39 protein-coding genes and 3 tRNA genes are annotated in these 41,929 nt (G+C 70.0%); 10 read left to right on the forward strand and 32 right to left on the reverse strand.

Annotated features, from left to right (window positions below):
* The 16 genes from LOY02_RS03890 to LOY02_RS03965 all read right to left on the reverse strand — a co-directional run.
* Positions 1 to 3,017 (reverse strand): DNA-directed RNA polymerase subunit beta' (locus tag LOY02_RS03890; protein ID WP_317181019.1); only part of this gene is annotated, 3,017 nt, incomplete at its 3' end.
* A 162-nt stretch (positions 3,018 to 3,179) separates the two neighbouring features.
* Entirely contained in the window at positions 3,180 to 6,662 is a 3,483-nt protein-coding gene (gene rpoB, locus LOY02_RS03895; RefSeq protein ID WP_410505912.1) for a DNA-directed RNA polymerase subunit beta, read from the reverse strand.
* A gap of 394 nt (positions 6,663 to 7,056) precedes the next feature.
* Entirely contained in the window at positions 7,057 to 8,079 is a 1,023-nt protein-coding gene (locus LOY02_RS03900; RefSeq protein WP_317181021.1) for an agmatine deiminase family protein, read from the reverse strand.
* Between the two features lie 9 nt (positions 8,080 to 8,088).
* Entirely contained in the window at positions 8,089 to 9,048 is a 960-nt protein-coding gene (locus LOY02_RS03905; protein ID WP_317181022.1) for a nitrilase-related carbon-nitrogen hydrolase, read from the reverse strand.
* Positions 9,049 to 9,188: 140 nt separating this feature from the next.
* Positions 9,189 to 9,881, reverse strand: a complete 693-nt coding sequence (locus LOY02_RS03910) for a hypothetical protein (protein ID WP_317181023.1) — start codon at positions 9,879 to 9,881, stop codon at positions 9,189 to 9,191.
* Positions 9,865 to 10,494, reverse strand: a complete 630-nt coding sequence (locus tag LOY02_RS03915) for a hypothetical protein (RefSeq protein ID WP_317181024.1) — start codon at positions 10,492 to 10,494, stop codon at positions 9,865 to 9,867. Before LOY02_RS03915 ends, LOY02_RS03910 begins: the two co-directional genes overlap by 17 nt.
* 25 nt (positions 10,495 to 10,519) lie before the next feature.
* Positions 10,520 to 11,800 carry an MCE family protein gene (locus LOY02_RS03920; RefSeq protein WP_317181025.1) on the reverse strand — a complete coding sequence of 427 codons (1,281 nt, stop codon included), beginning with the start codon at positions 11,798 to 11,800 and terminating at the stop codon, positions 10,520 to 10,522.
* Positions 11,797 to 12,927, reverse strand: coding sequence for an MCE family protein (locus LOY02_RS03925; RefSeq protein ID WP_317181026.1), 1,131 nt, complete (start codon positions 12,925 to 12,927; stop codon positions 11,797 to 11,799). Before LOY02_RS03925 ends, LOY02_RS03920 begins: the two co-directional genes overlap by 4 nt.
* Entirely contained in the window at positions 12,927 to 14,111 is a 1,185-nt protein-coding gene (locus LOY02_RS03930) for an MCE family protein (protein WP_317181027.1), read from the reverse strand. The genes LOY02_RS03925 and LOY02_RS03930 overlap by 1 nt, the downstream gene beginning before the upstream one ends.
* Positions 14,111 to 15,199, reverse strand: a complete 1,089-nt coding sequence (locus tag LOY02_RS03935; RefSeq protein WP_317181028.1) for an MCE family protein — start codon at positions 15,197 to 15,199, stop codon at positions 14,111 to 14,113. The genes LOY02_RS03930 and LOY02_RS03935 overlap by 1 nt, the downstream gene beginning before the upstream one ends.
* On the reverse strand, positions 15,196 to 16,212 hold the full coding sequence (locus LOY02_RS03940) for an MCE family protein (RefSeq protein ID WP_317181029.1): 1,017 nt from the start codon (positions 16,210 to 16,212) through the stop codon (positions 15,196 to 15,198). The genes LOY02_RS03935 and LOY02_RS03940 overlap by 4 nt, the downstream gene beginning before the upstream one ends.
* On the reverse strand, positions 16,209 to 17,606 hold the full coding sequence (locus LOY02_RS03945) for an MCE family protein (RefSeq protein ID WP_317181030.1): 1,398 nt from the start codon (positions 17,604 to 17,606) through the stop codon (positions 16,209 to 16,211). The genes LOY02_RS03940 and LOY02_RS03945 overlap by 4 nt, the downstream gene beginning before the upstream one ends.
* Entirely contained in the window at positions 17,603 to 18,436 is an 834-nt protein-coding gene (locus LOY02_RS03950) for an ABC transporter permease (protein ID WP_317181031.1), read from the reverse strand. Before LOY02_RS03950 ends, LOY02_RS03945 begins: the two co-directional genes overlap by 4 nt.
* A gap of 9 nt (positions 18,437 to 18,445) precedes the next feature.
* Positions 18,446 to 19,216: an MlaE family ABC transporter permease gene (locus LOY02_RS03955; RefSeq protein ID WP_317181032.1), complete on the reverse strand. Its 771-nt coding sequence runs from the start codon at positions 19,214 to 19,216 to the stop codon at positions 18,446 to 18,448.
* Between the two features lies 1 nt (position 19,217).
* A complete protein-coding gene (locus LOY02_RS03960) occupies positions 19,218 to 20,225 on the reverse strand; it encodes an ABC transporter ATP-binding protein (RefSeq protein WP_317181033.1) in 1,008 nt (335 codons plus the stop codon).
* Positions 20,226 to 20,314: 89 nt separating this feature from the next.
* On the reverse strand, positions 20,315 to 21,193 hold the full coding sequence (locus LOY02_RS03965) for a LysR family transcriptional regulator ArgP (protein WP_317181034.1): 879 nt from the start codon (positions 21,191 to 21,193) through the stop codon (positions 20,315 to 20,317).
* Between the two features lie 69 nt (positions 21,194 to 21,262).
* Between LOY02_RS03965 and LOY02_RS03970 the strand changes: the two genes are divergently transcribed.
* Positions 21,263 to 21,877 carry a LysE/ArgO family amino acid transporter gene (locus tag LOY02_RS03970; protein WP_317181035.1) on the forward strand — a complete coding sequence of 205 codons (615 nt, stop codon included), beginning with the start codon at positions 21,263 to 21,265 and terminating at the stop codon, positions 21,875 to 21,877.
* A 95-nt stretch (positions 21,878 to 21,972) separates the two neighbouring features.
* Here LOY02_RS03970 and LOY02_RS03975 read toward each other — a convergent pair whose 3' ends face one another.
* Together LOY02_RS03975 and LOY02_RS03980 are read right to left on the reverse strand one after the other, a co-directional pair.
* A complete protein-coding gene (locus LOY02_RS03975; protein ID WP_317181036.1) occupies positions 21,973 to 22,884 on the reverse strand; it encodes a hypothetical protein in 912 nt (303 codons plus the stop codon).
* Between the two features lie 88 nt (positions 22,885 to 22,972).
* Positions 22,973 to 24,469 (reverse strand): amidohydrolase family protein, encoded by a 1,497-nt coding sequence (locus LOY02_RS03980; RefSeq protein WP_317181037.1) that lies wholly within the window; start codon positions 24,467 to 24,469, stop codon positions 22,973 to 22,975.
* 52 nt (positions 24,470 to 24,521) lie between these two features.
* Here LOY02_RS03980 and LOY02_RS03985 point away from each other — a divergent pair, with 52 nt between their 5' ends.
* Positions 24,522 to 25,112: a TetR/AcrR family transcriptional regulator gene (locus LOY02_RS03985; RefSeq protein WP_317181038.1), complete on the forward strand. Its 591-nt coding sequence runs from the start codon at positions 24,522 to 24,524 to the stop codon at positions 25,110 to 25,112.
* 42 nt (positions 25,113 to 25,154) lie between these two features.
* Positions 25,155 to 26,543, forward strand: coding sequence for an FAD-binding oxidoreductase (locus tag LOY02_RS03990; RefSeq protein WP_317181039.1), 1,389 nt, complete (start codon positions 25,155 to 25,157; stop codon positions 26,541 to 26,543).
* Positions 26,544 to 26,625: 82 nt separating this feature from the next.
* Here the strand turns inward: LOY02_RS03990 and rplL are convergent, their stop codons facing one another.
* Positions 26,626 to 27,018: a 50S ribosomal protein L7/L12 gene (gene rplL, locus LOY02_RS03995; RefSeq protein ID WP_317181040.1), complete on the reverse strand. Its 393-nt coding sequence runs from the start codon at positions 27,016 to 27,018 to the stop codon at positions 26,626 to 26,628.
* Between the two features lie 69 nt (positions 27,019 to 27,087).
* Entirely contained in the window at positions 27,088 to 27,702 is a 615-nt protein-coding gene (rplJ, locus tag LOY02_RS04000) for a 50S ribosomal protein L10 (RefSeq protein ID WP_317181041.1), read from the reverse strand.
* Between the two features lie 359 nt (positions 27,703 to 28,061).
* On the opposite strand from rplJ, the gene LOY02_RS04005 reads away from it, so the two are divergent.
* Positions 28,062 to 28,832, forward strand: coding sequence for a DUF3152 domain-containing protein (locus tag LOY02_RS04005; protein ID WP_317181042.1), 771 nt, complete (start codon positions 28,062 to 28,064; stop codon positions 28,830 to 28,832).
* Positions 28,833 to 28,898: 66 nt separating this feature from the next.
* Here LOY02_RS04005 and rplA read toward each other — a convergent pair whose 3' ends face one another.
* The 5 genes from rplA to LOY02_RS04030 all read right to left on the reverse strand — a co-directional run bounded on the left by rplA (position 28,899) and on the right by LOY02_RS04030 (position 31,889).
* Positions 28,899 to 29,618, reverse strand: coding sequence for a 50S ribosomal protein L1 (gene rplA, locus LOY02_RS04010; protein ID WP_317181043.1), 720 nt, complete (start codon positions 29,616 to 29,618; stop codon positions 28,899 to 28,901).
* 330 nt (positions 29,619 to 29,948) lie between these two features.
* Complete coding sequence (rplK, locus tag LOY02_RS04015) at positions 29,949 to 30,380, reverse strand: 50S ribosomal protein L11 (protein ID WP_317181044.1); 432 nt, start codon at positions 30,378 to 30,380, stop codon at positions 29,949 to 29,951.
* 211 nt (positions 30,381 to 30,591) lie between these two features.
* On the reverse strand, positions 30,592 to 31,392 hold the full coding sequence (nusG, locus tag LOY02_RS04020) for a transcription termination/antitermination protein NusG (RefSeq protein WP_317181045.1): 801 nt from the start codon (positions 31,390 to 31,392) through the stop codon (positions 30,592 to 30,594).
* A 55-nt stretch (positions 31,393 to 31,447) separates the two neighbouring features.
* Positions 31,448 to 31,711, reverse strand: coding sequence for a preprotein translocase subunit SecE (gene secE / locus LOY02_RS04025; protein ID WP_317181046.1), 264 nt, complete (start codon positions 31,709 to 31,711; stop codon positions 31,448 to 31,450).
* Between the two features lie 105 nt (positions 31,712 to 31,816).
* A tRNA-Trp gene (locus tag LOY02_RS04030) sits at positions 31,817 to 31,889 on the reverse strand.
* 201 nt (positions 31,890 to 32,090) lie between these two features.
* On the opposite strand from LOY02_RS04030, the gene LOY02_RS04035 reads away from it, so the two are divergent.
* From LOY02_RS04035 to LOY02_RS04050, 4 genes are all read left to right on the forward strand, one after another.
* Complete coding sequence (locus LOY02_RS04035) at positions 32,091 to 33,410, forward strand: aminotransferase class I/II-fold pyridoxal phosphate-dependent enzyme (RefSeq protein ID WP_317181047.1); 1,320 nt, start codon at positions 32,091 to 32,093, stop codon at positions 33,408 to 33,410.
* A 28-nt stretch (positions 33,411 to 33,438) separates the two neighbouring features.
* Complete coding sequence (locus LOY02_RS04040; RefSeq protein WP_317181048.1) at positions 33,439 to 33,936, forward strand: DUF5709 domain-containing protein; 498 nt, start codon at positions 33,439 to 33,441, stop codon at positions 33,934 to 33,936.
* Between the two features lie 72 nt (positions 33,937 to 34,008).
* A complete protein-coding gene (locus LOY02_RS04045) occupies positions 34,009 to 35,067 on the forward strand; it encodes an adenosine deaminase (protein WP_317181049.1) in 1,059 nt (352 codons plus the stop codon).
* A 157-nt stretch (positions 35,068 to 35,224) separates the two neighbouring features.
* Positions 35,225 to 35,914 (forward strand): hypothetical protein, encoded by a 690-nt coding sequence (locus tag LOY02_RS04050; protein ID WP_317181050.1) that lies wholly within the window; start codon positions 35,225 to 35,227, stop codon positions 35,912 to 35,914.
* Positions 35,915 to 35,933: 19 nt separating this feature from the next.
* Here the strand turns inward: LOY02_RS04050 and LOY02_RS04055 are convergent, their stop codons facing one another.
* From LOY02_RS04055 to LOY02_RS04080, 6 genes are all read right to left on the reverse strand, one after another.
* Positions 35,934 to 37,007: a UDP-N-acetylmuramate dehydrogenase gene (locus LOY02_RS04055; RefSeq protein ID WP_317181051.1), complete on the reverse strand. Its 1,074-nt coding sequence runs from the start codon at positions 37,005 to 37,007 to the stop codon at positions 35,934 to 35,936.
* An 11-nt stretch (positions 37,008 to 37,018) separates the two neighbouring features.
* Entirely contained in the window at positions 37,019 to 37,465 is a 447-nt protein-coding gene (locus tag LOY02_RS04060; RefSeq protein ID WP_317181052.1) for a MaoC family dehydratase, read from the reverse strand.
* Positions 37,465 to 37,911, reverse strand: coding sequence for a MaoC family dehydratase N-terminal domain-containing protein (locus tag LOY02_RS04065; RefSeq protein ID WP_317181053.1), 447 nt, complete (start codon positions 37,909 to 37,911; stop codon positions 37,465 to 37,467). The genes LOY02_RS04060 and LOY02_RS04065 overlap by 1 nt, the downstream gene beginning before the upstream one ends.
* 126 nt (positions 37,912 to 38,037) lie before the next feature.
* On the reverse strand, positions 38,038 to 38,208 hold the full coding sequence (gene rpmG / locus LOY02_RS04070; protein WP_317181054.1) for a 50S ribosomal protein L33: 171 nt from the start codon (positions 38,206 to 38,208) through the stop codon (positions 38,038 to 38,040).
* A 126-nt stretch (positions 38,209 to 38,334) separates the two neighbouring features.
* Positions 38,335 to 38,411: transfer RNA gene (locus tag LOY02_RS04075), tRNA-Met, on the reverse strand.
* Positions 38,412 to 38,456: 45 nt separating this feature from the next.
* Positions 38,457 to 38,529, reverse strand: a tRNA-Thr gene (locus LOY02_RS04080).
* Positions 38,530 to 38,668: 139 nt separating this feature from the next.
* Between LOY02_RS04080 and LOY02_RS04085 the strand changes: the two genes are divergently transcribed.
* Positions 38,669 to 39,910: an AI-2E family transporter gene (locus LOY02_RS04085; RefSeq protein WP_317181055.1), complete on the forward strand. Its 1,242-nt coding sequence runs from the start codon at positions 38,669 to 38,671 to the stop codon at positions 39,908 to 39,910.
* A gap of 77 nt (positions 39,911 to 39,987) precedes the next feature.
* Here LOY02_RS04085 and LOY02_RS04090 read toward each other — a convergent pair whose 3' ends face one another.
* Positions 39,988 to 40,863, reverse strand: a complete 876-nt coding sequence (locus LOY02_RS04090) for a hypothetical protein (protein WP_317181056.1) — start codon at positions 40,861 to 40,863, stop codon at positions 39,988 to 39,990.
* A 72-nt stretch (positions 40,864 to 40,935) separates the two neighbouring features.
* Between LOY02_RS04090 and LOY02_RS04095 the strand changes: the two genes are divergently transcribed.
* Complete coding sequence (locus LOY02_RS04095; RefSeq protein WP_317181057.1) at positions 40,936 to 41,793, forward strand: hydrolase; 858 nt, start codon at positions 40,936 to 40,938, stop codon at positions 41,791 to 41,793.
* The last annotated feature ends 136 nt before the right edge of the window (positions 41,794 to 41,929 follow it).

Consider the following 41,929-nt stretch of genomic DNA (forward strand, 5'->3'; position numbering starts at 1 on the left):
CGCATCGTCAGCTGCGTGCCCGGCTCACCGATCGACTGGGCGGCGATGATGCCGACCGCCTCGCCGATGTCGACGAGCTTGCCGGTGGCCAGCGACCGGCCGTAGCACTTGGCACACGTGCCGACCTTGCTGTCGCAGGTGAGGACCGAGCGGACCTTGACCTGGTCGATGCCAGCGGCGTAGAGGGCACTGATGACGACGTCCCCGAGGTCGATGCCCGCCTCGGCGAGCACGGTGCCGTCGGCGTCGGTGACGTCCTCGGCGAGCGTGCGGGCGTAGACCGACGCCTCGACGACCTCCGAGAGGCTGCGCGTGCCCGTGGTCTCGTTGACCTGGGCGATCGGCAGGGTCAGGCCGCGGTCGGTGCCGCAGTCGTCCTCGCGGATGATGACGTCCTGCGACACGTCGACGAGACGACGCGTGAGGTAGCCGGAGTCGGCCGTCCGCAGAGCGGTGTCGGCCAGACCCTTGCGGGCACCGTGGGTCGAGATGAAGAACTCGAGCACAGTGAGGCCCTCACGGAAGTTCGCCTTGATCGGCCGCGGGATGATCTCACCCTTCGGGTTGGCCATGAGGCCGCGCATGCCCGCGATCTGGCGGATCTGGAACCAGTTACCACCCGCACCCGAGGACACCATCCGGTAGATCGGGTTGGTGCGCGGGAAGTTGGTCTCCATCTCCTTGGCGACCTGGTTCGAGGCCTGCGTCCAGATCTCGACGAGCTCCTGGCGGCGCTCGTCGTCGGTGATCAGACCGCGCTCGTACTGCGTCTGCACCTTCGCGGCCTTGGCCTCGTAGCCCTCGAGGATCTCCGTCTTGTTGCCAGGCGTCGTGACGTCGGCGATCGCGACGGTGCTGCCCGAGCGGGTGGCCCAGTAGAAGCCGGCCTCCTTGAGGGCATCGAGGGACGCGGCGACCTGGACCTTCGAGTAGCGCTCCGCGAGGTCGTTGACGATGGCCGACAGCGCCTTGCGGTCGATCGGCTTGTTGATGAACGGGTAGTCCACCGGCAGCGCGTCGTTGAAGAGCGCCCGGCCGAGGCTGGTCTCGACGATGATCGACGGGACCAGGCCGTCCCCCCCGGGCTCGACACCCTCCGGCAGCTCGAAGCCGGCGGGAGGCACGACGTCCGTCAAGCGGATCTTGATCGACGAACCGAGCTCGATCTCGCCACGGTCGAAGGCCATGCGCGCCTCCGACGGGGACGAGAACGCGCGCCCGGCACCCAGCCCGCCACCCTCGACGAGCTCGGTGAGGTGGAAGATGCCGGTGATCATGTCCTGCGTCGGCATCGTCACGGGACGGCCGTCGGCCGGCTTGAGGATGTTGTTGCTCGACAGCATGAGGATGCGGGCCTCGGCCTGCGCCTCTGCCGACAACGGCACGTGCACGGCCATCTGGTCACCGTCGAAGTCGGCGTTGAAGGCCGAGCAGACGAGCGGGTGGATCTGGATGGCCTTGCCCTCGACGAGCTGCGGCTCGAAGGCCTGGATGCCGAGGCGGTGCAGCGTCGGCGCCCGGTTGAGCAGCACGGGGTGCTCGGTGATGACCTCTTCGAGGACGTCCCACACGACCGGGCGGGCCCGCTCGACCATGCGCTTGGCCGACTTGATGTTCTGCGCGTGGTCGAGGTCGACGAGGCGCTTCATCACGAACGGCTTGAACAGCTCGAGGGCCATCTGCTTGGGCAGACCGCACTGGTGCAGCTTCAGCTGCGGGCCGACGACGATGACCGAACGGCCCGAGTAGTCGACGCGCTTGCCGAGCAGGTTCTGGCGGAAGCGGCCCTGCTTGCCCTTGAGCATGTCGGACAGCGACTTCAGCGGGCGGTTGCCCGGGCCGGTGACCGGCCGGCCGCGGCGGCCGTTGTCGAACAGCGCGTCGACGGCCTCCTGCAGCATCCGCTTCTCGTTGTTGACGATGATCTCGGGCGCGCCGAGGTCGAGCAGTCGCTTCAGGCGGTTGTTGCGGTTGATGACGCGACGGTAGAGGTCGTTGAGGTCCGACGTCGCGAACCGGCCACCGTCGAGCTGGACCATCGGACGCAGGTCCGGCGGGATGACCGGGATCGCGTCGAGGACCATGCCCGTCGGGTGGTTCGTCGTCATCTGGAACGCATTGACGACCTTGAGTCGCTTGATGGCGCGGGTCTTCTTCTGGCCCTTGCCGGTCGCGATGATCTCCTGCAGGGACGCAGCCTCGGCGTCGAGGTCAAACGACTCGAGGCGCTTCTGGATCGCCGCGGCGCCCATGCCGCCCTCGAAGTAGAGGCCGAAGCGGTCGCGCATCTCGCGGTAGAGGATCTCGTCACCCTCGAGGTCCTGGACCTTGAGGTTCTTGAACCGGTCCCAGACCTGCTCGAGGCGCTCGACCTGCTGGTCGGCCCGGCGCCGGATCGCGTTCATCTCGCGCTCGGCGGAGTCGCGGATCTTGCGCTTGGCGTCGGCCTTGGCGCCCTCGGCCTCGAGCGCGGCGATGTCCTGCTCGAGCTTCTGCGCCCGGGCCTCGACGTCGGCGTCGCGACGGTTCTCGATCTCCTTCTTCTCGACCTGGATCTGCGCCTCGAGCGAGGGCAGGTCCTGGTGGCGCTGCTCCTCGTCGACGTGCGTGATCATGTAGGCCGCGAAGTAGATGACCTTCTCGAGGTCCTTCGGGGCGAGGTCGAGGAGGTACCCGAGGCGTGACGGGACGCCCTTGAAGTACCAGATGTGCGTGACGGGGGCGGCGAGCTCGATGTGGCCCATCCGCTCGCGACGCACCTTGGCGCGGGTGACCTCGACGCCACAGCGCTCACAGATGATGCCCTTGAAGCGGACGCGCTTGTACTTGCCGCAGTTGCACTCCCAGTCCCGGGTGGGGCCGAAGATGCGCTCGCAGAACAGGCCCTCCTTCTCCGGCTTGAGGGTGCGGTAGTTGATGGTCTCCGGCTTCTTGACCTCGCCGTGGCTCCACTGGCGGATGGAGTCTGCAGTGGCGAGGCCGATGCGCAGCTCGTCGAAGAAGTTGACGTCCAGCACTGCGTGCTTCCTAACTGTCGTATGCCGTGAAAGGTTGTGTCTGTTGGTGGCTGACGTTCAGGCCGGGACGGGCTCCGCCCGGCGCGTCGTTCGTTCCGGCAGACCAAGCTCGCTTCGCTCGCGGTCTCCCGGCGCGCTTCGCGCGGGCCCGTCCCAGATCGTTTACACCTCTTCGACGCTGGACGGCTCGCGCCGGCTCAGGTCGATGCCGAGCTCCTCCGCCGCGCGGAAGACCTCCTCGTCGGACTCCTTCATCTCGATCGTGGTGCCCTCGGAGTTGAGGACCTCGACGTTGAGACACAGGGACTGCATCTCCTTGAGGAGGACCTTGAACGACTCCGGGATGCCCGAGTCGGGGATGTTCTCGCCCTTGACGATCGCCTCGTAGACCTTGACTCGGCCGGGGACGTCGTCGGACTTGATCGTGAGCAGCTCCTGCAGCGTGTAGGCCGCGCCGTACGCCTCGAGCGCCCAGACCTCCATCTCACCGAAGCGCTGGCCACCGAACTGGGCCTTACCGCCGAGCGGCTGCTGGGTGATCATCGAGTAGGGACCCGTCGAGCGCGCGTGGATCTTGTCGTCGACGAGGTGGTGCAGCTTGAGGATGTACATGTAGCCCACCGCGACCGGCTCGGGGAACGGCTCGCCAGAGCGGCCGTCGAAGAGCCGAGCCTTGCCCGTGCCGTCGACGAGGCGCACCCCGTCGCGCGTCGGCGTCGTCGAGTCGAGCAGGCCGGTGACGACCTGCTCCGACGCGCCGTCGAAGACCGGCGTCGCCACCCGGGAGCCGGCCGGCGCGTCGTATGCGTCTGCCGGGATCTCCTTCGCCCAGGCCGGCTTGCCCTCGACCTTCCAGCCGCGGTTCGCGGCCCAGCCGAGGTGCAGCTCGAGGATCTGGCCGAGGTTCATCCGTCGCGGCACCCCGTGCGGGTTGAGGATGACGTCGACCGGCGTGCCGTCCTCGAGGAACGGCATGTCCTCGACGGGCAGGATCTTGCTGATGACGCCCTTGTTGCCGTGCCGGCCGGCGAGCTTGTCACCGTCGGTGATCTTGCGCTTGTTGGCGACGTAGACGCGGACGAGCTGGTTGACACCCGGCGGCAGGTCGTCACCCATGTCGGCGCGGAACTCCTTGACGCCGATGACGGTGCCGGTCTCGCCGTGGGGGACCTTGAGGGACGTGTCCCGGACCTCGCGCGCCTTCTCGCCAAAGATCGCCCGAAGCAGGCGCTCCTCCGGGGTCAGCTCCGTCTCACCCTTGGGCGTGACCTTGCCGACGAGCAGGTCGCCGTCACGGACCTCGGCGCCGACGCGGATGATGCCGCGCTCGTCGAGGTCGGCGAGGACGTCCTCGGAGACGTTCGGGATGTCCCGGGTGATCTCCTCCGGGCCGAGCTTCGTGTCGCGGGCGTCGACCTCGTGCTCCTCGATGTGGATCGAGGAGAGGACGTCGTCCTGGACGAGACGCTGGCTGAGGATGATCGCGTCCTCGTAGTTGTGCCCCTCCCACGACATGAACGCGACGAGCAGGTTGCGCCCGAGCGCCATCTCGCCGCCGTCGGTGGCGGGACCGTCCGCGATGACGTCCCCGGCCTCGAGGCGCTGTCCCTCGTCGACCTGGACGACCTGGTTGTAGCTCGTCCCCTGGTTGGAGCGGGCGAACTTCGCGATGCGGTACGTCTGGTAGGTGCCGTCGTCGTTGGCGACGGTGACGAGGTCGGCGGAGACCTCCTGGACGACGCCGGCCTTGTCGGCGCGGACGACGTCACCCGAGTCGAGCGCGGCGCGGAACTCCATGCCGGTGCCGACGAGCGGGGCCTCGCTCTTGACGAGCGGCACCGCCTGGCGCTGCATGTTGGCACCCATGAGGGCCCGGTTGGCGTCGTCGTGCTCGAGGAACGGGATCATGGCGGTCGCAGCCGACACCATCTGGCGCGGGGAGACGTCCATGTAGTCGACGTCGTCGGCCGGGACGAGCTCGACCTCGCCGCCCTTGGTCCGGACGAGCACCCGCTCCTCGCTGAAGCGGCCCTTGTCGTCGACCGCCGCGTTGGCCTGGGCGACGACGAACTTGTCCTCCTCGTCCGCCGAGAGGTAGTGCACCTCGTCGGTGACGACGCCCTTGGTCACCTTGCGGTAGGGCGTCTCGATGAAGCCGAACGCGTTGATCCGCCCGTAGCTCGCGAGCGACCCGATGAGGCCGATGTTCGGGCCTTCAGGCGTCTCGATCGGGCACATGCGGCCGTAGTGCGAGTGGTGGACGTCGCGAACCTCCATCTGGGCGCGGTCCCGGGAGATACCACCCGGGCCGAGCGCGGACAGGCGACGCTTGTGCGTCAGACCCGCGAGCGGGTTGTTCTGGTCCATGAACTGCGAGAGCTGCGAGGTGCCGAAGAACTCCTTGATCGACGCCACGACGGGGCGGATGTTGATCAGGGTCTGCGGCGTGATCGCCTCGACGTCCTGGGTCGTCATGCGCTCGCGGACGACGCGCTCCATCCGCGACAGGCCGGTGCGGACCTGGTTCTGGATGAGCTCGCCCACGGACCGGAGGCGACGGTTGCCGAAGTGGTCGATGTCGTCGACCTCGACGCGGACGTCGATCTCCTCGCCGCCCTTGACGCCCTTCATCGAGTCCCGGCCGTCGTGGAGGGTCACGAGGAACCGGATCGTCGCGACGATGTCGTCGATCGCGAGGGTCGAGTCGTTGATCGGGCTGTCGAGTCCGAGCTTCTTGTTGATCTTGTAGCGGCCGACCTTGGCGAGGTCGTAGCGCTTCGGGTTGAAGTAGAGGTTGTCGAGGAGGGTCTGGGCGGCCTCCTTCGTCGGCGGCTCACCCGGGCGCAGCTTGCGGTAGATGTCGAGCAGCGCGTCGTCCTGGCCCTGCGTGTGGTCCTTCTCGAGGGTCAGGCGCATCGACTCGAAGTCGCCGAACTCCTCGAGGATCTGGGCCTCGGTCCAGCCGAGGGCCTTGAGCAGGACCGTGACGGACTGCTTGCGCTTGCGGTCGACGCGCACACCGACCATGTCGCGCTTGTCGATCTCGAACTCGAGCCAGGCGCCACGGCTCGGGATGATCTTGGACGTGTAGATGTCCTTGTCGGACGTCTTGTCGGGCGTGCGCTCGAAGTAGACGCCCGGGCTGCGGACGAGCTGCGAGACGACGACGCGCTCGGTGCCGTTGATGATGAACGTGCCGCGCTCGGTCATGAGCGGGAAGTCGCCCATGAAGACCGTCTGGCTCTTGATCTCGCCCGTCTGGGCGTTCATGAACTCGGCGGTCACGAAGAGCGGCGCGTCGTAGGTCTGGTCGCGCTCCTTGCACGCCTCGATCGTCTTGCGCGTCTCCTCGAAGCGGTGGTCGCGGAACGACAGCGACATCGAGCCGCTGAAGTCCTCGATCGGGGAGATCTCCTCGAAGATCTCCTCGAGGCCGGAATTGTCGGGGACGTCGGTGCGACCCTCGGCCTTCGCCGCGGCCACTCGGGCCTGCCAGCGCTCGTTGCCGAGGAGCCAGTCGAAGCTCTCCGTCTGAAGGGCGAGGAGGTCGGGGACCTCGAGGGGTTCGCGAATCTTCGCGAAGGACAGACGCCCGGAGGGAGTCTGTGCGGTGGACATGTTCGTCGCAGTACGCGCGGCAGCCAAGGAGGGTCCTTCCACGGGCCTTATCGTCTTCGTCATCAGCGCAACGCATGGCCCGGCACACGGAACCCGGGGCGTGGTCCGTGCGGGCGGCACGGCGAGGGACGCGACTGGGAGGCGTGTTGCGAGGGCATGGGCAGCGCAAAGGCCTAGCCTACCCACAAAGGGCAGGAGTGTCCAGCCGGGTCAAGAGGCGGAGGTCAGGGACCTCGACGTCTCCCGGACCGGGAGCCCCACGAAGGAACGCGACGAATATGGACCCCTCCCGTCGCCACGTCAAGCCCTTCCCGACTGTGGGCGCGTCGTGGACCGCCCAAACCGGCCCGTATGCCGCTGGGCTCGGTCGGCGGGACCGCACTCCCCCGGCCCTCCCGCCCACGACCGCGTCGAGGCGCGGTCAGACTGCAGGCTGCTGCTGCGTGATGCAGTGGATGCCGCCCCCGCGGTCGAAGAGCGGTCGGGCATCGACCCCGACGACCTCCCGGCCGGGGTAGGCATCGGCGAGGATGCCGAGGGCCCGCCCGTCCTGCGGGTCGTCGTAGGTGCAGGCGATGACGGCGTCGTTGACGACGAGGTGGTTGATGTAGGACCAGTCGACCGGACCCTCGGCGTCCGCGAGCGTCCGAGGAGCGGGCACCCCGACCACCTCGAACCGCTGGCCCCGGGCATCCCGTGCCTCGGACAGCACGTCGCGCAGCTCGCGGGAGACCACGTGGTCCGGGTGTGACGGGTCCTCCTGCTCGTGCAGGAGCACCACTCCCGGCGAGGGGATGGTCGCGACGATGTCGACGTGCCCGCGCGTGCCGAACTCGTCGTAGTCGCGGGTCAGGCCACGTGGCAACCAGATCGCGTGGGTCGCCCCGATCGTCCGGGCGAGCTCGGCCTCGACGTCTGCCCTGGTCAGGGTCGGGTTGCGGCCGGGGTCGAGCTGCACCGTCTCGGTGAGCAGCACGGTGCCGAGGCCGTCGACGTGGATCCCGCCGCCCTCGTTGACGAGGTCCGACGGGATGAGCTCGGCAGGCGTGTGCCCGGCGACGAAACCGCCGATCCGCGCGTCGTGCTCCCACGTCGCCCAGGACTGGGCGCCCCAGCCGTTGAAGACCCAGTCGACGGCTCCCAGGCGCCCGTCGTCACCGATGACGAACGTCGGGCCGATGTCGCGCATCCACGCGTCGTCGAGCGCGGCCGGGACCAGCTCCACGTCCGGGTGCAGGTAGCGCTCTGCGACGGCGACGTCGTCGGGGACCACGACCATCCGCACCGGCTCGAAGTCGATGACGGCGTTGGCCACCGCCGCCCAGGTCCGCCGCGCCTGCTCCACCTCGTCGGGCGTGTCACCGAGCGTGTAGCCCTGGCTCGGCCACGCCATCCACGTGCACTCGTGGCGCGCGGTCTCCGACGGCATCCTCCAGTCGGTCACGTCGCCACCTCAGCCGGCGTCGCGCTGGTGCTCGGCACGGACCGGCTCGACGAGTGCGCCGTAGGAGTCGGGCCGCCGCGTCGCGAGGAAGGGGAAGAGGTCGAGCCAGTCGTCCCGCTGGGCCAGGTCGAGGTCGGCGACGAGGACCGCCGACTCGTCGCGCGGCGCCTGCACGAGGACCCGGCCGTAGGGGTCGGAGATGAACGACGAGCCGTAGAAGGTGATCAGTCCTTCGGTGCCGTAGCGGTTGGGGACGACCATGAAGAGGCCGTTGGCGATGCCGTTGCCGACGATGACCTGCTGCCAGAGCGGCTGGGTGTCGAAGTCGGGGTGGTCGGGCTCCGAGCCGATGGCCGTCGGGTAGCACAGCACCTGTGCGCCGGCGAGCGAGTAGAGGCGGGCCACCTCGGGGAACCACTCGTCCCAGCACGTCGGCAGACCCAGACGGAGGGGCGGGTCCTCGAGCGTGACGACGGGATACGCCTGATCCGCGGGGCCCGGCCGGAAGTACTTGTCCTCGTAGTAGCCGGCGGTCACGGGGATGTGGGTCTTGCGGGTGCGCGCGACGACGTCCCCGGACGGCGCGACCAGCACGGCCGTGTTGAAACCGAGGCCGTCTCCGTGGTCGGCGTGCTCGTAGAGGGACGCGTGCACGTGGACGCCGAAGTCGCGGGCTGCCTCACGGGCGAAGCGCACCGTCGGCCCCGTCTCGAGGTCCTCTGCGCGATCGCTCGGTGTGCCCTCCGGCAGAGTGTCGGCCGGGTAGCGAGACAGCGTCAGCTCGGGGAGGAAGACGACCTTGGCTCCGGCTTCGGCGGCAGTCCGGATCCCGTCGCGGAGCGTCTCCACGAGCGAGGTGGGGTCGTCGACCCACGCGTGCTGGACGAGCCCGACGCGGACGGGCGGGGTCGCCGGCTCGTCAACGCGGGCGAGGGACTCAGGGACGTCGTTGGCCTCGATCAGCTTCACGCCACGCAGTATGACGCACGGGAGCTCACGGGCCTTGGCGGCCCTGCGCCCCCGGGCAACACGCCCGGTGGTTGGCAACTGGCCACTGATATTTCCGTCATGGGTTGTCAGGTGCCGGGCGTGTTGCGGATGCGGTGGGGTCAGTAGGCCTCGAGGCCGCTGAGGAGCCAGCGGTCGCCCACCTTGGTCATCGTGGCGATGACCCGGTTCTGGTCGATGGCCGGAGTCTGCTGCGCCGTCGAGGTCGTCGCCTGGTTGACGAAGGCCATGACGCGCACGACGCTTCCGGCCCCCCCGTCGCCCGTCGCGTCCATCACCCCGGCCTCGTGGACCTTCGCCAGCACGGTGGCGTCGTTCTCGACGGCGAGCGGCCCGATGTCGGTCCGAGCGACCTGCCCGAACTCGTCCTTGAAGGGGTTCGTGAGCAGGGGCAGCACCTCGGCGACGTGCGTGTCGAAATCGGTGCTGGCATAGCTGAGCACCGTCTCCAGGGTCGTCCGGGCCGACCCGACGGCCGCAGTGCGGTCGGCCTCCGTGAGGGCCGACCGGAGGGAGTAGGCGAGGACGGTCGTGAGCAACGCCAGCGCCAGGGTCGCCGTGATGGCTGCCGCCCCGCGGGAGGTGAGGGTATGCCGCTGGGCTCGCTTCCCGGGTCCGCCGGCCCTCGGGTGGTCGGCCGCCTCGGTCGCGGCGGGGTCGCGGACCTCTGGCGCGCTCTCGCCGGCTCGCACCGGTCGCTCGGGCGCTCGCCTCGAGCCCGCGACGCGCCGACGTCGCGGTCTCGCATCCCGGCCGTCGGCCTGGTGTCTGCGCAGGTCAGCCGACGAAGTCAAGGGAGCTCACCTTCCAGGTGTCACCGGTCTTCTCGAGGCCGAGGCGCAGTCGGTACGTCTTCTTCTCCGGCTTGGGCGTGGCGGTGTTGGTGGTCGGGGCGACGATGCCGACGATCACCTGGGCGGAGTCGTCGTCGCCGCTGACGAACGCCGCCTCGGCGCGCTCGACGGTCGACACGCTCCGGTTGGCCTCGACGACCGGTTTGAGCTGGGCGAGCGTGCTCTCGTACTGCTTCTTGAACTCCCCCGTCGCGCCGGCCACGACGCGGGCAGTGTCGACGTCGAAGGTCTTCGCATCGAGGGTCACGAAGTTCACGGCCAGCTGTCGGCCGGCGGCGAGGGCCTCCGCCCGGGTGGCGGCGTCGCGGTGGTCCTCCCACGCGCTTCGACCGAGGGTGGCGGCCACGGCGATCGCCGTGGCAGCCAGGACTGCCGCCAGGAGCCAGAGGGCCCGGGGGCGCCCCGTGCGGGCTCCCCTCAGACCCGCACGGGGCTGCTCGAGGGGCGGGGGCTCGCCCTGAGCGCTCGGGGCGACCTGAGCGACCCGAGCCCCCTGAGCGCTCGGGGTGCTCGGGGTGCTCGGCCGTGCATCCGCCGCAGTGGTGGTCGTCATGAGAGGCTCCCTTCCGTCCCGCGCGTCACCGCACGGCCTCCTGCATCATCCAGAGCCAGCTCCGCGGCCCCGAGACGCCGGCCGGGACGACCGGGGTCTGCACGGACAACGAGGCGCGGTCGGCGAAGGTCACGCCCGACCCCGCCGATGTCACGGGCGTCGACTCCTGGGCCATCGGGTAGCCCTGCCCGCCACCCCTCCGGGGGCGGGGTGCGTTCTGCGCCCCCCGGACGTTGGCGCCGGAGCCCCGTGCGGCGGCGCAGTGGGCCTCGAGGTTGGTGGGGGGCAGCCCGTCGGTCCGGTGAGGCTCGACCTTCTTCGTGCCCTCGTAGCCGACGTCGCAGGCTGGGGGTTCGTCGACGTTGAGGACGAGCCCGAAGTGGGCGGTGCCGTCGCCGGGCACCACGGTGAAGCCCCCCTCCACGACGTAGGGGTAGGTCACGAGGAGCTGCTCGATGCCGTCGAGCCGGGCCGTGGTGACGTTGCCGATGGTGATGAGGTTGGCGATGAGGGCCGCGAGGTCCTGCTTGTTCTCCGTGATGAGGGCGTCGAGCTCACCCACCGCAAGCGCCCCGCGGTCGAGGACGACTCGCAGGTCGGGGTCCGCGAGGCGGAGGGCGTCGGCAACGTCGGCGAGGCCCTGCATGGTCGTGCGGAGGTCGTGCGCGCTCGCGACCTGGGTGCCGAGCGCGATGCGCGCGTCGTCGATCAGTGCGGTCGTCTCCGGCAGGGCCTCGCTGGCCGCCCGGGTGAGGCGGTTGCCCGAGTCGAGAAGCAGCTGGAGATCGCGACCACCATCACGGAAGGCGGCGGCGAGCTCGTCGACGGTCGTGACCAGCTCAGACCTGGGCACGGACGACACCGTCGCGTTGACGTGACTGAGGAGACGGTCGATCCGCAGTGGGGTCGCGGTGTCCCGCCGCGGGATCACGTCACCCGCCCTGAGCGGGGTGCCCCGGTCGGTGCGGGGTTGGAGGTCGAGGTACTGCTCGCCGACGGCCGAGCGGTTCTCGACCACGGCGCGGGTGTCCTTCGGCACCTCGACGCCCCGGTCGAGACGCGCGTCCACGAGAACTCCGTCCTTCGCCAGTCGGATCTGCTCGACGGTTCCGACGGTCACGCCGCGGTACGTCACCTCCGCGCCGACGAAGATCCCACCCGACTCGGCGAGGTCGGCGGAGACGACGTAGCTGCCGCCGAGGAGCCGGTCCGTGAGTCCCACGTAGTCCGCCGAGAGGACGGAGACGAGGCCCAGCGACAGGAGGAGGAAGGCAGCGAGCCTGAGCCGCACGGCACGGGTGATCATCGGAGTCCTCCCAGCTCGAACAGGGACGTCCACGAACCGCCGGATCCGCTCGGCCCCGGCACCGCTGGAGACTCCACCGACTCCGTCCGCGCCGCCGAGTCGGCGGGCGGCGATGCGGAGTGCAGCGAGTCGGGCAGTCGGGCGACGCCCACGGTCTCGGCCAGCGCCTGGAGGTCCGTGTCGAGGGTGATCCACAGGTTGGTGTAGTCGCCCTTGATCGCAGCGGCCGAGGTGCTCGGGAAGGGATAGGTCAGGAGCAGCTGGTAGGACTTGGGCAGGTTGTCTCCGGCCTCGTTGAGGTTGGTGAGGATGGGGGCGAGCGCCCGCAGGTTGGCCTCGAGGTCCGCCCGGGATCCCTCGATGACGCGCGTTCCGACCTCGCCGAGATCGGCGAGCGCGCTGAGCATGGCCGTGAGCTGTTGCCGCTGGTCGGCGAGGATCGCGAGGCCTCGGGGCAGCTCGTCGAGCGCGGCGGCGATGGTGTCCTGGTTCGCCGCCATGGTCGCCGAGAGCCGGTCCAGGCTGTCGATCGCCTGCACGATGTCGCCCTTCTGGTCGTCGAGCCCACCGATGAAGGCCCCGAGGTCGTCGATGAGGTCAGCGACGACGTCGCTGCGGCCCCGCAGAGCGTTGCTGAGCTCGGACTCGATCGTCTTGAGCTGGGCGACGCCACCGCCATTGAGCAGCAAGGACATCGCCCCGAGGACCTCTTCCACCTCAGGGTGGCGGGCGGAGCGGTGGAGGGGGATCCGGTCCCCTTCGCCCAGTCGTCCCCGCGGAGCCTCGGCCGGGGCAGCCAGGGACACGTACTTCTCGCCGAGCAGGGAGGTCTGCCGCAGTTCGGCCACTGCGTTGTCCGGCAGCTCGAGACTGCGTGGCAGGCGCAGCGTGACGACGGCCGTCCACCCGGCGACCTCGATGGCCTCGACCGAGCCCACCGTGACCTGGTTGACCTTGACCGAGGACTGCGGCACGAGGTCGAGCACGTCGGCGAACTCCACGGTCACCGCGAAGGAATCCGGGCCGGCACCGGCTCCCCCCGGCAGGGGCAGGTCGTAGGCGCTGCATCCCGAGAGCATGGTGGCGACGGCGACGGCGATGGCCGCTGCTGGCCGGCCCTGCCGCATCACCGTTCACCTCCGAGCAGTCCGCCGAGGGTCGGGTCGGCGCCGCGCACGTCGACGAGCCCTCCCGGCTGCGGCTCGCCCCGCAGGGTCGTGCCCGACGGCACCGAGGCGAGCTCCGGCAGGCGCGGGACGAGGGCCGCCTCGAGGGCGTCGCAGATGCCGGAGTTCCCGGTGTTCGTCGGTCCGGTGAGGATCGAGCAGACCAGCAGCAGGGGGTCGTCGAGGCCCTTGGTGTTGTTGCGTGTGTCGAGCGTGCCGGTCTCGGGGTGGTAGGCGTTGGAGAGATTGCTCAGCGCGACCGGCGCGTTCTCCAGCGCCTCCGCGAGCGCCTCGCGCTGCGCGACGAGTGACGAGGTCACCGAGACGAGGCCTTCGACGTCAGACTTGACGAGGCTCCGGTTGTCCGTGACGAAGGTGGACACCTCGTCCAAGGCCACGCCGAGATTCTCCAGGGCGCCACGGAGGTTGGCGCGCTCCTCCCGCAGCTGCAGGGAGACCGTGGCCAGGTCCGAGTTGAGCCGGCGGACGGCGGCGTTGTTGTCCGCGAGCATGGTCGTGAACGTCTGCAGGTGACGAACCGTCCCGAAGAGGTCCCCGCGGTGCTCCGACAGGGTCGTGACCGCCCATGACAGGTCCTTGACCGTCTGCCCGAGTCGCGCGCCGTTGCCCTCGAGGTTGGCCGCGGACGTCTCCAGCAGTGCGCTGAGCGCACCGTCCTGGTTGGCCCCGTCTGGACCGAGGGCCACCATGAGGTCGTCGAGACTCTGCGACACGCGATCGAGCTCGACGGGAACCGCCGTCCGTTCCAGTGGGATCCGGCCGCCATCGGCCATGACCGGGCCGCGCGTCCACACGGGCAGCAGCTGGACGTAGCGGTCCGACACGAGTGAAGGGGCGACGATGGCCGCCTGCGCATCCTCTGGCACGCGGTGGCGGTCGTCGACGGAGAAGGTGACGCGCACGTGCCGGCCATGCGGCTCGACGGTGTCGACCTGCCCCACCTTCACCCCGAGGATCCGCACGTCGGACCCGGGATAGAGCCCGACCGCCCGGACGAAGTCCGCGCTGTAGGTGAGCTGTGAGGTCCGCGGCCAGAAGGCGGCCGCTGCGGCGACGAGACCGACGAGGACCAGGCCAGCCAGGATCCGGGCTGCCGCACCGTGCACACGCTGTCGTCCGGCCATCAGCGGCTCCCTCCGCTCGGGTTCGCGCCGCCCGGCGGCGCCTGCTGCTGTTCCGCCAGGTCGGCCAGGTCGGGCAGGTGGAGATCCGGGAGGTCGGTCCCCGGCAGGGCGAGCCCCGGGGCACCCACGGGGACGACGAGGTTCGACACCCACGTGTCGAACCACCGGCCGGTCCCGAGCGTGTTCGCGTAGACCCGGGTGAACGGGGCCATGAGCGCGATGGTCCGCTGGAGAGCGGCGTCATGCTTCTTCAGCAACGCGAGTGTGGCTTCGAGCTCCTTCAGGGCCGGACCGAGCTGCTCACGGTTGTCCCGCACAAGACCGGTGAGCTGCCGTGCCAGGGCGGAGGTGTTCGTGAAGAGGGCCCGGATGTCGTCACGTCGCCTCGCGAGCTCCACCATGAGCAGGTCCGCGTCCTCGATGAGGGTCTCGAGCTGCCCGGTCCGGGTGGCGACGAGGCCGGTCACGCCGTTCGCGCGGGAGAGGAGCTCCCCCAGCTGCTCGTCTCGGCTCGCGATCGTCCGGGACAGCCGGGAGAGGCCGTCCAAGGTCCCCCTGACGTGCTTCGGGCTGTCCTCGAACTCCGTCGCCAGCACCGTCAGGGCCTCGGCAAGCGCATCGGTGTCGACGTGCTCCGTCGTCGTCGTCAGGTCCTGGAAGGCATTGACGATGTCGTAGGAGCTGACCGTCCGGGCCAGCGGGATCTGGGAGCCGGCCGTGAGCTGGCCCTGGCCCCGCGGCTCGAGCGCGACGTACTTCTCGCCGAGGATCGTCTTCATCCGGATCGACGCGCGGGTGGCGGGCCCGAAGCCGGCATCGTCGGTGACGACGAAGTCGACGCGCACGTGGGCGCCTTCGAGGTCGACGCCCGTGACCTCGCCGACCTTCACCCCGGCGATGCGGACGTCGTCATCGGGCTTGATCCCTCCGGCCTCGGTGAAGGCAGCGCTGTAGGAGGTGCCCCCACCGATGAGCGGCAGGCTCGACGCGTTGAAGGAGGCCCAGAGCAGGGCGGCGATGACGGCGAGCCCGACGGCTCCGATCGGCACGGGGTTGCGCTCCCGGAACGGGACGAAGCTGCGGCTCACGAGCACCTCGCTGAGGACACCTGGTAGGTCGGGCTGACGCCCGGCAGGATCGGGTTCGTCATGTCGAACTGGCACAGGTAGAAGTTGAACCAGGAGCCGTAGGTCGCCGTCCGCGTCAACTGCTCGAGCCGCTGCGGGGCGCTCTCGATGAAGGAGGCGAACTCCCGGACGTTCGCAGGTTTGTTGAGCGTCGCGGCGAGGGTGCGCAGCTGACCGACGTCTTCCTTGATGAGCGGGCGCGTCGTCATGAGCAGGTCGGCCGTCTCGGCGGACAACGCGTTGATCCCCGACAGGCTCCGCCCGATCGTCTCGCGGTCCTCGGCGAGCCCGCTCGTGAAGCGCTGGAGCTGGTCGATGAGGGAGAGCAGCTGGTCGTCGTGGTCCTCGACGGTCCCGAGGACGGCGGTCAGGTTGTCGATGGTGCGGCCGATGACGGCGTCGCGATCGGCGATGGCCGTCGTCAACGACGCTGTCCGGGACAGCAGGGCGTTGATGTCGCTGCCTTGTCCCTGCAGAGTCTGGACGATGAGGCCGGACAGCTCGTTGACGTCCTGGGGCGACAGGGCGGCGAAAAGCGGCTTGAAGCCATTGAAGAGCACCGTGAGATCGAGTGCGGGGTGCGTCCTCGAGAGGGGGATCGTCCCGCCGTCCGGGAGCGGCCGCGCGCCGCCCGGGCCCTGGGTCAGCGCGAGATAGCGTTGGCCGACGAGGTTGCGGTACTTCAGCGTCGCCTCCGTCCCCTCGGTGAGCACTGACGTCTTGAGCACCTGGAACTCCACGACCGCGGAGGCGCGGTCCTGGCCCACGCGCACACCAGTGATCTCCCCGACGCGGACCCCGGCGATTCGCACGTCCTGGCCGGGCGCGACTCCGGTCGCATCACTGAAGACCGCCTGGTAGACCGCCTTGGCCCCGACCTGGACGTTGGCGATGGTCAGGGCGAGGATGCTCGTCGCCACGAGGGTGACCACAGCGAACAGGAGGAGCTTGACGAGGCTGCCCGTTGTCCTCATCGGTTGCTCACCACCGTCCCGCGGAGGAGCGGACCGGCGAGCAAGGTCTGGATGCCGCTGGGGCGGCTGTCGCTGTCACGCGCGAGCAGTGCCGCGACCACCTGCTGTTCCTCCGCGGTGCCGGACGCCCCGCTGTCCGTCCGGACGCCGCCCTGGAACCCCGACGGCAGCGCGGACATCACAGACAGCTCAGACGGCTCAGACAGCTCAGACAGCTCGGTGAGCAGTGGTCGCTCCCTGCCCCGTTCGGACCCGTCCCGCGGTGGAGGCGGCTGATACGGGTCAGCCTGTGACCCGTCAGGACTCGGGAGGCCAGCGCAGTTCGGACCCTTCTTGTCGAGCCATTGCGGCTCCTCTCCCACGTGATAGGGGTCGCGAGGGGGCACGGTCTCGAGGGTGATGTGCAGCCGCTCGTTCGCGAAGGCGCCCTCGATGCGTGGGATCCAGTTGACGAGGGCCTCGGTGAAGCACGGGTAGTTCGGGGCGTACCTCGCGAGCAGCTCGCTCGTCGGCCGGGTGACCTGACCGACCTGGATGATCCGCTCCTCGTTGTCCCGAAGGAAGCCCTCCAGGGTGTGGGCCAGACCAGCGGTGCCGACGAAGAACCCGGCAAGCTGCTGGTCCTTCTCGACGATGGTCCGGTTGGTGACGCGGAGCGACTCCGCGAGTCGGAAGAGGTCCGGGCTGAGGTCGTCGTAGAGGTCGAGGGTGTCGGCGAGCAGACCGATGTCCTCCTGGAGAGCCGGCAGCTTCCGGTTGAGGCGTGCGACGTAGTCGTCGAGGATCTCGACGTGCTCGCCGATGGCGTCCCCCCGACCTTCGAGGGTGCTCGACAGGGAGCCGAGCGTCGTCGCCAGCTTGGCCGGCTGCACCGCACGGAGCAGCGGGTCGAGGTTGTCGAGCACGGTCTCGAGCTCGATGGCGACCCGGCTCCGGTCCTGACCGATGACGTCGCCCTCGGCGATGCTCCGGCCAGCCGGGGAACCGGCGTCGGCGGGTCGCCGGGGAAGGACGAGGTCGACGTAGCGCTCACCGAAGAGGGTCTTGGGCAGCAGCCGAGCGCTGACGTCGGCCGGGATCATCGCAACGTGCTCCGGGTGGAGGGCCAACCCCAGTCTGGCGCCGGTCGCGGTGACCTCGATGCTCCGGACCTCGCCGACCACGAGCCCGCGGAGCTTGACGTCTGCGTGCTCCTGGAGCTGGCTGCCGAGGCGGGTGGTCTCGAGGGAGACGAGCACGACCGGGGTGAACCGCTTCTGGTACGCCGCGACGGACAGGCCGAGGAGGATGGTCACGACGACGATGAAGATGACGCCGTAGGCCTTGAGGCCGAGCCGCCAGCGCGTGTGCTGGGTCAGCGGCCCGGCGGCGATGTCCCTGCTCCGGGAACTCATCCGGCGATCCTCACGCTCGTCGTCGCGCCCCAGATGGCGAGCGACAGGAAGAAGTCGACGACGTTGATGGCGACGATCGAGGTGCGCACAGCCGTCCCCACCGCGACCCCGACACCTGCCGGACCGCCCGCAGCGGTGTAGCCGTAGTAGCAGTGGATGAGGATGATGACGACGGCGAAGACGAGGACCTTGACGAAGGACCAGAGGATGTCGCCCGGGGGCAGGAAGAGGTGGAAGTAGTGGTCGTAGGTCCCCTCCGACTGCCCGAAGTAGGACGTCGCGATGAAGCGGGTGGCCGCGTAGGAGCTGAGCAGCCCGATGACATAGAGCGGGACGACAGCGACGAAACCGGCGATCATCCGCGTCGTGACGAGGAAGGGCAGGGACGGCACGCCCATCACCTCGAGCGCGTCGACCTCCTCGGAGATGCGCATCGCCCCGAGCTGAGCAGTGAACCCGCACCCCACGGTCGCCGCGAGCGCCAGCCCGGCGACGAGCGGGGCGATCTCCCGCGTGTTGAAGTACGCCGAGAAGAACCCGGTGAAGGCGCCCGTTCCGAGCTGCTCGAGGGACGAGTAGCCTTGCAGCCCGACCTCGGTGCCGGTGAAGAAGGCCATGAAGGCGATGACGCCGACGGTGCCGCCGATGACGGAGAGGGCACCGGTTCCGAGCGACACCTCCGCGAGCAGTCGCACGACCTCCCTCTTGTAGCGCCGCATCGTCCGGCCGCTCCAGGCGAGCGAGCGCACGTAGAACCGCATCTGCTCGCCGAGGGAGTCGAGGGCGCGGGCCGGACGGGCGACCAGTCGGGTCTGCTGCACGGAACTCATCGCGGCCACCTAGAGCTTCTGCGGGACGACCTGGAAGTACACGGCCGTGATGACGAAGTTGACGACGAACAGGAGCATGAAGGTGATGACGACGCTCTGGTTCACGGCGTCGCCGACTCCCTTCGGGCCACCGCCGGCGCCAAGGCCCTTGTGGGCGGCGACGATGGCGGCGATCGCCCCGAAGACGAGGGCCTTGAACTCCGCGGCCCAGAGGTCGGGCAGCTGGGCGAGCGCGGTGAAGGACGCGATGTAGGCGCCCGGGGTCCCGCCCTGGACGACGACGTTGAAGACGTAACCCCCGACGACACCGACGACGGAGACGAGGCCGTTGAGCAGGACGGCGACGAGCATGGACGCGAGGACACGCGGCACGACGAGCCGCTGGATGGGGCTGATCCCGAGGACCTCCATCGCGTCGATCTCCTCGCGGATCTTGCGCGACCCGAGGTCGGCACAGATGGCGGAGCCACCCGCGCCCGCGATGAGCAGGGCCGTGACGATGGGCGACGCCTCCCGGAGCACCGCGAGCACCGACGCTGCGCCGGTGTAGGACTGGGCGCCGAGCTGGCGGGTCAGCGTGCCGAGCTGGAGCGAGATGACCGCACCGAAGGGGATCGCCACGAGGGCGGTCGGCAGGATCGTGACGCTCGCGATGAACCACGCCTGCTGGATGAACTCCTTGACCTGGAAGGGCCGTCGTGGCAGCGCTCGCAGGACGTCGAGCGCGAGGGCGAAGAGCGAGCCGGACTGTCGCAGGGCGCCCGTGACGACGGTGGCCACGTCAGCCCACCCCACCCGGCTGGGCGGCCACGGCTGTGGCGGGCGCGCGCCCAGCGGCATACGGCCTGGCCTTGGTGTCGTGGAGCGCGCCCACCTGGGACGACTCGAACGACCCGGGCGGCGGTGTCACGCCGTGGGAACGGCACCACTCCCCGGCTGCTCGCGCGGTCCGGCGAACCCTGCCGTCCGAGGGCGGGAGCTGGAGCGGGATCGGAGGAAGCGGAGGCAGCTCCTGTCCCGACTCCGCCGCGAGCTCGTCGGCGTCCTTCTCCTCGGACATCCCGATCGGGCCGACGCGCTGGGCGCCCAGGAACTGCCGCACGACCGGCTCCTCCGAGCTGAGCAGCATCTCCCGCGGCCCGAACATCGCGAGGTGCCGGTGGTAGAGCAGGCCGATGTTGTCCGGAACCGTGCGCGCCGTGTTGATGTCGTGCGTGACGATGAGGAACGTCGCCTCGATCTGCGCGTTGAGGTCGACGATCAGCTGGTTGAGGTAGGCCGTGCGCACCGGGTCCAGGCCCGAGTCCGGCTCGTCGAAGAGGATGATCTCGGGGTCGAGCACGAGGGCCCGCGCCAGACCGGCGCGCTTGCGCATCCCGCCCGAGATCTCCCCCGGCAGCTTGCCCTCCGCCCCCTGCAGGCCGACGAGGTCGATCTTCTCGCCGACGATGCGCCGGATCTCGCTCTCCGACTTCTTCGTGTGCTCCCGCAGGGGGAAGGCGATGTTGTCGTAGAGGCTCATCGAGCCGAAGAGCGCGCCGTCCTGGAAGAGGACCCCGAAGAGCTTGCGCACCTCGTACAGGTCGTGCTCCCGCAGTCGTGTCAGGTCCTGGCCGTTGATGACGATCGAGCCCCGGTCCGGTTTCAGCAGACCGACGAGGGTCTTGAGGAAGACCGACTTGCCCGTGCCCGACGGGCCCAGCATGACCGAGATCTCGCCCGCGGGCAGGGTCAGGGTGACGTCGCTCCAGATCGTCTGCGACCCGTTTTTTAATGATACGGCCACCACCGAGATCTACACGCCCATGTGGCACCTACCGTTCCCAACCGTCTCGACTCGGTACGGGGAGAACGAGGCCGGGGCCGGGAGGTTACGCCTCAGACCTGGTCGAGCTGGGACGTGGCGGCGCCGACGACCGCGGCCGTGACGGCGTCCAGCGCCCGGGAGGCGACCCGCCAGACCTGCCAGTGGAGGGTCACGGGCGTCACCCATCCCGGGTCGAGGGTGACGAGGGTGCCACGTGGGTCCTGCAGGTCCGGGACCATTCCCCAGCCCACGCCCCTGCGCACCGCGCCCACGAACTGCGCGGAATCTGGGACGAACGTCTGGGGCGGCGCCTGCGTGACGCCGAGCCGCTCGAGCAGCCCGCTCTGCATCCGGTCCTTCCGGTCGAACTGCACGATCGGTGCGAGGGCGAGACGGTCCGGGTCTGGTCCGTCCGGGAACCACCGCCGGGAGAACGACCGGGAGGCCTTGGCCCGGTAGGTCAGGGTGCCGAGTCGCCGGACCGCGCAGCCCTGCACCGGGACCGGCTCGGTCGTCACCGCGCCCATGACCTCCCCCGAGCGCAGCAGGTCGGCGCTGACGTGCTCGTCGTCGCGCCGGACCTCGAGCTCGACGTCTCCTGCGGTCGCGACCACGGCCAGCGCGTCGGCGAACCATGTGGCGATCGAATCCGCGTTGACCACGATGGGGATGCGCACGCGGCCGGATGCGAGGGCACCGTCGGCGCGGAGCAGCTGTGCGGTCTCGTCCGCGAGGTGGGCCAGCTGTCGGGCGCTCCGGAGCAGGGCCGTGCCCCGAGCGGTCGGCTGCACCGGTTTCGTCCGCTGCAGCAGGACGGTGCCCGCAGACGTCTCGAGAACCTTGATGCGCTGGCTCACCGCTGACGGGGTGAGGTGCAGGGCACGGGCGGCGGCCTCGAAGGTGCCGTGGTCGACCACGGCGACGAAGGCGCGAAGCTGGTCCAGATCCATGTAGCGATGCTAATCATTCGTCACAAACTTTTGCTGGTCTTCATGGCTGGTCAAGCCTAGGGTCGCGCTGTGGTCCTTCTCTCCCCCGCTCTCGCCGGCTTCGGCACGGGAGCCAGCCTCATCGTGGCCATCGGCGCCCAGAACGCCTTCGTCCTGCGCACCGGCCTCGCGCGACGCTGGGTGCTCCCTGTCGTCCTCGTCTGTCTCGTGTCCGACGTGGCGCTCATCGTGGCCGGTGTGGCCGGGATCGGCTCGATCACCGCTCGAGCGCCGTGGGCCCTCGACGTGGTGCGGTGGCTGGGAGTTGCCTTCCTCGTGGGTTATGCGGTGCTCGCGCTGCATCGAGCGGCCCGACCATCGGCCTTGGTCGCGGAGGGCGCCTCGGAGCGGTCACCGCGCCGGGCCGTTCTCACCGCCATGGGGCTGACGTGGCTCAACCCCCACGTCTACCTCGACACGATGGTGCTCATCGGCTCGCTCGCCGTGGCCCAGGGCGACCCGGGCCGGTGGGCCTTCGGCGCCGGCGCGGTGCTGGCGAGCGCGCTCTGGTTCCCGCTCATCGGCTTCGGAGCCGCGCGGCTGGGACGCTTCCTGACCAAGCCGACGGCCTGGCGCGTCATCGATGCCGTCATCGCGGTGCAGCTGCTCGTCCTGGCCGTCGCCCTGGCCCGGCCCGCAGCCTGACCGCCTGACCGCCTGGCCCTCGCTGATCCGGCGCGCCCCAGCCTGCCTCGCACGGGCTCGGGCCATCCCGGGGTCCCGCCGGTGTCACGGGCGGATCAGCCCCTGGCGAGCTCGACGTCCTCGGTGTCCTGCCCGATCCGGATCCGGACTCCCCGGACGTCCGCCGTCGCCGGATGGTCACCGAACCGCGCGAAGACCTCGTTGAGCCGCGCGAAGGTCTCGACCGTCGGCTCGGGAGGCTCGCCGTCGGCGTTGCCGGTCAGACCGGTGACGCGGTGCCCGTCACCGAGGCTGAACTTCGCCGACAGCCGGCTCACCGGGGAGCCTCGCCGCTCCTCGATACCGCGCCGCAGGATCGTCGCCGCTTCCCGGGCGACGTCGGTTCCTGGGGCCGGGGCAGGCTCATCGGTGGCGGGCTCCGCACCCTGGGGATTCTCGGGAACCGGGGGCGGAGGGGACGCAGGCGGCGCAGGCGGCGCGGAGGCACCTTCCGAAGCAGCGGCCTGGCCCGCCTCGGCCGTTGCTGGCGGGGGCACGGTCGGGGGACGCCGCTCGGCGTGGCCCTCGGAGAGGAACCCGACCCCGGCGTACTCGATCTTGGCGAAGTCGACCCGTTCGTCACGGGCCAGGGAGTTGTCGATGACGAAGGCGACGTTGACCGGCAGGTCCACCATCCGCGAATGCAGCTGCTGTCCCACGAAACGGGCGCAGACGAGGAGGGCATGGACGCGGACCATCGGACGGCCCTTGCGATCGGGCACCTGCTGCTCCGGCTCGACCCTCCCCTGGTCGAACCCCTCCGGCGGATAGAAGTGCAGGGGGCGTCGCAGGACCATGAGCGAGTAGTCCGGGCGGTCCGAGCCCGGCATGAGCCGGTAGAGCTCGCCGTTCACCGGGAGCTGCCACGTGAGTTCCTCGGGAGCCAGGTCGAAACGCGAGAGGTGGACGAGAGGGCCGTACTTGCCGACCGGCGAGGGCGGCGGGGCGGCGACTCCTGGTGAATCCATGAGCTCAACCTACCTGCGGCCGACGCCGTCGTGGCGACTGACGGATGGGGAGCACTCCCCACCGTCAGTCGGTCGGGGCGGAGCCACGTCACCCCGTGGCAGCCGCCGCAGCCACCTGCTCCAGGATCCGGACACGTTCGGCCGAGTCGATGACGCGGCCCCGATGCACCACGGACACGATCCTGGTCGTGTTGGCGATGTCTGCGAGCGGATCGGCGTCGAGGACGACGAGGTCCGCGACCTTGCCGGGCGCCACCGTCCCGATCTCGTGGTCGAGACCCAGCATGCGCGCCGGCGTCGCCGTCGCGGCCTCGATCGCCTGCTGCGGAGTCAGGCCGGCGCGGACCAGCGCGGCGAGCTCGTCATGGAGCCCGAAGCCGGGAACCACGAAGGGGACGTCCCCGCCGTCCGTGCCCGCGATGACGGGGACGCCGGCGCGGGCCAGGGCCTCCACGAACGCCCGTCGCTCCTCGAGCAGCAGGCGTCGCTGGGCGGCCTCCTCCGGCGTGCGGCTGCCGATGAGGAGGTTCTCCAGGCCCCAGCGCCAGCCGTCGGCGAGAGGCTGCGGGACATACCGAAGTCGCGCGTCGACACGGTCCACCTCCTCTGGTCGGTCGAGCACCTCGTAGGTGCCGAGCGTCGGGACGACGTGGACGCCCGTCTCCGCGAGGTCGGCGAGCAGCGCGGCCTCCTTCGCCGGGTCGCGGCTGTCGATCGCTGCCCACTCGAGCCGGTGGATCTCCCGCGCCCACGTCAGGTAGTCCCCGGGGGCGAACGTCAGGTCCGCCAGCTGCTCTCGGAGCTCGGCCTCGCGAGCCGACACGGAGTACCAGGCCGAGTAGAGGTGCTCGATGCTGGACTGCCCGGATCGGGCCGCATCCTCGAACGGCACCTCGTCCGGGCAGTGCCCTGCGAACTCGATCCCGACTCGACGGGCCTCATCGACGATCGCGCGGTAGAGCTCGGGGGACAGCCGGGAGTACACCTTGACGAAGTCCGCGCCGTCGACCTGCGCCTGCCGGACCGCGGCGCGCGCCTGCTCCGCGTCTGCCACGAGGTGGAACGACGGGGGGCTCCCGATGCTCGGCACGCCGTCGACGACGGCGCTGCCCACGACCGAGCGCGGACCGAGGAGATCGCCCCGCTCGATGCGCCCTCGCCAGTCCCGGAGCGTCGGGCTCCCCGACATCTCCCGAACCGTGAGGACGCCGCTCGCCACGTGGAGCAGGGGCGAGATGCGCTCGTCGACGATGCTGTGGACGTGCGCGTCGACGAAACCTGGCAGGAGGAACCTTCCGGCGAGGTCGATGACCTCGGCGTTGGCCGGCACCGGGATCCGCCGGCCCCGGGCGAGGATGCGGTCGCCCCGCACGAGGACGGTCTCGGAGGGGTTCGAGCCTCGCGCGTCGATGACGGTGATCCCTGTCAGGGCGGTCAGGCGCTCGGGATCTGAGGTGGCCCTGGAGGTGCGCGCGGCCGGTGCGGCCGATGCCGGGGACACGGCTGACGCTGCCGCGCCGACGGCCAGCGCCGCCCCGGCTCGGATCACCACTCGGCGACTCGTCTGATTCTTTATCTCTGACATGCTGTCCAAGATAAGCCGTTGACGAGAGAGCCGTCCACTAAGATCTGACAACATGTCAGAGATCCCGCCGCGCCAGCGCCGCCGACGGACCGACGCCACGCGGAGCGAGGCAGCCATCCTCGAGTCCGCCACACGGCTCCTCTCCCGGGAGCCAGGAGCCAACATGGAGCAGATCGCGCACGCGGCTGGGGTGAGTCGCCAGACGGTCTACGCGCACTTCCACACCCGCGACGCGCTGGTCGAGGCCGTCACCGACGCCGTCGCCGGCGAGGTAGCCGCGGAGCTGGACGAGGCGCGTCTCGACGAGGTCCCGGCCACCGACGCGTTGCGCCGCCTGCTCGACGCCAGCTGGGCGGCTCTGCAGCGCTACCCGCATCTCATGACCGCAGCATCCAGACCACGCTCGCGCTCCGGCGACGCGCGCCACGAGGGAGTCTCTCTTCACCTGGCCCGGATCATCGACCGGGGCCAACAGTCCGGTGAGTTCTCGGCGGAGCTGCCCACCGCATGGCTCAGCACGGCCATCATCACGCTCGGCCACGCCGCCGGCGATGCGATCGCCGATGGTCAACTCGCGCCCGACGAGGCGGCGCGGGTCCTGCTCGAGTCCGCGCGGAGGCTCTGTGGCGCCGCCACCTCATGAGCCGGCTCAGCGGCATACGGCTGATGCGGTTACCGTGGCGTCGTGACGAGCACTGACGCTCCCCCGCCGGCTGACCTTCTCGCCGAGCTCCACGCCGCCCTCCCCGAGGGCGTCCTCACGACCGAGCCGGCGACCGTGGAGGCCTACCGGCGCGACTGGACCGAGTCAGACACCGCCGGTATGCCGCTGGGCGTCGTCCGCGCCCACCGCGCGGAGGACGTCGTGGTGACCCTGCGCTGGGCCTCGGCGCACGGCGTGCCGATCGTGCCACGGGGAGCCGGCAGCGGCCTGTCCGGTGGGTCGTGTGCCGTCGACGGCTGCATCGTCCTGTCGCTCGAGCGGATGCGCGCGATCGAGATCGACCCGGCCACGCGGACCGCCATCGTCGAGCCCGGAGCGCTCAACGCGGAGGTCAAGCAGGCCGCCGCCGAGCACGGACTCTGGTACCCGCCCGACCCGTCGTCCTTCGAGATCTGCTCCATCGGTGGGAACATCGCGACCAACGCAGGAGGGCTCTGCTGCGTCAAGTACGGCGTGACGACCGACTACGTGCTCGGACTCGACGTGGTCCTCGCCGACGGCACGCTCGTGCACCTCGGCGGGAAGCGGATCAAGGACGTCGCGGGGCTCTCGCTGCTCAAGCTCTTCGTCGGGAGCGAGGGAACCCTCGGCGTCGTCACCCGCGCGATCCTGCGACTCGTGCCGGCACGACCTCCCGCGGCGACACTCGTCGCCACCTTCCCCACCGTGGCCGCATCGGCCCGCGCCGTCGTCGCCATCGGCCGGCACCTGCGACCCTCGATGCTCGAGCTGATGGACAACGCGTCGATCAACGCCGTGGAGGACTACCAGCAGATGGGGCTGGACCGCACCGCAGGAGCGCTGCTCCTCGCCCAGTCCGACGCGCCGGGAGCCGCACGAACCGAGGAGATCGAGCTCATCCGGGCAGCCTGCGAGACCGAGGGCGCCGTGGAGTGCTTCGTCACCGACGACCCGGACGAGGGCGAGCTCTTCGCGGCCGCCCGGCGGGCGGCGTTCCCTGCCATCGAGAAGCTCGGCTCCCTCATGCTCGAGGACGTCGGCGTGCCCATCCCGCTCCTGCCCGAGCTGCTCGACGGCATCGCGGCGATCGCCGAGGCCCACGAGGTCCAGATCCCCGTCGTCGCCCACGCCGGCGACGGCAACACCCACCCGATCATCGTCTACCCACGCGGCGACGAGGCTGCACGGCAGCGGGCCGCCATCGCCTTCGGCGAGGTGATGCAGCTCGCCATCCGACTGGGCGGCACCATCACCGGCGAGCATGGAGTCGGGCGGCTCAAGCGGGTCGCCCTCGCGGACCAGCTCGGCCCCGACGTCATGGCGCTGACCCAGCGGGTCAAGGCGGCCCTCGACCCGCAGGGCATCCTCAACCCGGGCGCAGCGATCTGAGCGGAAGCAGAAGGCGGGCCCGACCGTGATGGTCGGACCCGCCTTGCAGATGCTGTTGGAGCCCCGGGCTAGCCGGGACGGCTCACTTGAGCTCGACGGTCGCGCCGGCGCCCTCGAGCTGCTCCTTGGCCTTCTCGGCCGCAGCCTTGTCGACCTTCTCGAGGACGGGCTTCGGGGCGCCGTCGACGAGGTCCTTGGCCTCCTTGAGGCCGAGGCTCGTGAGCGCGCGGACCTCCTTGATGACCTGGATCTTCTTGTCACCGGCAGCGGTGAGGATGACGTCGAACTCGTCCTTCTCCTCCTCCGCGGCGCCGGCGTCGCCGCCGCCCGCCGGAGCGCCCGCAGCCGCAACAGCGACCGGAGCGGCAGCGGTGACCTCGAAGGTCTCCTCGAACATCTTCACGAACTCGGAGAGCTCGATGAGGGTCATCTCCTTGAAAGCGTCAAGGAGCTCGTCGGTGCTGAGCTTCGCCATGATGGCTTCCTTCCTTCTTATTGCCGTGAGTGGCGGTTTGATGTGTCGAGCTGGAACCCGCAGGACGGGTCAGCTCTCGTCGCCACCCTCGGCGACGTCGGTGGTTGCCTCGGCGGCCGCAGCCTCCGTGGCGGGAGCCTCGTCGGCGGCAGCCGGCGAAGCAGGACCCTCGGCCTCGACCTTTGCGCGCAGGGCGTCGACCACGCGGGCCGTCTGCGACAGAGGTGCGGCGAAGAGGTAGACGGCCTTGTTGAGCGAGCCCTTCATGGCGCCCGCCAGCTTGGCCAGCAGAACCTCGCGGGACTCGAGGTCCGCAAGCTTCGTGATCTCCTCGGGGGTCAAGGCCTTGCCGTCGAGGACGCCGGCCTTGATCACGAGGAGGGGGTGTGCCTTGGCGAAGTCACGCAGGCCCTTGGCCGCCTCGACCGGGTCACCGGTGACGAAGGCGATGGCTGACGGGCCCTGGAGGTAGCCGTCGAAGGCCGTGATCCCGGCCTCCTTCGCGGCGCGCTCCGTGAGCGTGTTCTTGACCACGGCGTAGGTGGCGTGTCCTCGGATCGAGTTGCGCAGCTCGGACAGCTGCTGCACCGTCAGGCCGCGGTACTCGGTGAGAACGGCCGCGCCGGACTCACGGAACTTGTCCGCGATCTCGGCGATGGCTGCCGACTTCTCGGGGTTTGCCATCGGGGCCTCCCTTCCCATGCGTCGTGCCGCCGGAGCAGGATCGAGGGGCCCACACGACAAGAGCCCCGGCGCAGGCGCACGGGGCTCACAAGGACATACATGGCGTATGCCGCTGGGCTGGTGTCCTGCGCTGGCTGCCCACATCGTGTGGAACCTTCGGGAGGGGCGTGTGCCCACGTCCTCCAACCGGCGGTCATTGGTCGTCGACCAGACTACGGGCTGGTGCGCCGTCGGCCAAATCGCTCGGCTCCCGCCCGGGGTGCTCGTCATCGTGCCCCGCATCACCTAGCGTGTGAACCATGCGCACGGAAGGACCGGCTGGGCCTTCACGCCGTCCAGGCCCTCGAGCCCGTCGGCGGTTGCGCCGCCAGCGGGCACTGGCCGGCGCAGCCGTGGCGGCATGCCTCGTCGCCGACGTGTGGACGGTCGCCCTCGCGGCAAACGACCCGGGTGCGAGCGGTGCCGTCGCCACGCTGACCCGTGTGTCGACCGACGTCGGGCTCCGGACCGCCACCGGCGGCGGAACTCCCGAGGGACAACCCGCGCCCCAGACGCCACGGGTCGTCGACCGTGGTGACGGACACCTCAGGCCCGTGGCCATGCCAGAGGGTGCCCTGCGGACGGCGACGGAGGGACGTCGGGTCCGGGTCGGGATCGAGGTGGAGGGCGGACTGCCCGTCGAGGCCACGGACTTCGCAGCCGCGGTCGCCGCGACCCTCTCCGACGAGCGTGGGTGGCAGGGCCCGGGTGTCAAGGACCGAGTCAGGTTCGTCGAGGTGCCGCCCGCGGACCTCGCCAAGGGGGCCGCGGTGGACGTCCGCATCGCGCTCGCCAGTCCGGAGACGACCGACCGACTGTGCGCGCCGCTGCAGACCCGGGGCCAGGTCAGCTGCCACAACGGGGGCCGGGCCGTCATCAACCTGCGCCGGTGGCAGCTCGGCGCCGAGGCCTACGGCGCCGACCTCGACGGCTACCGCACCTACGTCGTCAACCACGAAGTCGGTCACAGCCTCGGCCACGGCCACGCCTACTGCTCCGGGCCCGGCGAGGTCGCGCCCGTGATGATGCAGCAGACCTACGGCCTCAAGGGGTGCACGGCCTGGCCGTGGCCCTCGGCCACGTCCGGCTGAGCAGGTCTCCAACCGCGCGAGCCCGCCACCCGGAAGGGTGACGGGCTCGCGCCGTGACGGCCGGGCTCAGGCCTGGGTGTCCTCCTCGACGAGGAGGTTGCGCGTCTTGCTGTAGTCGAGCGGGATGCCCGGGCCCATCGTCGTGCTGATCGTGGCCTTCTCGATGTAGCGCCCCTTCGAGCTGGCCGGCTTGAGCCGCAGGATCTCCTCGAGGGCAGCGGCGTAGTTCTCGACGAGCGACTTCTCGTCGAAGGAGGCCTTGCCGATGATGAAGTGGAGGTTCGCGTGCTTGTCGACGCGGAACTCGATCTTGCCGCCCTTGATGTCGGTGACGGCCTTCGCCACGTCCATGGTCACGGTGCCGGTCTTCGGGTTCGGCATCAGGCCACGGGGACCGAGCACCTTGCCGAGACGCCCGACCTTGCCCATCATGTCGGGAGTCGCCACGACCGCATCGAAGTCGAGCCAGCCGCCCTGGACCTTCTCCAGCATGTCGTCCGAGCCGACGTAGTCCGCTCCTGCCGCGCGCGCTGCCTCGGCCTTCTCGGCGTTGGCGAAGACGAGCACGCGGGCGGTCTTGCCCGTGCCGTGCGGCAGGTTGACCGTGCCGCGGACGGCCTGGTCGGCCTTGCGCGGGTCGACGCCGAGCCGCATCGCGACCTCGACCGTCTCGTCGTACTTGGCCTTGGCCGTCTGCTTGGCGACGCGGACGGCCTCGAGGGGCGCGTAGACCTTGCCGGGCGTGATGAGCTCGGCGGCTGCGCGGTAGTTCTTGCTGCGCTTCATGGGTGCTCCTGTGGTGATCGGTGGAGTCGTGGTGCGGGCCAGCGCCGGCCCTCCCACGTGACCCCAGCAGCCGTATGCCGCTGGGCTCGGTTCCCGGGTCCCTCCCGTCACGTGACGGCGGGCACCGGGAGAAGTCAGAGCTCCGTTGTCAGAGCTCCGTGCTCAATTGTCGCTCATCCTCGGTTCCGTTCCGGCCGGGTGCCTCGCAAGCTCGGCCCCCAACCTGCACTGCACCTTCGTCAGAGCTCCGTGCTCAACTGTCGCTCATCCTCGGTTCCGTTCCGGCCGGGTGCCTCGCAAGCTCGGCCCCCAACCTGCACTGCACCTTCGTCAGAGCTCCGTGTCGATGCCCATCGAACGAGCCGTGCCGGCAATGATGCGCGCCGCCATCTCCTCGTCGTTGGCGTTGAGGTCGTCCATCTTCATCCGGGCGATCTCGAGGACCTGGTCCCGGGAGAGCTTGGCGACCTTCGTCTTGTGGGGCTCACCGGAGCCCTTCGGGACACCGGCTGCCTTCTTGATCAGCTCGGCGGCCGGAGGGGTCTTCGTGATGAACGTGAAGGAACGGTCCTCGTAGACCGTGATCTCGACCGGGATGACGTTGCCACGCTGGGACTCCGTCGCAGCGTTGTACGCCTTGACGAACTCCATGATGTTGACACCGTGCTGGCCGAGCGCGGGGCCGACGGGCGGCGCCGGAGTGGCCTGACCGGCCTGGATCTGCAGCTTGATGAAGCCTGAGACCTTCTTCTTGGGGGGCATGGATGCCTACCTTCTTCGTTGTGGGCCGACGCCGTGGGCGATGACCCGGTTGCATGCCTCGGGCGGAAGCCCGAGACGGTTCCTACGGGCGCAAGCCCGCACGTCTGGTGTGTGTCTCCCCGCGAGCGACGCATTCAGACGCAACCACGCGGGTGTTTCCGGGGGAACACGGGGGCGGAGGGCGCCGCCGGGCCCGTGAGCCCCCGTGGGTCTAGATCTTGGCGACCTGTCCGAAGGACAGCTCGACCGGGGTCTCGCGGCCGAAGATCGACACGAGCACCTTGAGCTTCTGGGTGTCGGCGTTGATCTCCGAGATCGTCGCAGGGAGGGTCTCGAAAGGTCCTTCCATGACGGTGACCGACTCGCCGACCTCGAAGTCGACGACGGCGGCCTGCTTCGGGGCTGCCGCCTTGGCTGCGGTGGTGCCTGCGGCCTCTGCGGACACCTCGAGGTTCGGGGCGAGCATCGTGAACACCTCGTCGATCGACAGGGGCACCGGCTGGTGCGCATTGCCGACGAAGCCGGTCACACCAGGCGTGTGCCGGACGGCGCCCCAGCTCTCGTCGGTGAGGTCCATTCGAACGAGGACGTACCCGGGCATCCGCACGCGACGGACGAGCTTCTTCTGGCCGTTCTTGATCTCGGTGACCTCCTCCATGGGGACCTCGATCTCGAAGATGTAGTCCTCCATGTTGAGGGTCTGGATACGCGTCTCCAGGTTGGCCTTGACCCGGTTCTCGTAGCCGGCGTAGGAGTGCACGACAAACCAGTCGCCGACCCGGGAGCGCAGGTCGGTCTTGAAGGCGGCGATCGGGTCTTCCTCCTCGTCCGCCGGCCCCGGCTCCTCAGGGGCCTCGTCGGACGGCGCTGCGGGCTCGGTGCTCTCGACGCTGCCGGTCTCCGCGTCCACGACAGCCTCGAGTCCCGCGTCGACCGCGCCGGCCTCGGTGGCCTGGACATCGCTCTCGGCGTACTCGGTGTCGACGCCCTGCTGGGCGAACTGGTCGGACACGCTGTGACCTACTTCCTTGCTGATGTGTTCTGCGGTGCCGCTGCGGACGACGTGACTAGTTGCCCGACAGGGCCCACGCGGCGAGCTTGCTCCACCCGAGGTCGAGGCCGGACACGATCGCCATCATGACCAGGACGAAGACGACCACGACCGTGGTGTAGCGCACCAGCTCGGGGCCGGTGGGCCGCACGACCTTGCGCAGCTCGTCGAGGATCTGGCGCACGAAGAGGGTGACCGCGCCGAAGAGACGCGAGATCGGGTTGCCGCCCGCCGCCTTGCCGGCCCGGCCGGACCCTCGCTTGGCGCTCGTCTCCGTCACGATTCCTACTTTCTGTCTTGGGATGACGCCCGCGACAGCACCTCGACTCCATCCGACGAGGCGTTGAGCCGCGTGCCGCCACGCACGACGACCACATGTGGAACGCAGGGCAAGAGGGACTCGAACCCCCAACCGCTGGTTTTGGAGACCAGTGCTCTACCAATTGAGCTATTGCCCTTCACCGGGTCTCGTTGGGGGATTCCCGGCGGAACGGCAGCGCTCAGCATGGCCAGCGCACCGTCCGGAGGTCGATCATACGGGACAGAGCCGGTCAAGGCGAACCGGCGCCGGGGCGCTGAACCGGGATGGCCCACCTGTGTGGCCACCGGCATACGGACCGAGTGCGACGGGCGCCGCCGTTGGTGGCAGGATCGATTTCGTGACGACGCACACGCCCCTCGCCGACCGCTCCGACGCAGAGCTGACGCGCTTCCTGCTGGACCAGCAGCAAGCCTATGACGAGCTCCGTGCGGCGGGACTGCGACTGGACCTGACCCGTGGCAAGCCGTCGCCGGAGCAGCTCGACCTGTCCGACGAGCTCCTGCGCCTGCCGACCTCGACGAGGGACCGGTCCGGAGGCGACGTGCGCAACTACGGTGGCCTGGAGGGTCTCCTCGAGCTGCGTGAGATCTTCGCCGAGCTCCTCGGGACCGGTCCGTCGCAGGTGATCGCCGGGGGCAACTCCAGCCTGAGCATGATGCACTCGACGATCGTGGACTTCCTGCTCCACGGGGGCGTCGAGTCACCCCGCCCGTGGTCGCAGGAGACGCCGGTGAGGTTCATCTGCCCGGTTCCCGGCTACGACCGCCACTTCTCGCTCCTCGGTTCCTTCGACATCGAGATGGTCACCGTCGACATGCATCCGGACGGGCCCGACATGGCCGCCGTCGAGGCGCTCGTCAGGGACGACCCCACCGTCAAGGGGATCTGGCTCGTGCCCACCTACTCGAACCCGACCGGCGCCGTCGTGTCCCAGGAGATCGCTGCGCGTCTGGCGGCCATGCCGACGGCCGCTCCCGACTTCACGATCTTCTGGGACAACGCCTACGCCTTCCACCACCTCACCGAGGACGAGACGAAGAGCGCGGACATCCTGTCGCTCTGTGCCGCGTCGGGGCACCCGAACCGTCCCATCGTCTTCGCGTCGACCTCGAAGATCACCTACGCCGGTGCCGGCGTCGCCCTGCTCGCCTCGAGCGAGGCCAACATCGCCTGGTACCTGCGGCACCTGTCGGTGGCCTCGATCGGCCCCGACAAGGTCAACCAGCTGCGGCACGTCGAGTTCTTCGGGTCCGCCGACGGGGTCCGGGCCCACATGGCCAGGCACCGGGCCGTCCTCGCGCCGAAGTTCGCGGCCGTGGACGAAGCCCTCGACGCGGGGCTCGCGGGCCTGGGCATCGCCGAGTGGAGCCACCCGACCGGCGGCTACTTCGTCAACCTCGACGTGCTCGACGGCACCGCGTCCCGGGTCGTCGCCCTCGCCAAGGACGCGGGGATCGCGCTGACGCCGGCCGGCGCGTCCTTCCCCCATGGGCAGGACCCCCGGGACCGCAACATCCGCCTCGCACCGAGCTTTCCCGGGCTCGACGAGGTACGCACGGCTATGGCCGGCGTGGCGACGTGCGTCGCCCTCGCCGCGTCGGAGAAGGTCGCGGCTGACCGCGGCCTGCGGGTGGGTACGGCAACCGAGCGCGCCTGACCCGCTGAACCAGGAAGGAACACCCACCATGAGCGGCATCGAGCCCAACGAGAACATCAGCGACGACCTCACGACCTACAGCGTCGACGACGAGGACCAGCTCCAGCCGGAGGACACCCTCGTCAGCGATGACGTCGAGGATGCCCTCGACCGCGGCTACTCGCCCGCGGACAGCCCACGGGGCTCGCAGGCCTTCGGGACGACCGCCTACGAGCAGTCCCTCGAGGAGACGATCGACCAACGCATTCTCCAGGAGGAGTCGGACCCGGCGTCGGCCTATGGCGCTCCGCACAACGAGAGCGGCCTCGACGAGGACCGCCTCGGTGGCGACGACCCGGACGCCATCGCGGCCGAGGACGACTGGCTCGGCGACCAGGAGGTCGGTTCGCGCCGCGCAGGTCGCCTCGTCGCCGACGACGAGGGAACCCACGAGGACACGGAGAAGGAGTCCTGGGCCCGCGACGTGGGGGTCGATGGGGCCGCTGCCTCGGCCGAGGAAGCCGCCGTCCACATCATCGAGGACTGAGCCGCGGGGCGCCCCAGAGCCGGCTCCGCCCTCGGGCGCGGCGATGGAGCGCCGGGTGCCAGACTGGCCCGCATGACCCGCGTCCCGCGCACGGTGGAAGTGCTGCCCAAGGCGCACCTCCACCTGCACTTCACGGGGTCGATGCGCGTCGAGACGGTCCGCGACCTCGCCGAGAAGCACGGGCTGCGCCTGCCCGAGGCCCTCCTCGGAGACTGGCCACCGCAGCTGGCCAAGGCGACCGACGAGCGCGGCTGGTTCCGGTTCCAGCGTCTCTACGACACCGCCCGCGCCTGTGTCCGCGGTGAGGACGACATGCGCAGGATCGTCCGCGAGGCAGCCGAGGACGATGCTGCCGAGGGGTCCCGGTGGCTCGAGATCCAGGTTGATCCCACGTCGTACGCCCCTTTCGTCGGGGGGATCACCCCGGCGATCGAGATCGTGCTCGACGAGGCGCGGTCCGTCTCCGCCGGGGGAGACATCGCGGTCGGCGTCATCGTCGCCGCCAACCGGATGCGACACCCGCTCGAGGCGCGCACGCTCGCCCGGCTCGCCGCCCGGCACGCCGGCTCGGGACCCGGTGAGGTGGTGGGCTTCGGCCTCTCCAATGACGAGCGGCGCGGGATCGTCGCCGACTTCGGCCCGGCCTTCGCCATCGCGCGCAGAGCCGGCCTCGCACTGGTACCCCATGGCGGTGAGCTGCTCGGCGCACAGTCGGTCATGGAGACGTTGGAGCACCTCGACCCGGACCGGATCGGCCACGGCGTGCGCTCGGTCGAGGACCCACAGGTCCTCGACGCCGTCGCGGAGGCCGGGGTCACCCTCGAGGTGTGCCCGGGCAGCAATGTCGCGCTCGGCGTCTATGCGGAGCCACACGACGTGCCGCTGCGCCGCATCCTCGACTCCGGCATCCGGGTGGCCCTCGGCGCGGACGACCCACTCCTCTTCGGCAACCGGCTCGCGCACCAGTACGACATCGCACGTGACCTCGGCTGCTCGGACGCGGAGCTCGCAGAGCTGGCGCGCGGGTCGATCACGGCCAGCCTGGCGCCGGAGTCCATCCGCGCCGCCGCTCTGCGGGACATCGACGCGTGGCTGAGCGACGAGCCGAAGGAGTCCACGGTTCCGGCCTGAGGGACTCGTCCGGATCGTCGACGACCCTCAGGGACGAGACCGTAGGTGCGGTCGGCCAGCGACCATCCATGAGGCCGCGTGCGACGGCCCTCCGCCCGGTCCCGGCGGAGCCGCCAGTTTGCTCGATGTCCGGTCCGACGTTCATGCTGGTCCGGATATGACGACACAGACGCAGCTCACCGCGAGCACCAGGCCCACCCGGAAGACCCGCCTCCGCGGCCCCGCGACCGCTGCCGCAGTCACCACCTTCCTCGTGCTGGGCGCCTGCAGCAGCGAGGCGCCCGTCACGGCCGACCCGACCCGCAGTGCGACCATGCACGCCACCGCCTCCACCACATCCTCCGAGCCTCCGGCGAGCACGACCACAACCGCAACGACCGAGCCGACCCCGACGCCGGAAGCAGGCACGCCGACCAAGCGGGCCGTGAAGCTCCGCATCGAGGACGCAGCCCTGGGGCACGTGATCTCCGTGACGCAGGTCGTGCGCAACCTCCCCTGGCCGTCGGGCAACCCGATTGCCGAGGACGCTTTCGAGATCGTGGGCATCAAGGTCAAGCTGGAAGCCGGCGACCGTTACACGGCCGCTTTGTCGCCCTACCACCTGTACCTGCGCTTAGGCTCGACCGACATCAGGTCGACGAGCGAGTTCGGGACGACCTTCGACAAGGACTACGGCCCGATGGTCAAGCCAGCGAAGCGCGGCGAGACCAAGTCCGGCTGGGCGTTCTTCAAGATCGAGCAAGGGGTGAGCCCGTTGGTGCTCGAGTACCACCGCCCCGCCTACAAGGTGTCGACCACCGGAAAGTCGATCGATGCGAAAGACCTCGTGCGCAAGCTGACCGACTGATCCACTCGGCCGGGCGGCGTCAGAGGGTCTCTCCGACGATCACGGGCTCGTTGACGAGCCGGATGCCGAAGGCCTCCTCCACTCCGTCACGAACCCGTCGGGCCAGGGCGAGGATGTCGGATGTCGTCGCCCCGCCACGGTTGGTGACCGCAAGCGTGTGCTTGGTCGACAGGGCGGCCGGCGCGGGGAGGCCATGGCCCCGGGTGAACCCCGCCCGGTCGATGAGCCAGGCCGCACTCGTCTTGAGCCGCCCGTCCGGCTCGGGGAACTGCGGTGGCGGCGGGGCGTCCACGCCGAGGTGATCGGCCGCGCGCTCGAGCAAGGCCTCGAACTCGGCGCGAGTGAGGATCGGGTTGGTGAAGAACGACCCGCACGACCAGGTGTCGTGGTCCTGCTCATCGAGCACCATCCCGCGCGCCCTGCGTTGCTCCAGGACGGCCGAACGGGCCTCGGTGAGCGGCACCCGGGTGCCGAGCTCGACGCCCAGGCCGGTCGCGAGCGCGGCGTAGGCGACGGGACGGCTGAGGTCGGCGACCTCGAGCTGGTAGAGCACGTCCAGGACGACGTAGCGGTCGGTGCCCTTGAAGCGAGAGTGTCGGTAGGTGAAGCGGCAGTCCGCGTTGAAGAAGGTCCGGACGGCCTGCTCGCGGCGGTCCCAGACACGGACCTGGGCGACGGTCTGGGACACGTCCTGGCCATAGGCGCCGACGTTCTGGATCGGGGTGGCTCCCGTGCGGCCGGGGATGCCGCTCAACGCCTCGATGCCGGCCCACCCCTCGTCGATCGCGCGCACCACGACGTCGTCCCACACCTCGCCTGCCGCCACGCGCACCATCGCTCCGCCGCAGGAGTCGGCGGACTCGGGCGAGATCCCCGAGGTCGCAATCCGCACGACCGTGCCCGGGAAACCCTCGTCGGACACGACGAGGTTCGACCCTCCTGAGAGGACGAGCAGCGGCTCGTCGGCGTCGTCGACCTCACGGACCGCGTCGACGATCTCATCCGTGGTCTCGACCGTGACGAGCCGGGCGGCCGGACCGCCGACGCGCATCGTCGTCAGGGTCGAGAGGGGGACGTCGTGTTCCTCGCGCACGCGCCGGCCGGTCAGTCGAGGCGCGCGATGGCGACGGCGCGACCCAGGACCTTCTCATCCTCGGCCGTCGCGGTCAGCTCCACGGTGACGCGGGAGGACTCCGGGTCGACGGCCGTGACCACGCCCGAGACCTCGACGTCCGCGCCCGTCTCGTAGGGCACGACGACGGGCCTGGTGAAGCGCGTGCCGTACTCGACCACCCTGCCCGCATCGCCGACCCAATCGGTGACGACGGTGACGGCCGCCCCCATGGTGAACATGCCGTGGGCGATGACGTCGGGTAGGCCGACCGACTTGGCGAACGCCTCGTCCCAGTGGATGCGGTTGCGATCGAGAGAGGCGCCGGCGTACTGCACGAGCCGTGCCCGGTCGATGTGGATCGTCTTCGGGGGCAGGGTGTCGCCGACCATGACGTCGGCGGCCCGGCGCACCTCCGTCGGTGGCATCGCTTCGCTCATCACTCGCCTCCTCGGATGACGATGGTGGACGTGGCCGTGCACACGGGCTCCCCGGCCTCGGTGGCCAGCTCGGTGCGGGTGGTCACCATCGCGTGCCCGCCGGCCTGGCGCACCGCGTCGACGTGCAGGATGCCGACGACGGAGTCCCCCGCCGTGAGGGGTCGGTGATGGACGAACTTCTGCTCACCGTGCACGACGCGCGAGAAGTCGATGCCGGCCTCCGGGTCCCGGATCAGCTGCGCGTCGCACTGCTGGGCAACGAGCACGGCGAACGTCGGCGGGGCGATGACGTCTGCGTAGCCACGGGCCCGCGCCAGCGCAGCGTCGGTGTGGACGGGGTCCCCGGAGCCCACCGCCTCGGCGAACTCCCGGATCTTGGCCGCGCTCACGCGGTACGGCTCCGTCGGCGGGTACGTCCGTCCCTGGAAGTCAGCGTTCACCGGCATGGCCGCAGCCTACGGGAGCCGGCCCGGCACCCGGTGCACGAGGTCGGCCGGCGAGCTCAGCGGCATACGGACACAAGAACGCTCCCCCGGCCACTGGCCGAGGGAGCGTGCGATGCGAAGGCGCGGTCAGCGGGTCTCGCGGTGCTCGGTGTGCTTGCCGCAGTTGGGGCAGAACTTGTTGAAGGAGAGCCGGTCGGGGTTGTTGCGCCGGTTCTTCTTGGTGATGTAGTTGCGGTGCTTGCAGTCGGCACACGCCATGGTGATCTTGGGACGGACGTCCGCGCTCTTGCTGGCCACAACAACCTGCTCTCGGAAGGAACTTCGGGTGAATCGGTCTCGGGTCGCGCGCTCGACAGGCGCGCACGCGACGACCAAGAATACGCGAGACCCGGGCGTTTCCTGAAATCGCCCGGGCCCTCGCCGTGGTAGCGGGAGCGGGACTCGATCCCGCGACCTCACGATTATGAGTCGTGCGCTCTAACCAGCTGAGCTACCCCGCCATGGGCTGTCGGGCGCCCCGAGAAGGGCCACTGCCGACGGACCAGAGCCCCAATAGGGAATCGAACCCTAGACCTTTTCCTTACCATGGAAACGCTCTGCCGACTGAGCTATTGGGGCACGGCCAGCCCGTGCGCGGGGCGCTGGACTGACCTGTCGTGCGACGGTGAGACTACACGGTGGACCCTGCGGACCGGAAATCGAGTCTGCCCGCGCGCCACCCGGTGCGGCCGGGGCCGCTCGCTGCAAGGATGCGTCCATGAGCGACGATCCGGGGACCGCCTCCCGCGACGAGCCGGCGGACGATCGCAGGGTGCGCACGCCGAGCGACGCGACGGACGTCCAGATCCACCTCAACCGCTACAGCATCTGGCGCGCGGCCTGGGTCGTCGTCGCCGTCATCGCGCTCGCCGCCCTGGCGCGGTTCGTCCTCGCGGACGCGGGCGTGGTCATCTTCACCCTCATCTTCGCCTTCCTCGCGTCGATCGCCATGGAACCTGCGGTGGCCAAGCTCAGCCAGTCGATGAAGCGGGGGCTGGCCACCGCCATCGTCATGTTCGGCAGTCTCCTCGCGCTCGCCGCATTCCTCTTCGTCTTCGGGAGGCTGCTGTCCGACCAGATCGGCACGTTCGCGCAGTCGGTGCCCCAGCTCGTCGAGGACCTGACGACGTGGGCGGCCGAGCGCTTCGGCGTCGACCTCGACTACCAGAGCCTGCTCGACCGCCTCGGCGTCGGCACGTCGACCCTCACGACGATCGCGCAGAACCTCGCTGGTGGGGTCCTCGGTTTCCTCGCCTCCGTCGTCTCGGCGGCCTTCGGCACGCTGACCTTCGCGTTCTTCACGTACTACTTCTCGGCCGACGGGCCGCGGCTGCGCCGCTGGATCGCCCAGCTCGTGCCGCCACGCCAGCAGGAGGTCTTCAGCCTCGCGTGGGAGCTGGCGGTCCGCAAGACCGGTGGCTACGTCTCAGCCCGCCTCGTCCTCGCCGCGATCAGCGGCGGCCTGGCGGCCCTCTTCATGCTCATCATCGGGATGCCCTACTGGCTGGCGCTCGGCATCTGGACCGGCGTCGTCGCGCAGTTCGTCCCGACGATCGGCACCTACATCGCCATCGCCCTGCCCGTCCTCATCGGCCTCATCGGCGAGAAGCCGTGGCAGGGGCTGGCGGTGCTGGGCTTCGCGATCGTCTACCAGCAGATCGAGAACGTCACCCTCGAGCCGCGCATCTCGGCGCAGGCGGTCAACGTCCACCCTGCCGTGTCGTTCGGCGCCGTCCTCTTCGGGGCGTCACTCTTCGGGGTCGGCGGTGCCTTCGTGGCCGTGCCCGTGGCGGCGCTGCTCCTCGCTCTTTTCGACGTCTACTCCCACAAGTACGAGCTGGTTCCCCACCTCGCTCGGCTCCAGCCCGGCGAGCGAGTGGTGGAGGATGAGCCGGAGGATACCGACGAGGTGCCGAAGGGTGGCGGCTTCTGGGGTGGCCTCGGGCGCCGCTCCCGCTGATGAGGAGGCCGTATGCCGCTGGCCCGGCTCCCGGGCGACGGCCAGGACCGCACCTGCCCGGGGTCGCTGCCGGCGGGTCAGGAGTCGGTGTCGTGCTCGGCGAGCGCCTCCTCGGCGGCGGACTCGGCGGCCTCGCGCCGCTCGCGTTCTGACGTCGCCACCTCCAGCTCCGCGCTGACCTTCGCCAGCCGCTCCCGCGCCGTCACCAGTCGTCTCTCGAGATCGGCGATACCCTCGGTCACCTCCTCACGCCGCGCGGTCAGGACGGCGACCTGGCGGTCGGCGTCCCGGGTCTTGTCCCGCGCGGTCTGCAGGGCACCGACGAGCCGACTGCGCTGGGCCGCTCGTTTGGCTCGACGGCGCTCCTCGAGGTCGACCGCAGCGGCGTCGTCGGCGGGTGGCTGACCGCCGTCCCCCTCGATGAGCGTGAGTGCCGGCTCGTCGTCCTCGATGGCGACGGCGTCCTCGATGTCGACCGAGCCGAAGCCGGAGTAGCTGAGCGCCTTGACGAGGGCTCCCGTGAGGATCTTCTTCTCCGCCTCCTCGTCGGCGATGAGCGCCACGAGTGTCTCGTGAACCTCGGCGAGAGCGCCGGCGCCGACAGACTGTCCGGCGTCTTCCGCGGCGGCCGCGACCTGGAGTCCGACGGCGTCGACGCGCCGAACCCGCTCGCGGCCGAGGGCTCGGAGCTGGTCTGCATCGAGGGTCCGTTGCGCCTCGCGGAGCAGCTCGGCGAACTTCCTGAACTCGGCGAGGTCGTCGGGGTGGGTGCGCACGAAGTGGTTCATCGCCCAAGCCGCAACCGTCGGCTTGCGCAGTTTTCCGATCTGCGTGGCGAGGGCCGCGTCACCGCCGGCCTTCGCCTCGGCCACCAGTTCCGCGCGGAGCGCTGTGAAGCGGCCCGGCAGGGCCGCATAGAGCTGCTGCACGGCGGCGCGCAAGTGGAGGATCACGGAGTCATTCTGTCCTGTCGTGTCGGCCACCGGCCGATCTGGCCCGATGCGGACCAGTCCACCCGCAGCGAAATGGACCTGCCACTTCGACGGACGGTGGGTCAAGGTTTATCAGTGATCTGGATCTGTGCGACGTGCGGCGTGGAGACGGGTGACTCCGTGACCCCTCCCGATGTGTGTGCCATCTGCGAGGACGAGAGACAGTGGGTGCCTGCTGACGGGCAGCAGTGGACCACGCTCGACGCCTTGCGGGACAGGGGGACTCGCATCGTGATCACGGAGGTCGAGCACGACCTCTGGGGCCTCCGGGCAGAGCCGGAGGTCGGGATCGGGCAGCAGACGATGCTCGTCCGGACGCCGGAAGGGACGTTGCTCTTCGACTGCGTCGGCTACGTTGACGACGCAGCGATCGACTTCGTCCAGGGCCTCGGCCCGACGCTCGCCGTCACAGCAAGCCACCCGCACATGTACGGCGTCCAGACCGAGTGGGCCAAGGCCCTCGGGGCCCCCGTCATCCTCGCCGGTCGTGACCGCGAGTGGGTGCGGCGGCCCGACCTCGTCGAGTTCTACGACGAGCACCGCGAGGTGGCTCCCGGCCTGACCCTCCACCGGGTCGGGGGCCACTTTGCCGGACAGACCGTGGTCGAGTGGAAGCACGGCAACCAGGGCCTGGGCGTCCTGCTCGCCGGCGACGCGATCTTCACCAACCCGGATGGCAAGACGGTGAGCTTCATGCGCAGCTACCCCAACCGGCTCCCCTTGTCGGGCAACGTCGTCCAGCGGATCGCGACGCAGGTCGAAGGTCTGCACTTCGACCGGCTCTACAACAACTTCGGCGCAGTTGTCCCCGCCGACGCGAAGGCTGTCATCCGATACTCGGCGGACCGCCACGCGGCCTGGGTGCGCGGCGACTACGACCACCTGACCTGACCCTCAACCGCGAGGGTCCGTGGCTCCGGACCCTCGTCACGCGCCTCGGCAGAGCGGCTACGTCGTCTGCTCGAGTGCCCGGCGGAGTGCGGCCTTCGCTCCCACCATGGCCGGCCCGTACCAGGTGAGGAGCCGG

It is taken from the genome of Intrasporangium sp., assembly GCF_032907665.1.
In the GTDB taxonomy this organism is placed as follows: domain Bacteria; phylum Actinomycetota; class Actinomycetes; order Actinomycetales; family Dermatophilaceae; genus Intrasporangium.

Excerpts from the sequence above, each read along its gene's own strand:
- rplA (WP_317181043.1), bottom strand. The coding sequence starts at position 29,618 with ATGAAGCGCAGCAAGAACTACCGCGCAGCCGCCGAGCTCATCACGCCC.
- LOY02_RS03980 (WP_317181037.1), bottom strand. The coding sequence starts at position 24,469 with ATGTCAGAGATAAAGAATCAGACGAGTCGCCGAGTGGTGATCCGAGCC.
- LOY02_RS04085 (WP_317181055.1), top strand. The coding sequence starts at position 38,669 with ATGAGCGACGATCCGGGGACCGCCTCCCGCGACGAGCCGGCGGACGAT.
- LOY02_RS04045 (WP_317181049.1), top strand. The coding sequence starts at position 34,009 with ATGACCCGCGTCCCGCGCACGGTGGAAGTGCTGCCCAAGGCGCACCTC.
- LOY02_RS03930 (WP_317181027.1), bottom strand. The coding sequence starts at position 14,111 with ATGGCCGGACGACAGCGTGTGCACGGTGCGGCAGCCCGGATCCTGGCT.
- LOY02_RS03940 (WP_317181029.1), bottom strand. The coding sequence starts at position 16,212 with ATGAGGACAACGGGCAGCCTCGTCAAGCTCCTCCTGTTCGCTGTGGTC.
- LOY02_RS04040 (WP_317181048.1), top strand. The coding sequence starts at position 33,439 with ATGAGCGGCATCGAGCCCAACGAGAACATCAGCGACGACCTCACGACC.
- LOY02_RS04095 (WP_317181057.1), top strand. The coding sequence starts at position 40,936 with ATGGACCTGCCACTTCGACGGACGGTGGGTCAAGGTTTATCAGTGATC.
- rplJ (WP_317181041.1), bottom strand. The coding sequence starts at position 27,702 with ATGGCAAACCCCGAGAAGTCGGCAGCCATCGCCGAGATCGCGGACAAG.
- LOY02_RS04050 (WP_317181050.1), top strand. The coding sequence starts at position 35,225 with ATGACGACACAGACGCAGCTCACCGCGAGCACCAGGCCCACCCGGAAG.
- LOY02_RS03920 (WP_317181025.1), bottom strand. The coding sequence starts at position 11,800 with ATGATCACCCGTGCCGTGCGGCTCAGGCTCGCTGCCTTCCTCCTCCTG.
- LOY02_RS03945 (WP_317181030.1), bottom strand. The coding sequence starts at position 17,606 with ATGAGTTCCCGGAGCAGGGACATCGCCGCCGGGCCGCTGACCCAGCAC.
- LOY02_RS04065 (WP_317181053.1), bottom strand. The coding sequence starts at position 37,911 with ATGCCGGTGAACGCTGACTTCCAGGGACGGACGTACCCGCCGACGGAG.
- LOY02_RS03925 (WP_317181026.1), bottom strand. The coding sequence starts at position 12,927 with ATGCGGCAGGGCCGGCCAGCAGCGGCCATCGCCGTCGCCGTCGCCACC.
- LOY02_RS04060 (WP_317181052.1), bottom strand. The coding sequence starts at position 37,465 with ATGAGCGAAGCGATGCCACCGACGGAGGTGCGCCGGGCCGCCGACGTC.
- rplK (WP_317181044.1), bottom strand. The coding sequence starts at position 30,380 with ATGCCCCCCAAGAAGAAGGTCTCAGGCTTCATCAAGCTGCAGATCCAG.
- LOY02_RS03915 (WP_317181024.1), bottom strand. The coding sequence starts at position 10,494 with ATGACGACCACCACTGCGGCGGATGCACGGCCGAGCACCCCGAGCACC.
- LOY02_RS03950 (WP_317181031.1), bottom strand. The coding sequence starts at position 18,436 with ATGAGTTCCGTGCAGCAGACCCGACTGGTCGCCCGTCCGGCCCGCGCC.
- rplL (WP_317181040.1), bottom strand. The coding sequence starts at position 27,018 with ATGGCGAAGCTCAGCACCGACGAGCTCCTTGACGCTTTCAAGGAGATG.
- LOY02_RS03965 (WP_317181034.1), bottom strand. The coding sequence starts at position 21,193 with ATGGATCTGGACCAGCTTCGCGCCTTCGTCGCCGTGGTCGACCACGGC.
- LOY02_RS03985 (WP_317181038.1), top strand. The coding sequence starts at position 24,522 with ATGTCAGAGATCCCGCCGCGCCAGCGCCGCCGACGGACCGACGCCACG.
- LOY02_RS03975 (WP_317181036.1), bottom strand. The coding sequence starts at position 22,884 with ATGGATTCACCAGGAGTCGCCGCCCCGCCGCCCTCGCCGGTCGGCAAG.